The sequence below is a fragment of the Mycobacterium triplex genome, assembly GCF_000689255.1.
GTDB lineage: Bacteria > Actinomycetota > Actinomycetes > Mycobacteriales > Mycobacteriaceae > Mycobacterium > Mycobacterium triplex.
This window is the reverse complement of record NZ_HG964446.1, coordinates 3,789,659-3,847,329: the sequence shown is the minus strand read 5'-3', so window position 1 is coordinate 3,847,329 and position 57,671 is coordinate 3,789,659. Positions and strand designations below refer to the sequence as shown.

Annotated in this window: 55 protein-coding genes, 1 tRNA gene and 1 pseudogene (2 of these 57 running past the window's edge); 37 read left to right on the top strand and 20 right to left on the bottom strand. The window is 67.9% G+C overall.

The window, feature by feature from the left end:
• Positions 1–1,321: the 5' portion of an alpha-(1->6)-mannopyranosyltransferase A gene (locus BN973_RS17855; protein WP_036469825.1), read on the bottom strand. 215 nt of this gene lie to the left of the window's left edge; the window shows 1,321 of its 1,536 coding nt (coding positions 1–1,321); its start codon is at positions 1,319–1,321; its stop codon lies beyond the left edge, outside the window.
• A gap of 4 nt (positions 1,322–1,325) precedes the next feature.
• Positions 1,326–2,375 carry a bifunctional (2E,6E)-farnesyl/geranyl diphosphate synthase gene (gene idsA2, locus BN973_RS17850; protein ID WP_036469823.1) on the bottom strand — a complete coding sequence of 350 codons (1,050 nt, stop codon included), beginning with the start codon at positions 2,373–2,375 and terminating at the stop codon, positions 1,326–1,328.
• Positions 2,376–2,582: 207 nt separating this feature from the next.
• On the opposite strand from idsA2, the gene BN973_RS17845 reads away from it, so the two are divergent.
• Complete coding sequence (locus BN973_RS17845) at positions 2,583–3,479, top strand: mycobacterial-type methylenetetrahydrofolate reductase (protein WP_036469821.1); 897 nt, start codon at positions 2,583–2,585, stop codon at positions 3,477–3,479.
• Here the strand turns inward: BN973_RS17845 and lppM are convergent.
• Both lppM and BN973_RS17835 read right to left on the bottom strand, forming a co-directional pair.
• On the bottom strand, positions 3,476–4,126 hold the full coding sequence (gene lppM, locus BN973_RS17840; RefSeq protein WP_036469819.1) for a lipoprotein LppM: 651 nt from the start codon (positions 4,124–4,126) through the stop codon (positions 3,476–3,478). The two genes, BN973_RS17845 and lppM, sit on opposite strands and share 4 nt — an antisense overlap.
• Positions 4,127–4,213: 87 nt before the next feature.
• Positions 4,214–4,816, bottom strand: a complete 603-nt coding sequence (locus BN973_RS17835) for a GNAT family N-acetyltransferase (protein ID WP_036469818.1) — start codon at positions 4,814–4,816, stop codon at positions 4,214–4,216.
• A 338-nt stretch (positions 4,817–5,154) separates the two neighbouring features.
• Here BN973_RS17835 and BN973_RS17830 point away from each other — a divergent pair, with 338 nt between their 5' ends.
• The 20 genes from BN973_RS17830 (at position 5,155) to BN973_RS17735 (ending at position 27,314) form a co-directional block, all read left to right on the top strand.
• Complete coding sequence (locus BN973_RS17830) at positions 5,155–5,556, top strand: DUF3040 domain-containing protein (protein ID WP_036469816.1); 402 nt, start codon at positions 5,155–5,157, stop codon at positions 5,554–5,556.
• A 340-nt stretch (positions 5,557–5,896) separates the two neighbouring features.
• Entirely contained in the window at positions 5,897–6,328 is a 432-nt protein-coding gene (gene mraZ / locus BN973_RS17825) for a division/cell wall cluster transcriptional repressor MraZ (protein ID WP_036469814.1), read from the top strand.
• Positions 6,303–7,517, top strand: a complete 1,215-nt coding sequence (gene rsmH, locus BN973_RS17820) for a 16S rRNA (cytosine(1402)-N(4))-methyltransferase RsmH (protein WP_139830041.1) — start codon at positions 6,303–6,305, stop codon at positions 7,515–7,517. Before mraZ ends, rsmH begins: the two co-directional genes overlap by 26 nt.
• Positions 7,514–8,797, top strand: coding sequence for a cell division protein FtsL (ftsL, locus tag BN973_RS17815; RefSeq protein ID WP_036469810.1), 1,284 nt, complete (start codon positions 7,514–7,516; stop codon positions 8,795–8,797). Before rsmH ends, ftsL begins: the two co-directional genes overlap by 4 nt.
• Positions 8,794–10,803, top strand: coding sequence for a peptidoglycan D,D-transpeptidase FtsI family protein (locus tag BN973_RS17810; RefSeq protein WP_036469808.1), 2,010 nt, complete (start codon positions 8,794–8,796; stop codon positions 10,801–10,803). Before ftsL ends, BN973_RS17810 begins: the two co-directional genes overlap by 4 nt.
• A gap of 66 nt (positions 10,804–10,869) precedes the next feature.
• Positions 10,870–12,438, top strand: coding sequence for a UDP-N-acetylmuramoyl-L-alanyl-D-glutamate--2,6-diaminopimelate ligase (locus tag BN973_RS17805; RefSeq protein ID WP_084163442.1), 1,569 nt, complete (start codon positions 10,870–10,872; stop codon positions 12,436–12,438).
• Positions 12,435–13,961, top strand: coding sequence for a UDP-N-acetylmuramoyl-tripeptide--D-alanyl-D-alanine ligase (locus tag BN973_RS17800; protein WP_036469805.1), 1,527 nt, complete (start codon positions 12,435–12,437; stop codon positions 13,959–13,961). Before BN973_RS17805 ends, BN973_RS17800 begins: the two co-directional genes overlap by 4 nt.
• The gene (gene mraY, locus BN973_RS17795; RefSeq protein ID WP_036469802.1) at positions 13,958–15,037 is read left to right on the top strand and encodes a phospho-N-acetylmuramoyl-pentapeptide-transferase; all 1,080 of its coding nucleotides are present in this window, start codon (positions 13,958–13,960) and stop codon (positions 15,035–15,037) included. Before BN973_RS17800 ends, mraY begins: the two co-directional genes overlap by 4 nt.
• A 1-nt stretch (position 15,038) precedes the next feature.
• Positions 15,039–16,487 (top strand): UDP-N-acetylmuramoyl-L-alanine--D-glutamate ligase, encoded by a 1,449-nt coding sequence (gene murD / locus BN973_RS17790; protein ID WP_036469799.1) that lies wholly within the window; start codon positions 15,039–15,041, stop codon positions 16,485–16,487.
• Positions 16,488–16,493: 6 nt separating this feature from the next.
• Positions 16,494–18,176: a putative lipid II flippase FtsW gene (gene ftsW, locus BN973_RS17785; RefSeq protein WP_036469798.1), complete on the top strand. Its 1,683-nt coding sequence runs from the start codon at positions 16,494–16,496 to the stop codon at positions 18,174–18,176.
• A complete protein-coding gene (gene murG, locus BN973_RS17780) occupies positions 18,173–19,402 on the top strand; it encodes an undecaprenyldiphospho-muramoylpentapeptide beta-N-acetylglucosaminyltransferase (protein WP_036469795.1) in 1,230 nt (409 codons plus the stop codon). Before ftsW ends, murG begins: the two co-directional genes overlap by 4 nt.
• Complete coding sequence (gene murC / locus BN973_RS17775) at positions 19,399–20,868, top strand: UDP-N-acetylmuramate--L-alanine ligase (protein ID WP_036469793.1); 1,470 nt, start codon at positions 19,399–19,401, stop codon at positions 20,866–20,868. The genes murG and murC overlap by 4 nt, the downstream gene beginning before the upstream one ends.
• Positions 20,865–21,785, top strand: coding sequence for a cell division protein FtsQ (gene ftsQ, locus BN973_RS17770; RefSeq protein WP_036469790.1), 921 nt, complete (start codon positions 20,865–20,867; stop codon positions 21,783–21,785). The genes murC and ftsQ overlap by 4 nt, the downstream gene beginning before the upstream one ends.
• Positions 21,786–22,008: 223 nt before the next feature.
• Positions 22,009–23,163: a cell division protein FtsZ gene (gene ftsZ, locus BN973_RS17765; protein WP_025735406.1), complete on the top strand. Its 1,155-nt coding sequence runs from the start codon at positions 22,009–22,011 to the stop codon at positions 23,161–23,163.
• A 35-nt stretch (positions 23,164–23,198) separates the two neighbouring features.
• Positions 23,199–23,906 carry a peptidoglycan editing factor PgeF gene (pgeF, locus tag BN973_RS17760; protein ID WP_036469789.1) on the top strand — a complete coding sequence of 236 codons (708 nt, stop codon included), beginning with the start codon at positions 23,199–23,201 and terminating at the stop codon, positions 23,904–23,906.
• 5 nt (positions 23,907–23,911) lie between these two features.
• Complete coding sequence (locus BN973_RS17755; protein WP_036472629.1) at positions 23,912–24,700, top strand: YggS family pyridoxal phosphate-dependent enzyme; 789 nt, start codon at positions 23,912–23,914, stop codon at positions 24,698–24,700.
• 68 nt (positions 24,701–24,768) lie between these two features.
• Positions 24,769–25,410 carry a cell division protein SepF gene (locus BN973_RS17750; protein WP_036469786.1) on the top strand — a complete coding sequence of 214 codons (642 nt, stop codon included), beginning with the start codon at positions 24,769–24,771 and terminating at the stop codon, positions 25,408–25,410.
• Between the two features lie 156 nt (positions 25,411–25,566).
• Complete coding sequence (locus BN973_RS17745) at positions 25,567–25,857, top strand: YggT family protein (RefSeq protein ID WP_003878110.1); 291 nt, start codon at positions 25,567–25,569, stop codon at positions 25,855–25,857.
• 247 nt (positions 25,858–26,104) lie between these two features.
• Complete coding sequence (gene wag31, locus BN973_RS17740) at positions 26,105–26,908, top strand: DivIVA-like cell division protein Wag31 (RefSeq protein WP_036469785.1); 804 nt, start codon at positions 26,105–26,107, stop codon at positions 26,906–26,908.
• A 97-nt stretch (positions 26,909–27,005) separates the two neighbouring features.
• Positions 27,006–27,314 carry a membrane protein gene (locus BN973_RS17735; protein ID WP_036469782.1) on the top strand — a complete coding sequence of 103 codons (309 nt, stop codon included), beginning with the start codon at positions 27,006–27,008 and terminating at the stop codon, positions 27,312–27,314.
• A gap of 2 nt (positions 27,315–27,316) precedes the next feature.
• On the opposite strand, the pseudogene BN973_RS17730 reads toward BN973_RS17735, so the two are convergent.
• Positions 27,317–28,003: pseudogene (locus BN973_RS17730) on the bottom strand (phosphoribosyltransferase); the annotation flags it as partial.
• Positions 28,004–28,133: 130 nt separating this feature from the next.
• On the opposite strand from BN973_RS17730, the gene BN973_RS31105 reads away from it, so the two are divergent.
• The 5 genes from BN973_RS31105 (at position 28,134) to BN973_RS17715 (ending at position 31,455) form a co-directional block, all read left to right on the top strand.
• Complete coding sequence (locus BN973_RS31105) at positions 28,134–28,289, top strand: hypothetical protein (RefSeq protein WP_156959181.1); 156 nt, start codon at positions 28,134–28,136, stop codon at positions 28,287–28,289.
• 45 nt (positions 28,290–28,334) lie between these two features.
• Entirely contained in the window at positions 28,335–28,475 is a 141-nt protein-coding gene (locus BN973_RS31100; protein WP_156959180.1) for a hypothetical protein, read from the top strand.
• 436 nt (positions 28,476–28,911) lie between these two features.
• Positions 28,912–29,694 (top strand): DDE-type integrase/transposase/recombinase, encoded by a 783-nt coding sequence (locus tag BN973_RS17725; RefSeq protein WP_232232107.1) that lies wholly within the window; start codon positions 28,912–28,914, stop codon positions 29,692–29,694.
• Positions 29,695–29,873: 179 nt separating this feature from the next.
• Positions 29,874–30,980 (top strand): IS110 family RNA-guided transposase, encoded by a 1,107-nt coding sequence (locus BN973_RS17720; protein ID WP_036469779.1) that lies wholly within the window; start codon positions 29,874–29,876, stop codon positions 30,978–30,980.
• A complete protein-coding gene (locus tag BN973_RS17715; RefSeq protein ID WP_051641329.1) occupies positions 30,949–31,455 on the top strand; it encodes an integrase core domain-containing protein in 507 nt (168 codons plus the stop codon). Before BN973_RS17720 ends, BN973_RS17715 begins: the two co-directional genes overlap by 32 nt.
• Positions 31,456–31,519: 64 nt before the next feature.
• On the opposite strand, the gene BN973_RS17710 is transcribed toward BN973_RS17715, so the two are convergent.
• Positions 31,520–31,605, bottom strand: a tRNA-Leu gene (locus BN973_RS17710).
• A gap of 131 nt (positions 31,606–31,736) precedes the next feature.
• On the opposite strand from BN973_RS17710, the gene BN973_RS17705 reads away from it, so the two are divergent.
• The 3 genes from BN973_RS17705 to BN973_RS17695 are packed head-to-tail and all read left to right on the top strand — an operon-like array spanning position 31,737 to position 34,226.
• Positions 31,737–33,083 carry a M20/M25/M40 family metallo-hydrolase gene (locus BN973_RS17705; RefSeq protein WP_051641613.1) on the top strand — a complete coding sequence of 449 codons (1,347 nt, stop codon included), beginning with the start codon at positions 31,737–31,739 and terminating at the stop codon, positions 33,081–33,083.
• A gap of 27 nt (positions 33,084–33,110) precedes the next feature.
• On the top strand, positions 33,111–33,641 hold the full coding sequence (locus tag BN973_RS17700; RefSeq protein ID WP_036469773.1) for a YbhB/YbcL family Raf kinase inhibitor-like protein: 531 nt from the start codon (positions 33,111–33,113) through the stop codon (positions 33,639–33,641).
• Positions 33,642–34,226 (top strand): alpha/beta hydrolase, encoded by a 585-nt coding sequence (locus tag BN973_RS17695; RefSeq protein ID WP_036469771.1) that lies wholly within the window; start codon positions 33,642–33,644, stop codon positions 34,224–34,226. It abuts the gene before it with no gap.
• 127 nt (positions 34,227–34,353) lie between these two features.
• Here BN973_RS17695 and BN973_RS17690 read toward each other — a convergent pair whose 3' ends face one another.
• The 3 genes from BN973_RS17690 to BN973_RS17680 are packed head-to-tail and all read right to left on the bottom strand — an operon-like array spanning position 34,354 to position 36,748.
• Entirely contained in the window at positions 34,354–35,433 is a 1,080-nt protein-coding gene (locus tag BN973_RS17690; RefSeq protein ID WP_139830109.1) for a quinone-dependent dihydroorotate dehydrogenase, read from the bottom strand.
• 14 nt (positions 35,434–35,447) lie between these two features.
• Positions 35,448–35,702: a DUF5703 family protein gene (locus BN973_RS17685; RefSeq protein ID WP_036469768.1), complete on the bottom strand. Its 255-nt coding sequence runs from the start codon at positions 35,700–35,702 to the stop codon at positions 35,448–35,450.
• Complete coding sequence (locus BN973_RS17680) at positions 35,699–36,748, bottom strand: YncE family protein (RefSeq protein ID WP_036469767.1); 1,050 nt, start codon at positions 36,746–36,748, stop codon at positions 35,699–35,701. Before BN973_RS17680 ends, BN973_RS17685 begins: the two co-directional genes overlap by 4 nt.
• Before the next feature lie 110 nt (positions 36,749–36,858).
• Between BN973_RS17680 and BN973_RS17675 the strand changes: the two genes are divergently transcribed.
• From BN973_RS17675 to mshC, 7 genes are all read left to right on the top strand, one after another.
• A complete protein-coding gene (locus tag BN973_RS17675; protein ID WP_036469765.1) occupies positions 36,859–37,161 on the top strand; it encodes a hypothetical protein in 303 nt (100 codons plus the stop codon).
• Between the two features lie 61 nt (positions 37,162–37,222).
• Positions 37,223–38,053, top strand: coding sequence for an undecaprenyl-diphosphate phosphatase (locus BN973_RS17670; protein ID WP_036469762.1), 831 nt, complete (start codon positions 37,223–37,225; stop codon positions 38,051–38,053).
• Positions 38,050–38,784 carry a histidine phosphatase family protein gene (locus tag BN973_RS17665; RefSeq protein ID WP_036469759.1) on the top strand — a complete coding sequence of 245 codons (735 nt, stop codon included), beginning with the start codon at positions 38,050–38,052 and terminating at the stop codon, positions 38,782–38,784. Before BN973_RS17670 ends, BN973_RS17665 begins: the two co-directional genes overlap by 4 nt.
• Before the next feature lie 63 nt (positions 38,785–38,847).
• A complete protein-coding gene (locus BN973_RS17660) occupies positions 38,848–39,435 on the top strand; it encodes a DUF3090 domain-containing protein (protein WP_036469757.1) in 588 nt (195 codons plus the stop codon).
• Complete coding sequence (locus BN973_RS17655) at positions 39,419–40,234, top strand: SCO1664 family protein (RefSeq protein ID WP_036469756.1); 816 nt, start codon at positions 39,419–39,421, stop codon at positions 40,232–40,234. The genes BN973_RS17660 and BN973_RS17655 overlap by 17 nt, the downstream gene beginning before the upstream one ends.
• A 53-nt stretch (positions 40,235–40,287) precedes the next feature.
• The gene (locus BN973_RS17650; RefSeq protein ID WP_036469754.1) at positions 40,288–41,055 is read left to right on the top strand and encodes a 3'(2'),5'-bisphosphate nucleotidase CysQ; all 768 of its coding nucleotides are present in this window, start codon (positions 40,288–40,290) and stop codon (positions 41,053–41,055) included.
• Positions 41,056–41,136: 81 nt separating this feature from the next.
• Complete coding sequence (gene mshC, locus BN973_RS17645) at positions 41,137–42,384, top strand: cysteine--1-D-myo-inosityl 2-amino-2-deoxy-alpha-D-glucopyranoside ligase (RefSeq protein WP_036469752.1); 1,248 nt, start codon at positions 41,137–41,139, stop codon at positions 42,382–42,384.
• Positions 42,385–42,399: 15 nt separating this feature from the next.
• Here the strand turns inward: mshC and BN973_RS17640 are convergent, their stop codons facing one another.
• Together BN973_RS17640 and BN973_RS17635 are read right to left on the bottom strand one after the other, a co-directional pair.
• The gene (locus BN973_RS17640) at positions 42,400–43,833 is read right to left on the bottom strand and encodes an amino acid permease (RefSeq protein WP_036469749.1); all 1,434 of its coding nucleotides are present in this window, start codon (positions 43,831–43,833) and stop codon (positions 42,400–42,402) included.
• Between the two features lie 96 nt (positions 43,834–43,929).
• Entirely contained in the window at positions 43,930–44,817 is an 888-nt protein-coding gene (locus tag BN973_RS17635) for a PAC2 family protein (RefSeq protein WP_036469747.1), read from the bottom strand.
• Between the two features lie 301 nt (positions 44,818–45,118).
• Between BN973_RS17635 and metH the strand changes: the two genes are divergently transcribed.
• Positions 45,119–48,868, top strand: a complete 3,750-nt coding sequence (gene metH, locus BN973_RS17630) for a methionine synthase (protein WP_036469745.1) — start codon at positions 45,119–45,121, stop codon at positions 48,866–48,868.
• Positions 48,869–48,876: 8 nt separating this feature from the next.
• On the opposite strand, the gene BN973_RS17625 is transcribed toward metH, so the two are convergent.
• The 9 genes in view from BN973_RS17625 to BN973_RS17585 are tightly spaced (at most 30 nt apart) and all read right to left on the bottom strand, a layout consistent with a single transcriptional unit that may run on beyond the window.
• Complete coding sequence (locus BN973_RS17625) at positions 48,877–49,776, bottom strand: class I SAM-dependent methyltransferase (RefSeq protein WP_036469743.1); 900 nt, start codon at positions 49,774–49,776, stop codon at positions 48,877–48,879.
• Between the two features lie 30 nt (positions 49,777–49,806).
• Positions 49,807–50,577 (bottom strand): mannan-binding family protein, encoded by a 771-nt coding sequence (locus tag BN973_RS17620; protein WP_036469742.1) that lies wholly within the window; start codon positions 50,575–50,577, stop codon positions 49,807–49,809.
• Positions 50,574–51,278, bottom strand: a complete 705-nt coding sequence (locus BN973_RS17615; RefSeq protein WP_036469740.1) for a tetratricopeptide repeat protein — start codon at positions 51,276–51,278, stop codon at positions 50,574–50,576. Before BN973_RS17615 ends, BN973_RS17620 begins: the two co-directional genes overlap by 4 nt.
• Positions 51,279–51,304: 26 nt before the next feature.
• Positions 51,305–52,555, bottom strand: coding sequence for an MlaD family protein (locus BN973_RS17610; protein WP_036469738.1), 1,251 nt, complete (start codon positions 52,553–52,555; stop codon positions 51,305–51,307).
• Positions 52,552–53,733, bottom strand: a complete 1,182-nt coding sequence (locus BN973_RS17605; protein ID WP_036469736.1) for an MCE family protein — start codon at positions 53,731–53,733, stop codon at positions 52,552–52,554. Before BN973_RS17605 ends, BN973_RS17610 begins: the two co-directional genes overlap by 4 nt.
• Positions 53,730–54,848, bottom strand: a complete 1,119-nt coding sequence (locus BN973_RS17600) for an MCE family protein (protein ID WP_036469734.1) — start codon at positions 54,846–54,848, stop codon at positions 53,730–53,732. The genes BN973_RS17605 and BN973_RS17600 overlap by 4 nt, the downstream gene beginning before the upstream one ends.
• The gene (locus BN973_RS17595) at positions 54,848–55,894 is read right to left on the bottom strand and encodes an MlaD family protein (protein ID WP_036469732.1); all 1,047 of its coding nucleotides are present in this window, start codon (positions 55,892–55,894) and stop codon (positions 54,848–54,850) included. Before BN973_RS17595 ends, BN973_RS17600 begins: the two co-directional genes overlap by 1 nt.
• Positions 55,887–56,942 carry an MlaD family protein gene (locus tag BN973_RS17590; RefSeq protein WP_036469730.1) on the bottom strand — a complete coding sequence of 352 codons (1,056 nt, stop codon included), beginning with the start codon at positions 56,940–56,942 and terminating at the stop codon, positions 55,887–55,889. The genes BN973_RS17595 and BN973_RS17590 overlap by 8 nt, the downstream gene beginning before the upstream one ends.
• Positions 56,939–57,671, bottom strand: partial view of an MlaD family protein gene (locus tag BN973_RS17585; protein WP_036469729.1) — the end only. Its footprint extends 836 nt past the window's final position; 733 of the gene's 1,569 nt are visible here — the last part of the coding sequence; its start codon lies off the right edge, out of view; it ends in the stop codon at positions 56,939–56,941. Before BN973_RS17585 ends, BN973_RS17590 begins: the two co-directional genes overlap by 4 nt.

Here is a 57,671-nt window from a genome sequence, read left to right as displayed (position 1 = left end):
CCGCCAGCGGCCAGGAGTAGTACCAGGGCAGCGCGGCCGGCACGAACAGCACCACGATCAGCATCGACCACGCCATACCGGTCAGCGCGCCCCGGTCGTCGCGGCGGTACCGCCACCACAGCAGCGGCAGCGACACCGCGATGATCACGATGCCGATGTAGCGGGTGATCCGCAGCGTGGCATAGAAGTTGACCGGGACGAACCCGTTGACGAGAAAGTGGATCACGTTGGCCGCCGCGGTCGGTACGGTCAGCCAGTTGATGATCTTCACCGATCCGGCCAGCGCGGTGAGCCATCCCAGGCCGACGCCGGCGACCACGGACAAGATGCCGAACACCGCCACGAAGATCAGCAGGCCCATCGCGGTGGCCGCCGCGAACGCCCGCAACGGCCGATATCCGCGTTGATCGCGCAGATGCCGCATCCACACCCAGACCAGAAACGGCAACGACAGCGCGGCGGTCGCCTTGACCGCGACCGCGATCGTGACCAGGGTGATGCCCAGGGCGTGGCGGCGTGCGAAGGTCAGCGCGATGCCGGCGGTCATCAAACCCACCATCAGCATCTCGTTGTGCACACCGCCCATCAGGTGGATCAGCACCAGCGGGTTGAGCACACAGATCCACAACGCGGTCGCGCCGCTGGTTCCGATGTGGTGAGCGAGTCGGGGAGCGGCCCAGATCAATAGCGCCAGCCCCGGCAGCATGCACAAGCGCAGCAGCATGGTTCCAGCGATCACGTGATTGCCGACCACCACCGTGACGAGCTTGGCAATGAGGATGAACACCGGACCGTACGGCGCGGTGGTGATCGTCCAAATGGGGCTTACGTTGTCCAGCAACACATTCGGGTTCGCCACCGGGCCCACCGCGTACGGGTCGAAGCCGTCGCGAAGCAGCGCCCCCTGGGCCAGATAGGAATAGGTGTCGCGGCTGAAAACCGGCACCGAGAGCAGCAGCGGCGCCAACCAGAAGCCGGTGGTGGCGCGCATCATGAATTCGGTGGTCTCGCCGGCTATGACGCGGCGGCCCAGCGCCAGCCAGGCGATCAGCATCAGCGCCACGCCCGTCCACAACAGAATCGACGAGAGCACCAGCCCGTGGCCAAATCGCAGCCAGGACATGTGGATCGACTCCAGCACCGGGTCGTGTGGCTTGGTGCTTCCCGCCCCCAGGCCGCCGGCGGTGATCAGCACCGAACCCAAAAAGCCCAGCTTCGCGGGGCGGGCCTGCGGCGCGGCGGCAAACGCCTTCAGCTCCGAAAGTCGATCCGCGACAGGCTTTTTCGTGGGCGTTTCGCCGGTGTCGATCGGCATGGTCATCGACTCAGGCGGACCGGTCGGTGGCCAATCTGGCCAATTCGGACAGCCCGGCCTTGGCCGGGGTGCTGATGGGCGCGGCCGCGAGTGCGGCCAGCGCCCGTTCGGTCAAGGTGGCGATGCGCTGCTCGGCCGCGGCCAGGGCTCCCACCGACTCGATGACCTCGCGTAGCTCGGCCACTTGCGCGGCGGTCAACGGCGCTCCGATGGAGTCCCGTAAGAGTTTGGCCGCCAAGGGATTTGACTTGCCGGCTAATTCCAGTGCCTCGGCCAGCAGCACGGTGCGCTTGCCCGAGCGCAAATCGTCACCGGACGGCTTGCCCGTCACGGCGGGATCCCCGAACACGCCCAGCACGTCGTCCCGTAGTTGGAACGCCACCCCGAGGTCGGTCCCGAACTGGGCAAAGGCGGCCTGCACCTCCGGGCGGTCGACGGCCGCGGCCGCCCCGAGCTGCAGTGGCCGTGTCACCGTGTAGCAGGCGGTCTTGAACGTGTCGACGTTCATCGCCGACGCGATCGACTCGTCGGCGCCGGCCTCGGCGACGATGTCGAGGTATTGGCCGCCCAGCACCTCGGTGCGGATGTCGGCCCAGACGCGCCGGACTCGCCGCTGCGCATCCCGGGGCAGGTCCGCGCCGAACACGATGTCGTCGGCCCACGCCAGGGCCAGGTCGCCCAGCAGGATGGCCGCCGACATCCCGAACCGATCCGCGGGGCCGCGCCACTTCCGGTCGCGGTGCAGGGCGGCGAAACGGACGTGCACGGTCGGCTTGCCGCGGCGGGTGGAAGAGTCGTCGATGACGTCGTCATGCACCAGCGCGCAGGCTTGCAGCAGCTCGAGCGCGGAAAACAGCAGTAGCGCCTGCGCGTCGGGCTCGGCGTCGGCGACAGCGCGCCATCCCCAGTAGGCGAATGCGGGCCGCAGCCGTTTGCCGCCGGTGAGCACAAAGTCTTCGAGGGCCGAGATCAGCGTAGGGTAGTCGCCGCCGATGTACGCGGTCTCGCCGCGCCGCTCGTGCAGGTACCGGCGAAGCTGCTCGGCGATCGCGCCGGTCAACTCGACGGTTGCCGCTGCTGCTGGGGTTTTGAGGCTCAGCGCGGCGCCCCTTTCTGCTCTGGCATGCCTCGGTGTTCTCTGGGCCCGACCAGTGTATTCGCCGCGACCGCGGTGGCATCCCCGTGACCGCCCGTCCCCGCCAAGGCGGGCGGTAACCCCGCGCCCCTATGCTGGCGAGGTGCCATTCGTCCGAGGGAGAGGAACCGCGTGACTCTCAACACCGTCGCGCTCGAGCTGGTGCCGCCGAACGTGGACGGGGGCCGGGAGCGGGCGCTGGACGAGGCGCGCAAGGTTTTGCAGTTCTCCGCGGAGTCCGGCCTCGACGGTCGCATCCGTCACGTGATGATTCCCGGCATCATCGCCGAGGACGACGACCGTCCCGTCCCGATGAAGCCCAAATTCGACGTGCTGGACTTCTGGTCCGTCATAAAGCCCGAACTGCCGGGCATCGCCGGCTTGTGCACGCAGGTCACCGCGTTCTCCGACGAGCCGACGCTGCGGGGGCGGCTCACCGAGCTCACCGATGCCGGCATGGAGGGCGTCGTGTTCGTCGGCGTCCCGCGCACCATGAACGACGGCGAGGGCTCCGGCGTCGCGCCGACCGACGCCCTGTCGATCTATCGCGACCTGGTGGTCAACCGCGGCGTGATCCTGATTCCCACCCGCGAGGGGGAACACGGTCGTTTCAACTTCAAATGCGACCAGGGCGCCACCTACGGCATGACCCAGTTGCTGTACTCCGACGCGATCGTGGGCTTTTTGACCGACTTCGCCAAGACCACCGATCACCGGCCCGAGATCCTGCTGTCGTTCGGCTTCGTCCCCCAGATGGAGAACAAGACCGGCCTGATCAACTGGCTCATTCAGGACCCGGGCAACGCCGCGGTGGCCGCCGAGCAGGAATTCGTCAAGCAGCTCGCCGGGTGCGAACCGCCCCGGAAGCGCCAGCTGATGCTGGACATGTACAAGCGGGTGGTGGACGGCGTCGGCGGGCTGGGCTTCCCGCTGAGCATCCACCTGGAGGCGACCTACGGGCTGTCCGGCCCGGCGTTTGCGACCTTCGCCGAGATGATCGAGTACTGGTCGCCCGCCCAGCGCGTCTAGCCGGACGGCGGTTGATTGCCCGGCGTGGTGAACCGCTCCGAGCGGTCCCGGCTCATCCAGGCCAGTAGCGCGACCACGCCCGCCGCCGCGAACGACGCGATGCCCAGCCACACCCCCGCGCCGGTGAAGGAGCGGGTGTTGGGATCGGTGTAGCGCGCCTGGGCCGTCATCGTGCTCACCACACCCGGCTTGAGCTTCCACGACACCGCATCCGGATCGACCCGGTCACCGTTGGTCGACGTCACGACGCCGGGAAAGGCGACGGTCAGCTCGACGTCGGCGTCCGGATCGGTCAGCGACGTCAGATCCGCGCGGCCTTCCAGGATCACCACGTTGCCGTTGCGGCGTAGCGACACATTCACGCCGGCAGCGTCGGAGTTCATGTTGGCCAGCTGCGGCAGTTCGCCGAACGTCAAGTCCGAGAACACCGCCTGCGACCCGACGTAGCCGTCGCTGTCGTAGTTCGACACCGCCACCTTCTGGTTGAACGGCAAGTTGTTGGTGTCGAGCTGCGGGCCGGTGTCCTTGGGGGTCTTCGGCTTGGCCGCCGCGATGATCTCCCCGGACACCAGGTCGTCGGGCGAGACGGTCAGCGAGGCTCTGGCTCGCAGGCATCCGGTCGCCAGGGGCACCAGCAGCATCAGCATGGCGATGGCTAGCACGCGAGTGGTTGCTCGGGTTCGACGTGGGGGAGAGCTGGCGCGCACCAGGTCATCGTGCCAGATCTGGTGCTGCTAGAGCGGCAGCGGGCGACCCAGGATCGCGAACGCCCGTGGGTCACCGGCGAAGTGGTAGCGGCGGATGATGTCGTTGAAGCCCAGCCGCCGGTACAACCGCCAGGCGCGATTGGCCTCGCCGTTGGTTTCCGGCGTCGAGAGCATGACGTTGCGCTCGCAGCGCCCGGCGAGCAGCCGGCGGGCCAATGCCTCGCCGATGCCGCGGCCCTGGGCGCGCGGATGAATGTGCAGTTCGGTCAGCTCGAAATAGCTGTTCATCAGCCGCGCGATCTCCTGAGCCGGCAGGCCGCCGCGTTGCATCCCCAACACCACCTGTTGCTGCCACCACTGCCCGGGCGCCCCCGGGTAGCCGTAGGCCACCCCGAGCAACGGCGCGTCGCTCAGTTCCGACGCCGACGGCACCTCGCCGCCCTCGGCCACGTCCGTCTCGACCGCTGCGGCCGCCTGCCACCCACGGCGGCGGATGTGCTCGAGCCACATGGCGGCCCGCTGGTTCTCGGTACCCCGCGGGTACCGCATCGCGTCGATGTAGACCGCGAGGGCGTCACCGAGGCGGCGCTCCATATCTTTCGGCGGCAGATCGATGAGGAATATCGCCAACTCGCGGTGTCCTCCTCGTCACAGTGATCCGGCGTCGTGCGCTTGTCGGCATCGGCGGCGCAGCGGGCCCGGGCCCGTATCGCCATTATCGGGTCCGGGGCCGATCGGCTGACGGGCGGTGGTGGCAACCAGCCGACGACCGCGAGGGTTTCGGCAAGGGTGTTGTAACGCATCGCCGTTGCGGCCCGATGATCGTCGGGAAGCAACGGAGATAGAATCGCGGACGAACCAGTGGTACGGGTCAGATTGACCTCGTATCATTTGACTTAGTTGCCCATACAATGGGCATCCGCGTGCTATCGATAGTTACGTGTCAGACTGTCGGCAAGGAGGGACGAATGCCACTCTCCGATCATGAGCAGCGGATGCTCGATCAGATCGAGAGCGCTCTCTACGCCGAGGATCCCAAGTTCGCGTCGAGCGTACGTGGCGGGGGGTTCCGCGCACCCACCGCGCGGCGCCGTCTGCAGGGTGCGGCTCTCTTCGTTATCGGTCTGGCGATGCTGGTTTCCGGCGTGGCCTTCAAGGCCACGATGATTGGCAGCTTCCCGATTCTCAGCGTCGTTGGCTTCGTTGTGATGTTCGGTGGTGTGGTGTTCGCCATCACCGGTCCGCGGATGTCCGGGCGCTCCAACCAATCCGGGCCCGCGCAGGGTTCGCGGCAACGCCGCAACAAGGGGGGCGGGGGCTCCTTCACCAGCCGCATGGAAGATCGCTTCCGCCGCCGCTTCGACGAGTAATCAACCGCAAACCTTAAGGGGCAGCCGGACCGGCTGCCCCTTGTTTTTGTGTCCGGAGCCCGATTCGACTCCGAATCGATGCCAATCCGCGCCCCACTCCGCCCCACCGCGGCGCCCCACTTCGCCCCACCGGCCGACTTTGGGCCCTGAAATGCGGTTTCCCAACGGCGCGCCGAGGCTCCGAAACGACGGTCGGCGGCCGCGGGCCGGCGTGACGTGGCAAATGATCGGCGAAACACCCCGCCGACACCCCGTTTATGGGGCAAAGTGGGGGACTGTGGGGTATGGTGGCTGAAGTGTTCGGGCGCGGCGAGAGCCGGTCTCCGCAGGAGGTGAGCAGGTGTTTCTCGGCACCTACACGCCCAAACTCGACGACAAAGGGCGACTGACGTTGCCCGCCAAGTTCCGCGACGCGCTGGCAGGGGGGTTGATGGTCACCAAGAGCCAAGATCACAGCCTCGCCGTCTACCCGCGGGCGGAATTCGAGCAGCTCGCCCGCCGGGCCAGCAAGACGTCTCGAAGCAACCCGGAAGCCAGGGCGTTCCTGCGCAATCTGGCCGCCGGCACCGATGAGCAGCACCCCGATGCCCAGGGCCGCATCACCTTGTCGTCCGACCACCGCCGCTACGCGAACCTATCCAAGGAATGCGTGGTGATCGGTGCGGTCGACTACCTCGAGATCTGGGATGCCCAGGCCTGGCAGGACTACCAGCAAACGCACGAAGAGAACTTCTCCGCGGCCAGCGATGAAGCACTCGGCGACATCATCTGAGGCGCATGCCCGTGCATCGTGGCCTCTGCCCGAACCGACCCTGGCGTACTTCCCCAACGCCAGGTTCGTAGCGTCGGACAGGGACCTCGGTGCCTGGGCCCCAGCCTTGGCGGCCCGGCAGGGCCGGAGGAGTGCGCAGGCAGCTCGCCCGACCCCCGGAGGTGTTGCGGTGGCCGACAAGGACTTCGGGCACGTGCCCGTGCTGCTTGCGCGCAGCGTCGAACTGCTCACCCCGGCATTGACCCGTCAGCACGCCGACGGTTCCGGCGCGGTGCTCGTCGATGCCACTCTCGGTGCGGGCGGGCACGCCCAACGATTCCTGACCGAACTTCCGGGCCTGCGATTGATCGGGCTCGACCGCGATCCCAGCGCCCTGGACATCGCCGGCGATCGGCTGGCGCCCTTCGCCGACCGAATCACACTGGTGCACACGCGGTATGACGGCATCGACGCGGCCCTGGCCGAATGCGGTTATGCCGCACAGGAATCGATCGACGGGGTGCTGTTCGATCTGGGCGTGTCGTCCATGCAACTCGACCGGGCCGAGCGCGGATTTGCCTACGCCCAGGACGCGCCGCTGGACATGCGGATGGATCCGTCGTCCCCGCTGACCGCGGCCGACATCGTCAACACCTACGACGAGGCCGAACTGGCGGACATCCTGCACCGTTACGGCGAGGAGCGGTTCGCGCGCCGGATCGCCACGCACATCGTCCGCCGGCGCGCCCGCACCCCGTTGCGCTCGACCGCCGAGCTGGTTGAGCTTCTGTACCAGGCGATTCCGGCCGCGGCCCGGCGCACCGGCGGGCATCCGGCCAAGCGCACCTTCCAGGCGCTGCGGATCGCGGTCAACGACGAGCTGGACACGCTGCGCCGGGCCATCCCGGCCGCGTTGGATGCGCTCACCGTCGGCGGACGCATCGTGGTGATGGCCTACCAGTCGCTGGAAGACCGGATTGTCAAACGCGAGTTCGCCGACGCGGTCGCTTCGGGCACGCCGGTGGATCTCCCGTTCGAGCTGCCCGGCCGCGGCCCGCGATTCCGGTCGCTGACCCGCGGGGCCGAGCGCGCCGACGCCGACGAAATCGAACGTAACCCTCGTAGCACCGCCGTGCGACTACGGGCCTTGCAACGGCTGGACGTCGAGGGACAACCACACCCGCCGGTGACCGAGAAGGGCGACTCATGAAAGCGAAAGCCAAGCGCGAGGCGCCGAAACGCCGCACCGACCGGCGCGGTGGGCGTGACGTTGCTGCCCGCAAGGCCAGGCGCAACGCGGCGGACTCGACGACGCGGCGCACCCGGCCGGCGCGGGGTACGGCGACCGGTCGCGAGGCGCGCTCGTCCACATCCGGCCCGCAAACCAGCCCCAATGCGCGGCCCGTCGAGCGCAAAGCACGTCCCAAGAGCAGCGGCCAGGCCAAGGCCCGCGCCAAGGCGCGGAAAGCCAAAGCGCCCAAGGTTATTCGGCCTCGGCTTAGTGAGCGGATTGCTATCCGGCTGGCGTCGATCGACCTGCGTCCGCAGACGTTGCTGGCCAAGGTTCCGTTCGTCGTGCTGATCATCGGCGCGCTCGGTCTCGGCCTGGCGCTCACGCTGTGGCTGTCCACCGATTCCGCGGAGCGGTCCTACCAGTTGAGTCACGCGCGCGAGAAGACCCGGATGCTGCAGCAGCAGAAGGAGGCGCTGGAACGCGATGTGCGCGAGGCGGAGGCCGCGCCGGCGCTGGCCGAAGCGGCCCGCAAGCAGGGCATGATCCCGACCCGCGACACCGCTCACCTGGTCCAGGATCCGTCCGGTAGCTGGGTGGTGGTCGGCACGCCCAAGCCCGCAGACGGCGTTCCGCCGCCACCGCTGAACACCAAGCTGCCCGAGGAAGGCCCGCCGGCACCGCCGAAGCCGGCGGTGCTGCCGCCGGAAGTCCCGGTCCGCGTGCAACCGAATCCGGGTGCTGCCCTGGTGCCGGGCCGCGCCGGTGGACCCGAGGCGCTGCTGCGCGCTCCGGATGGCTCGACGACCGTGGGTGGTCAGCATCTGCCGCCGGCCGCGCCCGGCGCGCCGGGCAGCCCAGGTGGCCGGGTTGGCGGGCAATTCCCGGGTATGCTGCCGACGCCGGGGTTGCCGGCGCCAGGACTGCCGACCCAAGGACTTCCCACGCAAGTACTTCCGACGCAAGGACTTCCGGCACAGGCGCTGCCGGCCCAAGGGCTGCCGACGCCGGGTCTGCCGATGCCCGGGCTGCCCGCACCGGCGGGCGCGGCGGCCGCTCCGGTGCCCGCCGAAGTGCCGATTCCGGTTGGCGGACTGCCCCTTTCGGTGCCGGCGCCCGCGCCGTTGCCGGCGGAAGTGCCGGTCCCGGTACAACGGGTGCCGCAGGCCGCCGTCCCGGCGTTGCCCGGGCCGCAGGCCATTCCGAATCACGGCGCGCAGATCGCGCCGCCCGGTGCCTTACCAGGGCCCACCCGGTGAGTCGCGGCGAGGACGGCCGGACACGCCGGCCGCGACCGACGCGCGGTCCGCGTAAACCGCGGCAGGCCAAAGACGTTCGGCAACCTAACCGCACTCGGAAGCCGGAAGCAAAGGGATTCCGCAAGGCCAAGAAATCCGGCGAGGCCCCGCTCGGCCATTCGGCCAACGAACGGCGCACCCGCCACGTCGTCGACGCGGGCCTGCGCGGCGGGTCGTTCGTCGTGCGGCATCGCGTCGGCTACGTGGTCATCCTGGTGCTGATGCTGGTGGCCGGCGCGCAGCTGTTCGTCCTGCAGGTCACCAACGCGCCGAAGCTGCGCGCCCAGGCCGCCGGGCAGCTCAAGGTCACCGACGTCTCGAAAGCCATCCGCGGCAGCATCGTCGACCGCAACAACCAGCAGCTGGCCTTCACCATCGAATCGCGCGCCCTGACGTTTCAGCCCAAGCGGATCCGCCAGCAACTGGAAGACGCCAGGAAGAAGAACCCGTCCGCCCCCGATCCCCAACAGCGGCTGCGCGACATCGCCAAAGAGGTTGCGGCGCGGCTGGACAACAAGCCGGACTACGCGACCCTGCTGAAGAAGCTGCAATCGGGCGACAACTTCGTCTACCTGGCGCGTGCCGTCGACCCGGCCGTCGCCAGCGCCATCTCGGACAAGTACCCCGAGGTCGGGTCCGAGCGGCAGGACCTGCGCCAGTATCCGGGCGGATCGTTGGCGGCCAACGTCGTCGGCGGCATCGACTGGGACGGCCACGGCCTGCTCGGCCTCGAGGACAGCATGGACTCGGTGCTGTCGGGCACCGACGGCTCGATCACCTACGACCGCGGGTCCGACGGCGTGGTCATCCCCGGCAGTTACCGCAACCGGCACAAGGCGGTCAACGGTTCGACCGTCCAGCTCACCATCGACAACGACATCCAGTTCTACGTGCAGCAGCAGGTCCAGCAGGCCAAGAATCTGTCGGGGGCACACAATGTTTCGGCCGTCGTGCTGGACGCGAAGACCGGTGAAGTACTGGCCATGGCCAACGACAACACCTTCGACCCGTCCCAGGACATCGGTCGCCAGGGTGACCGGCAGCTGGGCAACCTGCCGGTGTCCTCGCCGTTCGAGCCCGGCTCGGTGAACAAGATCATCACCGCGTCGTCGGTCATCGAATACGGCCTGAGCAACCCCGACGAGGTGCTGCAGGTCCCGGGCTCCATCAACATGGGTGGCGTCAATGTGCACGACGCGTGGGACCACGGCGTGATGCCCTACACCACCACCGGCGTGTTCGGGAAATCCTCGAACGTCGGCACCCTGATGCTGGCGCAACGCGTTGGGCCGGAACGCTTCTACGACATGGTCCGCAAATTCGGGCTGGGACAGCGCACCAACGTCGGACTGCCCGGTGAGAGCGCCGGGCTGGTGCCACCGATCGACCAGTGGTCGGGCAGCACATTCTCCAACCTGCCTATCGGGCAAGGTCTTTCGATGACCTTGCTGCAGATGACGGACATGTACCAGACCATCGCCAACGACGGGGTGCGGATACCGCCGCGAATCATCAAGGCCACCATCGCCCCCGACGGCACCCGCACCGAAGAAGTGCGCCCGGAAGGTGTTCGGGTGGTCTCGGCGCAGACCGCGCAGACCGTGCGGGGCATGCTGCGCGCCGTCGTGCAACACGACCCGATGGGCTACCAGCAGGGCACCGGTCCCGCGGCCGCGGTGCCCGGCTACCAGATGGCCGGCAAGACCGGTACCGCTCAGCAGATCAACCCGGGCTGCGGCTGCTACTTCGACAACGTCTACTGGATCACGTTCGCCGGGATGGCCACCGTGGACAATCCGCGCTACGTGATCGGCATCATGATGGACAACCCGGAACGCAACGCCGACGGTACGCCCGGTCACTCGGCGGCCCCGCTGTTCCACAACATCGCGGGCTGGCTGATGCAGCGGGAGAACGTGCCGCTGTCGCCCGACCCCGGTCCGCCGCTGCTCCTGCAGGCCACGTAGCCGCTGCTGGCGTCGCCGTAACCCGCGGGCGTGGCCTCCCGCCGGGGCGCGTCTCGATAGGGTGTCATGGCTGATCATGACGATCACGCGGCGTCCCGGGAAGGTGTGACGACAGTGCAGAGGTCGGATGAGCTGCGCCCCAGCAAGGGCGCGGGCGTGCGACTGCCCGCACTGGCGGCTCAAGTGGACGCGGTGCCGGCCGGCGGCGGCGCCGTCCCGGACGTGTCGATCACCGGCGTGACGCTGCGGGCCCAGGACCTGGTGCCCGGTGACTTGTTCGCCGGGCTGCCCGGCTCGGCCACCCATGGTGCCCGCTATGCCGGCGACGCGATCGAACGCGGTGCCGTCGCGGTGCTCACTGACCCCGCCGGGCTCGCCGAGATGGGCGGTGCCCCCGCCGTGCCGACGCTGGTGCACCCGGCGCCGCGCAGCGTGCTCGGCGGGCTGGCGGCCACGGTCTACGGAAACCCGTCCGACCGGGTGACGGTGGTCGGCATCACCGGCACCTCCGGAAAGACCACCACGACCTATCTCGTCGAATCGGGATTGCGCGCCGGCGGTCACACCGCGGGGCTGATCGGCACCATCGGCATCCGCATCGACGGCGCAGACATCCCCAGCGCCCTGACCACACCCGAGGCCCCCGCGCTGCAGGCGATGCTGGCCGCGATGGCCGAGCGAGGGGTGGACACCGTCGTCATGGAGGTTTCCAGTCACGCGCTGACGTTGGGCCGCGTCGACGGAACCCGTTTCGCGGTAGCAGGATTCACCAACCTGTCCCGCGACCACCTCGACTTTCACCCCACCATGGCCGACTACTTCGAAGCCAAAGCGTTGCTGTTCGACCAGAATTCGCCGTTGCATGCCCGCAGAGCCGTGGTGTGCGTCGACGACGACGCCGGGCGCGCGATGGCGCAGCGGGCCACCGATGCGATCACGGTCAGCGCGACGGGCCAACCGGCGCACTGGCGCGCGACGGACGTGACGCCGTCGGGAGCCGGGCAGGAGTTCACCGTCGTGGACCCCGCCGGTGGCCGGCACCGGATCGGGATTCGGTTGACGGGCGCCTACAACATCGCGAATTGCCTTGTCGCACTGGCCATTCTCGACGCAGTCGGGGTTTCTCCGGAGCGGGCGGCCGACGGGCTGGGCAACACCCGCGTTCCCGGGCGACTGGAAGAGGTCGACCGCGGCCAGGATTTCCTCGCCCTCGTCGACTACGCGCACAAGCCGGGCGCCTTGCGCGCGGTGCTGACCACCCTGCGGCGGCCGGGTCGGCGGCTGGCGGTGGTGTTCGGCGCCGGTGGCGATCGCGACCCGGGCAAGCGGGGGCCAATGGGGGCTGTCGCCGCCGAGCTGGCCGACTTGGTCGTCGTCACCGACGACAACCCGCGCAGCGAGGATCCCGCGCTGATCCGCCGCGAGATACTGGACGGCGCAACAGGATTCGCTGCGGAGGTGGTCGAGATCGGCGACCGGCACGAGGCGATCAGGCACGCTGTCGGCTGGGCCGGGCCCGGCGATGTGGTGCTGATCGCCGGCAAAGGTCACGAAACCGGGCAGCGCGCCGGCGATGTGGTGCGCCCGTTCGACGACCGGGTGGAACTCGCACAGGCCTTGGAAGACCTCCGATGATCGAGATGACCGTCGCGCAGATCGCCGAGATCGTCGGCGGCACCCTGGCCGACGTCTCCGCGGAGCAGGCCGCCGAACTCCGCGTCACCGGGACCGTCGAATTCGACTCGCGCGCCGTCGGTCCCGGCGGGCTGTTCCTGGCGCTGCCCGGCGCGCGCTCGGACGGGCACGACCACGCGGCCTCGGCGGTGGCCGCCGGTGCGGTGGCGGTGCTGGCCGCCCGGCCGGTCGGGGTTCCCGCCATCGTCGTGGCCCCCGAACCGCGAGACAGCCGCGCCGGCGTGCTCGAACACGACCCCGACGGATCGGGTGCCGCGGTGCTGGGCGCGCTGGCCGAACTGGCCAAGGCGGTGGCCGAGGAGCTGGTCGCGGGCGGGCTGACCATCATCGGGATCACCGGCTCGTCGGGAAAGACGTCGACCAAAGACCTGGTGGCCGCGGTACTCGAGCCGCTGGGCGAAGTGGTGGCCCCGCCGGGATCGTTCAACAACGAGCTGGGTCATCCCTGGACGGTGCTGCGCGCTACGCGGCGCACCGACTATTTGGTTCTGGAGATGTCGGCGCGCCATCCCGGCAATATCGCCGAGCTGGCACGGATCGCCCCGCCGGCGATCGGGGTGGTGCTCAACGTGGGCACCGCGCACCTTGGCGAGTTCGGCTCGCGCGAGGCGATTGCGCGTACCAAATCCGAACTGCCACAAGCTGTTCCGCCGTCGGGCGTGGTCATCCTCAACGTCGACGACCCGTCGGTCGCGGCGATGGCGCATGTCTGCTCCGGTTGGGTGGTCCGGGTCAGCCGGGCCAGCCACACCGATTCGGGCCCCAGCGACGTCTGGGCCGAGGGCGTGTCGCTGGACGAATTGGCCAGGCCGCGCTTTACCCTGCACGCGATGGACGCGCGCGGCGCTGCCGAGGTCGAGGTGCAACTCGGCGTCTACGGCGAACACCAGGTCACCAATGCGCTGTGTGCCAGCGCGGTCGCCCTGCAGTGCGGCGCCGGCGTCGAGCAGATCGCCGCGTCGCTGGCCGCGGCCGGCCCGGTGTCGCGGCACCGGATGCAGGTGAGCAACCGGGCGGACGGGGTGACGGTCATCGACGACGCCTACAACGCCAACCCCGACTCGATGCGGGCCGGACTGCAGGCGCTGGCCTCGATCGCCCGGGGTGGCCAGACGGAGCGACGCAGCTGGGCCGTGCTGGGCGAGATGGCCGAGCTCGGCGAGGAGGCGATAAGCGAGCACGATGCCATCGGCCGGCTGGCGGTGCGCTTAGATGTGTCTCGACTTGTTGTCGTGGGAACGGGGAGGTCGGTAGCCGCGATGCACCACGCTGCGGTCATGGAGGGTTCGTGGGGAGCCTCTGGAGATCGAGGGGCCGTGCAGGTGGCCGACGGCGACGCCGCGCTCGAGTTATTGCGGGCCGAACTGCGACCCGGCGACGTCGTCCTGGTGAAGGCGTCCAACGCCGCCGGACTCGGCGCCCTGGCCGAAACACTGGCGGCAGAGGGCGGGGCCCGCCGGTGAGACAGATCCTGGTGGCCGTCGCGATCGCCCTGACCGTGTCGATTCTGCTGACGCCGGCGCTGATCCGGCTGTTCACCAAGCAGGGGTTCGGCCATCAGATCCGCGAGGACGGGCCGCCGAGTCACCACACCAAACGCGGTACGCCGTCGATGGGCGGCGTGGCGATCGTGGCGGGTATCTGGGCCGGCTACCTGGGCACCCACCTCGCCGGGCTGGCGTTCGACGGCGAGGGCGCCTCCGCGTCGGGTCTGCTGGTGCTGGGGCTGGCCACCGTGCTGGGTGGCGTCGGCTTCCTCGACGACCTGATCAAGATCCGCCGCTCGCGCAACCTGGGCTTGAACAAGACGGCCAAGACGGTCGGGCAGATCGTGGCCGCGGTGCTGTTCGGGGTGCTGGTCCTGCAGTTCCACAACGCCAACGGCTTGACGCCGGCCAGCGCGGATCTGTCCTACGTCCGTGAAATCGCCACCGTCACACTGGCTCCGGGCCTGTTCGTGCTGTTCTGTGTGCTCGTCGTCAGCGCCTGGTCCAACGCGGTCAACTTCACCGACGGCCTCGACGGGCTGGCCGCGGGCTGCATGGCGATGGTCACCGGTGCCTACGTGCTGATCACCTTCTGGCAGTACCGCAACGCCTGCGCCACCGCGCCGGGCCTGGGCTGCTACAACGTGCGCGACCCGCTCGACCTGGCCTTGGTGGCCGCCGCGACCGCGGGCGCCTGTATCGGCTTTCTGTGGTGGAATGCCGCGCCCGCCAAGATCTTCATGGGCGACACCGGTTCGCTGGCGCTGGGCGGGATCATCGCGGGCTTGTCCGTGGCCAGCCGCACCGAGCTGCTCGCGGTGGTGCTGGGTTCGCTGTTCGTCGCCGAAGTCGTCTCGGTGGTGCTGCAGATCCTGACCTTCCGCACCACCGGGCGCCGGGTGTTCCGGATGGCGCCCTTCCATCACCATTTCGAGCTGAGCGGCTGGGCCGAAACGACGGTGATCATCCGCTTCTGGCTGCTCACCGCGATCGCCTGCGGGCTGGGTGTGGCGCTGTTCTACGGTGAGTGGCTCGCCACGATCGGCGCATGACATGCCCGGGCTGCAACCCTTGGTGGCGGGTGCACCGGTCCTGATCGCCGGTGCCCGGGTGACCGGCCGGGCGATCCTGGGCGCGCTGACCCGGTTCGGCGCCGACGCCACCCTGTGCGACGACGATCCGGCCATGCTCGCCCCCCACGCCGAAAACGGTGTCCCCACAGTCGATCCCGCGACCGCCGTGCGGCAGATCGCAGATTATGCGCTGGTGGTCACCAGCCCCGGATTCCAGCCGTCGGCCCCGGTGTTGGCCGCCGCCGCTGCCGCGGGCGTACCGATCTGGGGCGACGTGGAACTGGCCTGGCGCCTCGACGCCGCGGGGTGCTACGGGACGCCGCGGCGCTGGCTGGTGGTGACCGGCACCAACGGCAAGACCACGACCACGTCGATGCTGCACGCCATGCTGATCGCCGGCGGGCGGCGCAGCCTGCTGTGCGGCAACATCGGCGACCCGGTGCTCGACATCCTGGACCAGCCGGCCGACCTGCTGGCCGTCGAACTGTCCAGTTTCCAACTGTTTTGGGCACCGTCGCTGCGGCCCGAGGCGGGCGTGGTGCTCAACATCGCCGAGGACCACCTCGATTGGCATGCGTCGATGGCCGACTACACCGCGGCCAAGGCCCGGGTGCTGGGCGGCCGGGTCGCGGTCGTCGGGCTGGACGACAGCCGCGCGGCCGCATTGCTGAGCGGCGCGGCGGCGCCGGTGCGGGTGGGTTTCCGGCTCGGCGAGCCGGCCGCGGGGGAGCTCGGTGTCCGCGACGGTCTGCTGGTCGATCGCGCGTTTGCCGACGATCTGGCGCTGCTGCCGGCCGCGTCGATCCCGGTGCCCGGCCCGGTCGGCGTGCTCGACACGCTGGCCGCGGCGGCGCTGGCCCGCAGCGTCGACGTGCCCGCCGCCGCGATCGCGGAGGCCATCTCGACGTTCCAGCTGGGCCGCCACCGCAGCGAGGTCGTCGCGGTGGCCGACGGCATTCGGTACGTCGACGATTCGAAGGCCACCAACCCGCACGCCGCCGAGGCCTCGATCATGGCCTACCCGCGGGTGGTATGGGTGGCCGGCGGTTTGCTCAAGGGCGCCTCGCTGGATGCGGAGGTCGCCAGAATCGCATCTCGGCTGGTCGGCGCCGTGCTCATCGGCCGAGACCGCCAAGAGGTTGCCGAGGCGTTATCGCGACACGCGCCCGATGTCCCCGTCGTCCAGGTTGTGACAGGCGAGGATGCTGGTATGCATGCGACTGCTGATACTGATGTGACGAAAGTTGACAGTGTGGGGGATAGTCTCGGCGCTCGCGTAATGACCGCTGCGGTGGCGGCGGCTCGTGATTTGGCAAAGGCGGGGGATACGGTGCTGCTGGCGCCGGCAGGCGCATCGTTTGACCAGTTCAGCAGCTACGCCGACCGTGGTGACGCATTCGCGGCCGCCGTACGCGCGGCGCTGCGGTAGGCGGGTGTGGGTAACGCGCTGACCCGGCGCCTACGCCGGGGGAAGAAGAAGATCGAGGCCCCGCCGGTCGAGGCGGCGGACGTCGTCGAAGACGAGGCGCCGACGGACGCGATGCAAACCGCGGACGCTCCCGAGGCGGACGAAACGCCAGAGGACAAGGCCCCGGCGGCGACAAAGGTCCCGGTCAAAGATCCGCAGCACCGTCCGGGCGCCCGCTTCGGCGCCTGGCTGGGCCGGCCCATGACCTCGTTTCACCTGATCGTCGCGATCGCCGGGTTGCTGACCACGCTGGGCCTGACCATGGTGCTCTCGGCGTCGGGCGTGCGTTCCTACGGCGACGACGGGTCGGCGTGGGTGATCTTCGGCAAGCAGGTGCTGTGGACGATCATCGGGGTCTTCGGCGCCTACGTCTCGATGCGGCTGCCGGTGCGGTTCATCCGCCGGGTGGCTTTCCCGGCCTACCTCGTCACCATCATCTTGCTGGTCCTGGTGCTGGTGCCGGGCATCGGAAACCTCGCCAATGGCTCGCGGAAGTGGTTCGTCGTCGCGGGCTTTTCGATGCAGCCCTCCGAGCTGGCCAAAATCGCGTTCGCCATCTGGGGTGCGCACCTGCTGGCGTCCCGGCGGATGGAGCGGGCCTCGCTGCGCGAGATGCTGATTCCGCTGGTGCCGGCGGCCGTCATCGCACTGGGACTGATCGTGGCCCAGCCCGACCTGGGGCAGACGGTGTCGATGGGCATCATCCTGCTGGCCCTGCTGTGGTACGCCGGGCTGCCGCTGCGTGTCTTCGGGACGTCGCTGGCGGCCGTCTTCCTGGCCGGCGCGGTGCTGGCCATGTCCGCCGGTTACCGGTCCGAGCGGGTGCGCTCGTGGATCAACCCCGAGAACGACCCGCAGGACACCGGTTATCAGGCCCGTCAGGCGAAGTTCGCGCTGGCCCACGGCGGCATCTTCGGCGACGGCCTCGGCCAGGGCACCGCCAAATGGAACTACCTGCCCAACGCCCACAACGACTTCATCTTCGCGATCATCGGTGAGGAGCTCGGCTTCATCGGGGCGTTCGGGCTGCTGGCGCTGTTCGGGTTGTTCGCCTACACCGGCATGCGGATCGCGCGCCGCTCGGCCGACCCGTTCCTGCGGCTGCTGACCGCGACCACCACGATGTGGATCATTGGGCAGGCGTTCATCAACATCGGCTACGTGATCGGCGTGCTGCCGGTCACCGGCCTGCAGCTGCCGTTGATATCTGCGGGTGGAACATCCACGGCCGCAACGCTTTTCATGATCGGAATCATGTGCAACGCGGCACGGCACGAGCCCGAGGCGGTGGCCGCGCTGCGCGCCGGGCGCGACGACAAGATGAACCGCCTGCTGCGGCTGCCGCTTCCCGAACCGTATTCGCCGACGCGGCTCGAGGCGTTTCGCGACCGGACGCGCTCGCAGCCGCGACCGCCGCGCCAACCCGCCCCCGGACGTGGCCGCAAGGCCCCGGCCCGGAAAGCCGAGCCGCCGGCCCGCAATGCCGCCCGCGAGCCCGAGCCGCCGCTGCGGCCGGTTTTCGGGCGGACAGCCGCCCGCGCGGAACCCCGGTCAAGGCATCATGGATCTGATCAGCGCTACCCCAGACAGGGAGCCGGTCAGCGTCGGACTCGGCGCGCTCGCGCATTGGAAGGTCAGCGTTACGGGTGAACCACACGGTCAAGCAGCCGGCCGGCGGGCAGGGGGTAGATCCCTCGCCCGCCGGTGCCGCATCATCGGTCCGGCCATCGGTCGAAGCCGCCCTGTCGGTCGTATTGGCCGGCGGCGGCACCGCCGGACATGTCGAGCCGGCGATGGCCGTCGCCGATGCGCTGAGCGCGCTGGATCCGCGGGTCCGGATCACCGCGCTGGGCACCGCGCGCGGACTCGAGACCCGGCTGGTGCCCGCGCGCGGCTACCACCTCGAGCTGATCACGCCGGTCCCGCTGCCGCGTAAACCCAGCGGTGACCTGGCCCGGCTGCCACCGCGGGTGTGGCGCGCCGTGCGCGAGACCCGTTCGGTGCTCGACCTCGTCGACGCCGACGTGGTGGTGGGTTTCGGCGGCTACGTGGCCCTGCCGGCCTACCTCGCGGCCCGCGGTTTTCCGAGGTTACGGCGCCGCATCCCGGTGGTGATTCACGAGGCCAACGCCCGCGCCGGGCTGGCCAACCGGGTCGGTGCCCGCACCGCGGACCGGGTGCTGTCCGCGGTGCCGGATTCCGGGCTGCGGCACGCCGAGGTGGTCGGGGTGCCGGTGCGGGCCGCCATCACCACGCTGGACCGCGCGGCGCTGCGAGCGCAGGCGCGCCGGCACTTCGGGTTCGCAGACGACGCGCGGGTGCTACTGGTGTTCGGCGGTTCGCAGGGAGCGGTCTCGCTGAACCGTGCGGTCGCCGCGGCGGCGGCCGACCTGGCCGCCGCGGGCGTGTCCGTCCTGCACGCGCACGGCCCGAAGAACACCCTCGAGCTGCGCGAACCGCAGCCGGGCGATCCGCCGTACCGGGCGGTGCCGTATCTGGACCGGATGGACCTGGCCTATGCGGCCGCCGACCTGGCCATCTGCCGCTCCGGGGCGATGACGGTCGCCGAGGTGTCGGCCGTCGGCCTGCCGGCCATCTACGTCCCGCTGCCGATCGGCAACGGCGAGCAGCGGCTCAACGCGCTGCCGGTGGTCAACGCCGGCGGCGGCATGGTTGTCCCCGACGCCGTCCTGACGCCGAACCTGGTGGCCCGGGAGGTGATCGGGCTGCTCACCGACCCGCCGCGGCTGGCGGCGATGACCGCCGCGGCCGCCCGGGTGGGGCATCGGGACGCCGCGCGCCAGGTCGCCGAGGCGGCCCTGGACGTCGCGCGCCAAGCACGTGATAGGGGGCCGGCAGCCGGGGGGCCGCGATGACCACCGACCAGTTGCCCCCCGACCTGCAAAGGGTGCACATGGTGGGCATCGGGGGAGCCGGCATGTCGGGCATCGCCCGCATCCTGCTGGACCGCGGCGGGCAGGTCTCCGGCTCCGACGCCAAGGAGTCGCGCGGTGTGCACGCGCTGCGGGCCCGGGGCGCTCAGATCCGCATCGGACACGACCCGTCATGGCTGGACCTGCTGCCCGGCGGCCCGACCGCGGTCATCACCACCCACGCCGCCATCCCGAAGACCAACCCCGAGCTCGTCGAGGCCCGCCGCCGCGGCATCCCGGTGGTGCTGCGGCCGACCGTGCTGGCCAAGCTGATGCACGGGCGCACCACGCTGATGGTCACCGGCACCCACGGCAAGACCACGACCACGTCGATGCTGGTCGTGGCCCTGCAGCAGTGCGGGCGCGACCCCTCGTTCGCGGTCGGCGGGGATCTCGGCGAGGCCGGCACCAACGCCCACCACGGCAGCGGCGACTGCTTCGTCGCCGAGGCCGACGAAAGCGACGGCTCGCTGCTCGAGTACACGCCCAACGTCGCGGTCGTCACCAACATCGAGACCGATCACCTGGACTTCTACGGCAGCGAAGACGCCTACGTCGCGGTCTTCGACTCGTTCGTGGAGCGGCTGGCCCCCGGCGGCGCGCTGGTGGTGTGCACCGACGACCCGGGAGCGGCCGCGCTGGCGCAGCGCAGCGCCGAACTGGGCATCCGGGTGCTGCGCTACGGATCCGGGACACCAGGGGCGTCGGAGCAGGAGTTGGCCGGCACGCTGCTGTCCTGGGAGCAGCAGGGCACCGGGGCCGTCGCGCACATCCGGTTGGGTGATCAACCCGTGCGGGCGATGCGGCTGTCGGTGCCCGGGCGGCACATGGCGCTCAACGCGCTCGGCGCGTTGCTGGCCGCGATCGAGGTCGGCGCACCGATCGACCAGGTGCTCGACGGGCTGGCCGGTTTCGAGGGCGTGCGACGCCGCTTCGAACTGGTCGGAACGGTGGGGTCGGTGCGGGTGTTCGACGACTACGCCCACCATCCGACCGAGATCAGCGCGACGCTGGCGGCGGTCCGCACCGTCGTCGAGCAGGGCGGCGAGGGCCGCTCGGTGGTGGTGTTCCAGCCCCATTTGTATTCGCGGACAAAGGCTTTCGCTGCCGAGTTCGGTCACGCGCTGGACGCCGCCGACGAGGTGTTCGTGCTCGACGTGTACGGCGCGCGCGAACAGCCGTTGGCCGGCGTCAGCGGGGCCACCGTCGCCGAGCATGTCAGCGTGCCGGCGCGCTACCTGGCCGATTTCTCCGCGGTCGCCGAGCAGGTCGCCGCGGCGGCCGGTCCCGGGGACGTCATCGTGACGATGGGCGCCGGCGACGTGACGCTGCTGGGGGCCGAGATCGTGGCCGCGCTGCGGGTGCGCGCCAACCGCAGCGCGCCCGGTGCGCCCGGGGTGTTGCGATGACCGAGCCCACCCCGCCCGTCGATGAGAGCGCGGTCACCGAGCCGATCCCCGTTGAAGAAGCTCGGCCCGAAACCGGTCAATCCACGGGCGAGCAAGCCGAATTCGAGGGACCCCGCCGCCGGGCCCGCCGCGAACGCGCCGAGCGCCGTGCCGCGCAGGAACGGGCGACCGCGATCGAGCAAGCGCGCCGCGAAGCCAAGCGCCGGGCCAGCGGACGCATCGTCAGCCAGCCCAAAAAACCCGCGCGCGGCGTCGTCCGGGGCCTGAAGATGTTGCTCGCGACCGTGATGTTGGTCATCGTCGGGGTCGGCCTGGCGCTGATTCTCTACTTCACGCCGGTGATGTCGGCGCGCGACATCGTCGTCACCGGCACCGGCGCGGTGTCCCGCGAAGAGGTGCTGGACGCCGCGCAGGTGCGGGTCGGCACACCGCTGCTGCAGATCAACACCAACCAGGTCGCCGACCGGGTGGCGGCGATCCGCCGGGTGGCCAGCGCCCGCGTGCAACGGCAATACCCGTCGGCGCTGCGGATCACGATCGTCGAGCGAGTTCCGGTGGTGGTGAAGGACTTTCCCGACGGGCCGCACCTGTTCGACCGCGACGGCGTCGACTTCGCGACCGGCCCGCCGCCACCGGCGCTGCCGTACATCGACGTCACCAATCCCGGGCCGAGCGACCCGACGACCAAGGCCGCGCTGCAGGTGCTGCTGGCGCTGCGTCCCGAGGTCGCCGACCAGGTGGGCCGGATCGCGGCGCCGTCGCTGGCCTCGATCACGCTGACCCTCGGCGACGGGCGGGTGGTGATCTGGGGCACGACCGACCGCACGGACGAGAAGGCCGAAAAGCTCGCCGCCCTGCTCACGCAGCCGGGCAAGACCTACGACGTGTCCAGCCCCGATTTGCCCACCGTCAAGTAGCGACCGGGCACTCCGGGCCCGCTCAGTGCCCAAAAATTGACGAAAATTTGCGCGCGGCACGTCGGCGCGCCTGCGGGGTTAGCGCGCGTCGTACCCATACCGTTCTGGTTGCGCGGAACTACTTGACATAACTCTAACTCTATGGTTGAGGTTGAGAGTTTGCCAGGGGAACCGCCACTGTACCGGTAAGAACCGAATCCCCACCAGGGAGGAAGACGAGATGATGACCCCCCCGCACAATTACCTGGCCGTCATCAAGGTTGTGGGTATCGGTGGCGGCGGCGTCAACGCCGTCAACCGGATGATCGAACAGGGCCTCAAGGGCGTCGAGTTCATCGCGATCAACACCGATGCGCAGGCGCTGTTGATGAGCGATGCCGACGTCAAGCTCGACGTGGGCCGCGATTCCACCCGCGGGTTGGGCGCCGGCGCCGATCCCGAGGTCGGGCGCAAGGCCGCCGAGGACGCCAAGGACGAGATCGAAGAGCTGCTGCGCGGTGCGGACATGGTGTTCGTCACGGCCGGTGAAGGCGGCGGAACCGGTACCGGCGGGGCGCCGGTCGTCGCCAGCATCGCGCGCAAGCTGGGCGCGTTGACCGTCGGCGTGGTCACCCGGCCGTTCTCTTTCGAGGGCAAACGCCGCAGCAATCAGGCCGAGAACGGCATCAACGCGCTGCGCGAGAGCTGCGACACCCTGATCGTGATTCCCAACGACCGACTGCTGCAGATGGGCGATGCCGCGGTGTCGCTGATGGACGCGTTCCGCAGCGCCGACGAGGTGCTGCTCAACGGTGTCCAGGGCATCACCGACCTGATCACCACGCCCGGTCTGATCAACGTGGACTTCGCCGACGTCAAGGGCATCATGTCCGGCGCCGGCACCGCCCTGATGGGCATCGGCTCGGCCCGCGGCGAGGGCCGCTCGCTCAAGGCCGCCGAGATCGCGATCAACTCGCCGCTGCTGGAAGCCTCGATGGAGGGCGCCCAGGGCGTGCTGATGTCGATCGCCGGCGGCAGCGACCTGGGCCTGTTCGAGATCAACGAGGCGGCGTCGCTGGTGCAGGACGCCGCCCACCAGGACGCCAACATCATCTTCGGCACCGTGATCGACGACTCGCTGGGCGACGAGGTGCGCGTCACGGTCATCGCGGCGGGCTTCGACGCGGCCGGGCCCGGACGCAAACCCGTGATCGGGGCCGACAAGGGGGAGAAGGCCGGCGGAGCGCACCGGATCGAGTCGGCCAAGGCGGGCAAGCTCACCTCGACGCTGTTCGAGCCGGTCGACGCCGTCAGCGTGCCGGTGCACACCAACGGCGCGACGCTGAGTATCGGTGGCGATGACGACGACGTCGATGTGCCGCCCTTCATGCGCCGCTGACGCTCGGGAAACGCGACGCTCCGGATACTGGTCATGTGAGCGTTCGCATCCGGCGAGTGACGACCACCCGAGCGGGCGGCGTCTCGAAGCCGCCCTTCGACACCTTCAACCTCGGCGACCATGTCGGTGACGACCCCGCAGCGGTGGCCGCCAACCGCGCCCGGCTGGCCCGCGCCATCGGCCTGGGCGCCGACCGGGTGGTGTGGATGAACCAGGTGCACGGTGATCGGGTCGCGGTCGTCGAGGAGCCACGAAAGACCGCCTTCGACGACACCGACGCGTTGGTGACGCGCACGCCCCGGCTGGCGTTGGCGGTGGTGACCGCCGACTGCGTGCCGGTATTGCTGGGCGACGCGCGCGCGGGGGTGGCCGCCGCGATCCACGCCGGGCGCGTCGGTGCGCAGCGGGGAGTGGTGGCGCGCACCCTCGAGGCGATGCTGCAGCTGGGCGCGACGCCCGACGACATCTCGGCGCTGCTGGGCCCCGCGGTCAGCGGGCGCAACTACGAAGTGCCCGCGGCGATGGCCGACGAGGTCGAGGCGGCCCTGCCGGGCAGCAGAGCCACCACCGCAAACGGAAAGCCGGCTCTGGATCTTCGAGCCGGAATCGCTTGTCAGCTAAAGGATTTGGGTGTCACATCGATCGACATCGATCCGCGCTGCACGGTCGCCGACGCCACTCTGTTCAGCCATCGCCGCGACGCGCCGACCGGCCGGCTGGCGTCGCTGGTCTGGATGGAGTGACCGCCATGGCGGTTGGAATGCCGGACGCGGGACCGAGTCAGGGCAACCGCGAAACCGAATTGACACATGCGTTGGCGGCAGTGCGTTCGCGACTAGCGACGGCCGCGCAAGCGGCGGGCCGCAATGTCAGCGAAATTGAACTTCTGCCAATTACCAAATTCTTTCCGGCAACCGATGTCGCGATTTTGTCTCGATTGGGTTGTCGATCGGTAGGTGAATCGCGGGACCAAGAAGCGGCGGCAAAGGTGGCGGAACTCACTCGTTTGACGAACGCTTTCGGGCGGCCGGATTCGCGAGAGTTGCAGTGGCACATGGTGGGACAGATTCAGCGCAAGAAGGCGCGTTCGCTGGCGCGCTGGGCGCACACCGCCCACTCGATCGACAGCCCGCAACTGGTAACGGCGCTGGAACGGGCGGTAACGGCGACCTTGGCCGACGGTGGACGCCGGCACCCGCTGCGCATCTACGTTCAGGTCAGTCTGGACGGCGACGTCGCACGTGGCGGCATCGACATCGCCGCCCCGGGGGCCCTGGACGAGGTGTGTGCGCAGGTCGAGGAGGCCCAAGGCCTGGAATTGGTCGGGCTCATGGGCATTCCGCCGCTGGACGCCGACCCCGAAGCGGCGTTCGAGCGGCTGCAATCCGTGCACCGCCGGGTGCTCGAAGCACACCCGAACGCGGTCGGGTTGTCCGCCGGCATGTCCAACGATTTCGAAATTGCCGTAAAACACGGTTCGACGTGTGTGCGTGTCGGTACCGCGCTATTGGGCCCGCGGCGGCTACCGTCACCGTGAGTAGTCACTGTAGTCACACCTTCATCACAGACAACAGAAATCCCATGGGCTAGAAGGGGTCATACGCAATGAGCACACTGCACAAGGTCAAGGCCTATTTCGGCATGGCCCCGATGGACGACTACGAGGACGAGTATTACGACGACCGCGCACCTTCCCGCGGTTTCCCTCGTGCTCGCTTCGACGACGGCTACGGCCGCGGCTATGACGGCCCCGACTACGACGACCCGCGTGGCGACGCGGGCGACTACGCTCCCCCCGGCTACCGCGGCGGTTACGCCGACGAGCCGCCGCCGTTCCGCGGCCGCGACTTCGACCGCCCCGAGATGGGCCGCCCGCGCCTGGGGTCGTGGCTGCGCAGCGGCTCGACCCGCGGTGCGCTGGCCATGGACCCGCGCCGGATGGCGATGATGTTCGAAGAGGGCCACCCGCTGTCGAAGATCACCACGCTGCGGCCCAAGGACTACAGCGAGGCCCGCACCATCGGTGAGCGGTTCCGCGACGGCACCCCGGTGATCATGGACCTGGTGTCGATGGACAACGCGGACGCCAAGCGGCTCGTCGACTTCGCGGCCGGGCTGGCGTTCGCCCTGCGTGGCTCGTTCGACAAGGTCGCGACCAAGGTGTTCCTGCTGTCGCCCGCCGACGTCGACGTCTCGCCGGAGGAGCGCCGCCGGATCGCCGAAACCGGCTTCTACGCCTACCAATAGCGACATCTGCCCCGCTAGAGCGCGGGGTCGGTGCCGGACACCCGCCCCGCCGATGCGGTGCATCTGAGATGTCCGCTCGGGGGGTGAGTCGGTACTCTTGCGATGTCCGCGCTATCGCGCGGCGGTTGACGTCTCATCGGTAAGGTCGGGCTCTCGTTGGTGCTGTTCTTTCAGATCCTTGGGTTTGCGCTGTTCATCTTTTGGCTGCTGCTGATCGCTCGGGTCGTCGTCGAGTTCATCCGCTCGTTCAGCCGTGACTGGCATCCCACCGGAATCACCGTGGTGGTCCTGGAGATCATCATGTCGATCACGGATCCGCCGGTGAAACTGCTGCGTCGGCTGATCCCGCAACTCACCATCGGTGCGGTCCGCTTCGACCTGTCCATCATGGTGCTGCTGTTGGTCGCGTTCATCGGCATGCAGCTCGCTTTCGGTGCCGCGGCGTGAGCCGCGATATGTTCCGGCGGCTCTAAGCGACGGTTTGGCCACGGATCGGCCTCGGTTTGATGCGCGCGATTTGCAAATTCTAAGGATTGAGATTTTATGGCTCTCAGCGTTTGAAATTGGTTCTTATTTATTGGGCAATCGGCGACCGCCGGGTCTGGTGTGACAGGATGGGCGGCAGTTGCACAACGGCTGCCACACCGTTCTACACTTTCGAGAACGTTTGACAGGAACTTGAGGGGACGAAACAATGCCGCTTACACCAGCCGACGTCCACAATGTGGCGTTCAGTAAGCCGCCTATTGGCAAGCGCGGTTACAACGAGGACGAGGTCGACGCGTTCCTCGACCTGGTGGAAAACGAGCTGACGCGACTCATCGAAGAGAACTCCGATCTGCGCCAGCGGGTCGAGGAGCTCGACCGTGAATTGGCCGCCGGTGGCGGTGCCGCTGCCGCCGCCCCCACTGCTGCCCCCGCCCCTGTCGCCCCTGTCTTCGAGCCCGAGCCCGAGCCGGAACCGGTGAAGGCGGCCGCCGCGCCGGCCGCGACGGGCACCAACGAGGAGCAGGCCCTCAAGGCCGCCCGGGTGCTGAGCCTGGCCCAGGACACCGCCGACCGGCTGACCAGCACCGCGCAGGCCGAGTCGGACAAGTTGCTGTCCGATGCTCGCGCCAACGCCGACCAGATCATGACCGAGGCCCGGCAGACCGCCGAAGCCACGGTCACCGAGGCCCGTCAGCGCGCCGACGCGATGCTGGCCGACGCGCAAACCCGCTCCGAGACGCAGTTGCGTCAGGCGCAGGAGAAGGCCGACGCCCTGCAGGCCGACGCCGAACGCAAGCACTCCGAGATCATGGGCACCATCAACCAGCAGCGCACCGTGCTGGAAGGCCGTCTCGAGCAGCTGCGCACCTTCGAACGCGAATACCGGACCCGCCTCAAGACCTACCTCGAGTCCCAGCTCGAGGAACTCGGCCAGCGCGGATCGGCGGCACCCGTCGACTCCAGTGCGGACGCCGGCGGGTTCGACCAATTCAATCGGGGTAGTAACTAGCCCGGTGTAGTGGCTGGACGCCCCGTTCGGCACACTAATGTGCACACTTATGTGCACACCGACCCGGCAGTTCCGCCCTTCCGCTGGAGGATGACCGATGCTGATCATTGCGCTGGTACTGGCCCTGATCGGGCTGGTGGCCCTGGTGTTCGCGGTCGTGACGAGCAACGAGCTGGTGGCCTGGGTGTGCATCGGCGCGAGCGTCCTGGGTGTCGTGCTGCTGATCGTCGACGCGCTGCGCGAGCGGCAGCGCCGCGACACCAGTGAGGAAGCCGACGCGGAGCAGCCGGCCGCCGATGAGGCGGTCGACTATCCGGAGGAAATACCGGACGAGAGCGTTGCCGAGCGGCCGACCGACGACGAGACGGTCGCGGCCGAAACCCGCGGCGAGGACTCGGCCAAGTAGGTTCAGCGCGTCGGCGTGTTCAGCAGTTGACGCACCTCGTCGTCGCCGACCTGGTGAAAGTCGCCGTAAACCTGTCCCACCGCTTCGAATCCCGGCGGCATCGTCGTGCACACGACGTCGTCGGCGACCTGTGCGAGTTCTTGGCAGACCGACTGCGGTCCGACCGGGACGGCCACGACGATCGACTGCGGTCCGGCTGCCCGGATCGCCCGGACGGCGGCCAGCATGCTCGCGCCGGTGGCGATGCCGTCGTCGACCAGGATCACGATCTTGCCCCCCGGGTCGGCGATCGGGCGACCACCCCGATATGCCTGCTCGCGTCGCGTCAGCTCGGCCGTCTCGCTGTCGATGACCTCGCGCACCTGCTCGTCGGTGATGTGCAGGCTGGACACCACGTTGTCGTTCATCACCACGCCGCCGCCGCTGGCCAGCGCGCCCATCGCGAGCTCCGACCAGCGCGGCACGCCGAGCTTGCGAACCAGGAACACATCCAGCGCGGCGTGCAGCGCCGAGGCGATCTCCCAGGCGACCGGAAGACCGCCGCGCGCCAGCCCGAGCACCAGTACGTTGTCCTTGCCGCGATAAGCCGTTAGCTGCTCGGCCAGCGCGCGACCGGCTTCGTGGCGGTCCACGAAGGTTCGTGAGGATCGTGCCGCCGTGCGGCGGAGGAAGCCGTTGCGTGGATTCATCGTTAGTGGCCTAGCTTACGCGCCCCGCTCACGTTGATCGAATAGCTTACGTATCAAAGGGATTGGTTAGCTACGCCAGGCGAACATGGCCCGCCGCCAATACATCGGTTGCGTCCCTACGAAATCGATGGTGTCCCGCTCCGAGTACATCGACGCGGACACGGCCCACCGGGACCACTGCCACGAGGCGGTGACTCGCTATCGCGCGACATCGGCTCGCGACGCTCGATGGATCGAGACGGTGACGGTGCTGGCCGGCCACGCCCGATTCGCCGATTCTCATTGACGGACAAGCGATTACCGTGACCGCATCCTCGATCGCGGTCCGCGCGTGCTGAGCCGCGCAGACGACGACGTCGCCGACTGCGCCGGCGAGATCCTCGTGCAACGCGGCATCGATATCGTCACGCAGCTCACCTACCCGCACCCGTCGATGCCCGACGGTTTCGACAGCCTGCTCGCGGCGCTTTAGTCGCCTGACATTTCCCAATTGTGTCCGAGGGGTGAGTTCGCGTCGTAGGTGACAGATGAGTCGCGTCATGGGTGACACCTGTGCCGATACCAGACGAGTCGCGTCATGACGGTGTCCAAAGCGGGTGTGGTCGTCCTTGAAGTCACCAGTGGTCGTGTGTCCGTGGCCGATAGCCGGGGAATCTGTAACCAATGACGCGACTCATCTGTCACCCATGACGCGACTCATCACAGCGTGTGCTCCTCGCGGGTTCTGCCGAACCCGCTCGTCAACACACTCCATCGGCTCGGGTGTGAATGCGAGCATTCACACCGCTCGCCTCAGTCGCGTGTCCGAGGGGGTGTCTGGGTTCACGACATCGTTGACAGATGAGTCGCGTCATCGTTGACAGTGATTGTTGACTCGATGAGTCGCGTCATCGTTGACGCTGTGGCGGGTGTCGAAATCCCGAGTAATCGTTCTTGCCGTTGTCTCTGAGCAACTGACTCCCAGCCAGGCCGCCGACCGATTCGGTGTCTCCCGGCAATGGGTGCATCAACTGTTGGCCCGCTACCGCGAAGGCGGGCTGGAAGCGGTCGATGCGCGGTCGCGACGGCCATCCAGCAACCCTCGCGCCGTGGACGACGAGGTGATCGCGGCGATCGTGCGGCTGCGCGAAGATCTCGTCAGCCATGGGCTAGATGCCGGACCGTTGACGTTGCAATGGCATCTTTCCCGCCAGGGCTTGCCGGTGCCATCGACCTCAACCATCCGTCGCATCTTGCACCACCACGGCCTGATCACCCCGCAGCCGCGCAAGCGCCCCAAGAGCTCTTATCACCGATTCCAAGCCGCCCAACCCAACCAATGCTGGCAATCCGACTTCACCCATTGGTGGCTAGCTGATGGCACCGAGGTGGAAATCCTCAACTGGCTCGACGACCACTCCCGCTACCTGCTGACCTGCACCGCCTACCGGCGCGTGGCCGGCCCCGACGTCGTGGCCAGCTTCACCGACACCGTCAACACCTACGGACTGCCCGCCGCCACCCTCACCGACAACGGCGCGGTCTACACCTCACGATTCACCCACGGCCACAACGAATTCGAGCTACTCCTCCAGGCCTTGGGCGTCACCCAGAAAAACGGTCATCCAGGCCATCCCCAAACCCAGGGCAAAGTCTGTGAAGACTTATCGCCGATGTTGCACCGGATCGGTCTGACCCCGGCCAAGGTATGACCATGGTGTCCTGCGTTCGATTTGTCGACCGATTCCGGTGCAACATCGCGGGTCGCACCGGCCAGACGGATCTGACCTGATAGGAGCTTGGACTAGAAGCCCCATCACAGACCTGTCGCTCCGCCCGACCGGTTCGCCCCACCCGTCAGTTCAGCCCTAACGGAGGAGCGAATTTCATCATGACAACAGAAGACGGCGATGTCATCGGCGGTGTCGACACCCACAAACACACCCACTACGCGGCGGTCATCGACACGCTCGGTCGGCTTCGTGGGCATCAACAGTTCCCCGCGACCGATCGCGGCTACGCGGCCTTACTGTCGTGGATGCGAGCCTTTGGGCCCCTGCGGGCGATCGGCGTGGAGAGCACCGGCTCGTTCGGAGCGACATTAACCCGGGCGCTGACCGCGGCCGGGGAACACGTCGTCGAAGTAAACCGGCCCAATCGTGTGGCGCGTCGCATGGACGGCAAATCTGATCGCCTCGATGCCGAAAACATTGCCCGCGCTGTCCTGGGCCGCACTTCGACCGCTATCCCGAAGGCCAAATCCGGGATGGTCGAAGTGATTCGCACCCTGCGTGTTACGCGAGCCAGCGCCGTCAAGGCCCGCACCCAGGCATTCAACAACCTCTTCGGCGTGATGATCGGAGCACCGTCACCGTTGCGTGACGACCTGGTCGATCTGACCAAACGCACCCTCGTCAACCGTTGCCTGCACCTTCGTCCCGAAACCGACGACCTCGCCACACTTGCCAGCGACCCCGATCGACTGCTGCTCGCTGGCGTGAAAATAGCGCTGCGGGATCTGGCCCGCCGCTGGAAAGTCCTCGATACCGAAATCAAGTCACTCAATCAGCAGATCGCTGCCATGGTCGGTCTGGCTGCACCCAAATTGGTCGAGCTCTTCGGGGTCGGTACCGAACTCGCGGGCCAATTCCTCGTCACGGCCGGCGACAACCCTGACCGCATCCGCAACGAAGCAGCCTTCGCCAAACTCTGCGGCGTGGCCCCGCAGCCCGCCAGCAGCGGTCGGACCACCGGGCGCCATCGCCTATCCCGCAGCGGCGACCGCCAAGCCAACAGCGCGCTCTATATCGTGACCATCGTGCGTATGCGCCACCACGAACCCACCCGCACCTACGTCGAACGACGCACTAACGAAGGCCTCAGCAAGCGCGAAATCATCCGCTGCCTCAAGCGCTACATCGCCCGGGAAATCTACGCGAACCTCCCACGCCCTGAACCCGAATCCCGTGCGGCCACAGCACAACCCGCCGCCGCTTGACAAACATAGGAGCATCGAACGCTTCCACCAAACCCTCAAACGCTGGCTGGGATCGCGCCCCCGCCCGGCCGCGCTGGCCGAGCTGCAAACCCTGCTCGATGACTTCCGCGGCCGCTACAACAACCACCGCCCCCACCGCGCGCTGCCCGCAGGCGCCACGCCCGCCCAGGCCTACACCGCCCTGCCCAAAGCCGCCCCGCCCGGCCAGCCCGCCGGCGAGCACTTCCGCATCCGCCACGACACCGTCGACCAATTCGGCAAACTCACCCTGCGCTACGCCAGCCGATTGCGCCACCTCGGCATCGGCCGCGCCCACGCCGGCACCAAAGTCCTCATCCTCGTCACCACCACCACCGTCACCGTCATAGCCCGACCCACACATCAGCTAATCGCCAGCCACACCATCAACACCGAGCGCAACTACTGGCCCAACACAAAACGGCCCCGACAAACCCAGGGACTGCGCAAACGATGACGCGACTCATCAGTCAACGATCACGCGACTCATGAGTAAACGATGACTCGACTCATCACAAATGTGTCCGAGGGGGGACTTGAACCCCCACGCCCATTAGTAGGGCACTAGCACCTCAAGCTAGCGCGTCTGCCATTCCGCCACTCGGACCAGACCAACGAGAGTTGGCAGCTAAGGCTAGCGGATCGGCCCGTGCGGACCCAAGTTAGCTCGCCGTCGGCGCGGCCCTCGGCGTCCGCTGCCCGAGCCGGGTAACCCGGGCAGTGGTAGGAAAGGTGGTTGTGACAGTTGAGACCGGCGCTCCCAACCATCCGAGTGACGATGTAGTCGAGGTTGTCAGCAGGCTGATCCGGTTCGATACCACCAACACCGGTGATCCCGAGACCACCCAGGGCGAGGCCGAATGCGCCAACTGGGTCGCCGAGCAGCTCGCCGCGGTCGGCTACCAGCCCGAATATCTCGAATCCGGCGGTGCTGGGCGGGCCAACGTGTTCGTCCGCCTCAAGGGCACCGACAGCGCACGCGGCGCACTGCTGATCCACGGGCACCTCGACGTCGTGCCGGCCGAACCCGCGGACTGGAGCGTGCACCCGTTCTCCGGCGCCGTCGAGGACGGCTACGTCTGGGGTCGCGGCGCGGTCGACATGAAAGACATGGTCGGCATGATGATCGTCGTCGCCCGCCAGTTGAAACAGGCGGGCATCGTGCCGCCACGCGATCTGGTGTTCGCGTTTGTGGCCGACGAGGAGCACGGCGGCAGGTACGGCTCACACTGGCTGGTCGACAACCGTCCGGACCTGTTCGAAGGCGTCACCGAGGCGATCGGCGAGGTGGGCGGGTTCTCGCTGACCGTGCCGCGTCGCGACGGCGGCGAACGCCGGCTGTATCTGATCGAGACGGCCGAGAAGGGCATGCAGTGGATGAAGCTGACCGCCCGGGGGCAGGCGGGGCACGGCTCGATGGCCAACGACCGCAACGCGGTCACGCTGCTCGCCGAGGCGGTCGCCCGGATCGGCCGGCACCAGTTTCCGCTGGTGCTGACCGACACCGTCGTCGAGTTCCTGGGCGCCATCAGCGACGAGACCGGCCTGACCTTCGACACCGACTCCGACGATCTGGAGGGCGTGATCGAAAAGCTCGGCCCGATGGCACGGATGCTGAAGGCGATCGTTCGGGACACCGCCAACCCGACCATGCTCAAGGCCGGGTACAAGGCCAACGTGATCCCCGGCAGCGCCGAGGCGGTGATCGACTGCCGCGTGCTGCCCGGCCGGCAAGCCGCGTTCGAGGCCGAGATCGACGAGTTGCTCGGCCCGGACGTCACCCGGGAGTGGATCAGGGACTTGCCGTCCTACGAGACCACCTTCGACGGCGACCTCGTCGACGCCATGAACGCCGCGGTGCTGGCGGTCGACCCCGACGGACGCACGGTGCCCTATATGCTCTCCGGTGGTAGCGATGCGAAAGCCTTCGCGCGCTTGGGAATTCGCTGCTTCGGCTTCGCGCCGCTGCGGCTGCCGCCGGAATTGGATTTCGCGTCGCTGTTCCACGGCGTCGATGAGCGGGTACCCGTCGATGCGCTGCGGTTCGGCACCGACGTGCTGGCCCACTTTTTGACCCATTGCTAGAAAACAACGCCAACGAGAGGATCACCCATGAGCAAGACGGTCGACCCGTACGACGCGCTGCCCAAGCTGCCGTCGTTCACCGTGACCTCGACCTCGATCACCGACGGTCAATCGCTGGCCAGGCCGCAGGTCAGCGGGATCATGGGCGCCGGGGGAGAAGACGTCAGCCCGCAGCTGAGCTGGTCGGGATTCCCCGCCGAGACGCGCAGCTTCGCGGTCACCGTCTATGACCCCGACGCCCCGACGCTGTCCGGCTTCTGGCACTGGGCCGTGGCCAACCTGCCCGCCGACGTCACCGAGCTGCCCGCGGACGCGGGCGACGGGCGCGAGCTGCCCGGCGGCGCACAGCAGCTGGTCAACGATGCCGGTATGCGGCGCTTCATCGGTGCCGCGCCGCCGCCCGGGCACGGCCCCCATCGCTACTACGTCGCGGTGCACGCCGTCGACGTCGACAAGCTCGACCTCAGCGAGGACGCCAGCCCGGCGTTCCTCGGCTTCAACCTGTTCCAGCACGCGATCGCGCGGGCCTACATTCACGGCACCTACGAACAGAAGTAGGTGAAACCTCGCGCGTGTGTGCTCGTCCTGCCGGGCGGGCGCGTGCGCAGCGACGAGGCGTCGCGGTGGTGGCAGGGCGCCAACGTCCGGATGATGTTGGTCGCCGCCGCCCTGCGCTACCGGCTGGGCCGCGGCGTCGAGGTGCGACGGGTCCAGTACCGGCTGCGCGGATGGAACAGTCCGCGTTACGACGCGGTCGCCGACGCCAACGCGGTGCTGGACGATGTCCGACGCCGGTTCGAGCCGAAAAACATTGTGGTGGTTGGGCATTCGATGGGTGGTCGCGTCGCGGCGCGGCTGGCCGCCGATGGCCAGATCGGCGCCGTGGTCGCACTCGCGCCGTACTGGCCCCGCGACGACGGTGATCTGATTCCGCTATCGACCCGGCTGCGGGTCGTGCACGGCACCGCCGACACCCGCACCGATCCCGAGGCCTCGCGCGTCCAGACGCTGCGAGCCCGAGAGCGCGGGCTGGACGCCCAGTGGGTGGGCATCGAGGGCGAGGGCCATGCCATGTTGCGGTGCGCCGGTGAATGGCACCGCCGCACCGCGGACTTCGTCGCCGAATATCTGGCCGATGCGTAACCAAACGCCCGTCGCAACGGCTGGGTCGAAAGCGCAAAGACGCTGCCACCCAACACCTTCCATCACCCGAGAAGCTGTCGTGCGACGGCGACGACGATGACGACGCCGACGCAGATGGCGGCGCGGCCTAGTCCGCCGGGCGCTCCCGGCCCGCCGCCGACCCGACCGCATCGCTCAGCGAGGCGAAGCCGCCGTCGTGTAGCCGCCGCGCGATGCCGTCGTGAATATGCTTGGGCCACAAGCCGCCTGAGTAAATGAAGCCGGTATAGCCCTGCAGCAGCGATGCCCCCGCGGTGATCCGCTCCCACGCGTCGTCGGCGGTCTCGATGCCCCCGACGCTGATCAGCACCAGCCGATCGCCGACCCGGCGATACAGCCGGCGCAGCACCTCGACGGCGCGGTGTGCCACCGGCGGCCCGGAGATGCCACCGGGTCCCAGCTCGTCGACCCCCGGTGTGCGCAGGCCGTCGCGCGACACCGTGGTGTTGGTCGCGACGATGCCGGCCAGCCCCAGCTCGACGGCCAGGTCCGCGATGTCGTCGACGTCGGAATCGGAGACGTCCGGCGCGATCTTGACCAGCACCGGCACCGACGTCTCGGCGAGCACCGCGGACAGGATGGGCCGCAGCGACTCGACCGCCTGCAGATCGCGCAGCCCCGGGGTGTTCGGCGAGCTGACATTGACCACCAGATACGACGCCAGCGGGCCGACCAGCCGGGCGCTGGCCCGGTAATCCTCGACGGCCTCGGCGGCCGGAGTGGCCTTCGTCTTGCCGATGTTCACCCCGATCGGCACGTCCGGCCGATGACGGGCCAGGCGGATCGCCAGCTCCCCGGCCCCGTGGTTGTTGAACCCCATCCGGTTCAGCAACGCCCGATCGTCGGGCAGCCGGAACAGGCGCGGAGCCGGGTTGCCGGGCTGCGGATGCGCGGTGACGGTCCCGACCTCGGCGTAGCCGAAACCCAGGGCGCCCCAGGTGCGCAGCCCCAGGCCGTCCTTGTCGAAGCCGGCGGCCAACCCCAGCGGCGCGGGGAAGCGCACCCCGAAGACCGTGCTGGCCAACACCGGATCGGTCGGGCCCAGCAGCCGGTGCAACAGCCGACGCGGCAGCCCGACCGCGGTCGCGGCGCGCAGAGCGGCGAAAACCAGGGTGTGAATGCGTTCGGGCGGGATCAGGAAGAACAGCCGGCGCAGCAGACCGTACACACCGCCGCCCGCCGTCACAGTTCCGGCTGATCGGGCCGTTGGTTGCTGAGTCGAGATTTCTTGCGGCGCAACAACACTCGTCTGCTGCCGTCGTTATACAGCCGCACTCGGGTCAGCTCCCAGCCGCGGTATTCGGCCTCGATGGACAGCCGGATGGAGGCGCTCAGCCGGGTCACGTCCGGCGGCAGGCGCAGCGGCACCCACTCGTAGTCGTCGGACATGTCCGAGACCCAGCCAGCCGGCAGCCGACTCCACCGCGGCGCCGTCAACGCGTTCCCGCCGCGCGCTCGATGACCTGGACCCCCGCGCCGGACCCCGATACCACGTACAAGGTGTCCGAAGCCTCGTCAAAGGCCAGCGAGTTGGGTTGCTGCACAGTTGGGTAACGCACCTTTTCGACGGGAATTCCGGTTGACAAATCGTAACCAATAACCATATTCGATGCGGTTTGAGACACCCAGGCCAAATCGCGCGAGCCGGCCAATCCGTACGGGGCCTGCCGCACCGGGTAGGCCTGCCGCAGGATCAGCGGGTCGACGCCGTACACCAGCAGTTCGTCGCCACGGGTGTCGGCCACCAGGACGCGGCCCACCGGGTCGGCGGCCATCGTGGTTGCGCCCGTGCCGGCCCGCAGCGACTGCGCGACACGGCCGTCCGCGCCGATCGTCGTCACCGAGGTCTGCCCGCGATCCAGGACCACGATCGTATTTCCTTGTGTGACAAGCCAATCAACCCGAGCAAAGATCTTCTTCCGGTTCTCGACGGCCGCGCCGCCGGACGCCAGGATGTACACCGCGCCGTCGGCGCTGCCCAGCACCAGCTTGCCGTCGGCCCGGCGCGCGATCGCGGTGTACTCCACGCCCGCTGCATCGGCGAGGTTCGCCTGCGTGGCGTGGCCGGCGGCCAGATCGAGGACGAAATAACCGCCGCGAGCGGCCAGGTAGGCCGTGCCGTGGCCGTCGCCGGTGATCGCGGTCGCCGGGCCGGGCAGTCCGATCACCCGCGGCGCGAGCTGCCCCGGACCGAACACCGCGACGCTGGCGGGCGCGCCCGAACCGGCGCCCGGGGCCAACACCGCCAGCTGGTGAGTGGCGTCGTCGAAGACCGTCGCTACCCCGACAGCGGCCAGCGGCCGCACCACACCGGCCGGATGCTGCGACGTCGGCGGCGACTGGGCCGGACGGGCCGCTTCGATGGTCGGCGGGGCGCTGTCGAGTGGATTCGATGAACAGCCAGCGACCAACAGCAGCAAAGTTATCAGGCCAACGAAACGTCGTTGAACTGCTAGTTGCTTAGCTTCGTGACGTGATAGCAAAAACCAACCTTGAATCGGCGGACATTAAATACAAATTCTAAGGAACGGTTCCGCATCCAATAGGGCCATGTCGCCCACATGTGGCCGTACTGGAGAGGTATGGTCGGATTATGACCGTCACCGCTGACCGGCATACCGCAGACAAAGAGTTTGCTGTCGAAGACATTTCGACAGGAATCTTTGCGAGCGGATATGGGCAAGTTGGTGATGGGCGCAGTTTTTCGTTTCACATCGAGCATCGCTCACTCGTCGTCGAAATTTACCGGCCGTGCCTCAACGGGCCCGTTCCGCAGGCCGAGGACGTGGTCGCGACGGCGGTGCGGGGTCTGGTCGACATCGATCTCACTGACGAGCGCAGTTTGACCGCCGCGGTGCGTGACGCGGTGGCCGCAGCGGTCCCCGTCCCTCGCTAGTCGCCTCCGTAAGCCACGACCTGCGTTCGGTACGGTCGTCGTCGTGACAGCGGTTGCGGCGATGTCGTGGTGGCAGGTCGTCGTGCTGTCGGTGGTGCAGGGGTTGACCGAGTTCCTGCCGGTCTCGTCGTCCGGGCACCTGGCGATCGTGTCGCGGGTCTTCTTCGCCGGTGACGCCGGCGCCTCGTTCACCGCGGTCAGCCAGCTGGGCACCGAGGCCGCCGTGCTGGTGTACTTCGCGCGCGACATCTGGCGCATCCTGACGGCCTGGTTCCGCGGCCTGGCCGCCGAGGCGCGCCGCGACCTCGACTACCGGATGGGCTGGTACGTCATCGTCGGCAGCATCCCGATCTGCGTGCTGGGGTTGTTGTTCAAAGACGAGATCCGTTCCGGCGTGCGCAATCTGTGGGTGGTCGCGACGGCGATGGTGGTGTTCTCGGCCGTCATCGCGCTGGCCGAACACCTGGGCCGCCAGACCCGTCACGTCGAGCAGCTGAACTGGCGCGATGCCGTGGCGGTCGGGTCGGCGCAGTGCCTGGCGCTGATTCCGGGCGTGTCCCGGTCCGGAGCCACGATCAGCGCCGGGCTGTTCCTGGGGCTCGACCGGGAACTGGCCGCCCGCTTCGGCTTCCTGCTCGCCATCCCCGCGGTGTTCGCGTCGGGGCTGTTCTCGCTGCCGGACGCCTTTCATCCGGTCACCTCGGGCATGAGTGCCACCGGCCCACAGCTGCTGGTGGCCACCCTCATCGCGTTCGTCATCGGACTCGGCGCAGTAGCCTGGTTCCTGCGCTTTTTGGTGCAACACAGCATGTACTGGTTCGTCGGCTACCGGGTGGTGGCCGGGGCCGTCGTGCTGATCCTGCTGACGAACGGAACGGTGGCCACGACGTGACTGTGATCCTGTTGCGCCACGGCCGCTCGACCTCGAACACGGCGGGTGTGTTGGCCGGCCGCTCCGAGGGCGTCGACCTCGACGACAAGGGCCGCGAGCAGGCCGCGGGACTGATCGACCGCATCGGCGACCTGCCGATCCGCGCCGTCATCACCTCGCCGCTGCTGCGCTGCCGGAACACGGTCACGCCGCTGGCCGAGGCGCTGTGCCTTCAGCCGCTCGTCGAAGACCGGCTGGCCGAGGTGGACTACGGCGAGTGGACCGGCCGCAAGATCGGCGAGCTGGGCAAGGAGCCGTTGTGGCGGGTCGTGCAGGCGCATCCCAGCGCGGCGGTGTTTCCCGGCGGTGAGGGGCTGGCGCAAGTGCAGGCGCGGGCGGTGGCCGCGGTGCGCGAACACGACCGGCGGCTGGCCGAGGAGCACGGCGGTGATGCACTGTGGGTGGCTTGCACGCACGGTGATGTCATCAAGTCGCTGATCGCCGACGCCTACGGCATGCATCTGGACGGCTTCCAGCGTGTCACCGCCGACCCGGCGTCGGTGAGCGTGATCCGCTACACCCCGCTGCGGCCGTTTGTGTTGCACGTCAACCACACCGGTGGACGGTTGGCCGCCGCGCTGCGGGCCGGGCCGCCGCCCGACGCCGAAAGCGACAAATCAGAAGAGCCGCAACAAGAACCGGCCGACGCAGAGCAGTCGAGCGACGCGGTCGTCGGGGGAACCACTGACTAACTCGGTTGCACCAACCGCATCGAATCGCCTTGCGACGGCAACAGCCGGTATTTTGGAGGTGCCATGGCTCGCGCAATCCATGTATTCCGCACACCCGACCGCTTCGTGGCCGGGACCGTCGGTCAGCCCGGAAATCGCACCTTCTACATCCAGGCGGTGGGCGATTCCCGGGTGGTGTCGGTGGTGCTGGAGAAGCAACAGGTCGCGGTGCTCGCCGAGCGCATCGGGGCGCTGCTGCTCGAGGTGAATCGCCGGTTCGGCACACCCGTCCCGCCGGAGCCGGCCGAGGTCGACGACCTCAACCCGCTCATCACGCCGGTCGACGCGGAGTTCCGGGTCGGAACCATGGGCCTGGGTTGGGACTCGGAAGCCCAAACCGTCGTGGTCGAACTGCTGGCCGTCACCGACGCCGAATTCGACGCCTCGGTGGTGCTCGACGACACCGACGAAGGCCCCGACGCGGTGCGCGTGTTCTTGACCCCGGAGTCCGCGCGGCAGTTCGCCACCCGGTCCAATCGCGTGATCTCGGCTGGACGTCCGCCCTGCCCCCTGTGCGACGAACCGCTGGACCCTGAGGGCCACATTTGCGCGCGCGCCAACGGTTACAAGCGCGGTGCGCTGCTCGGGTCTAACGATGAACCCGAGGAATGACGATCGCGAGGTCTTGCGGGACGGCGAACTGACGGTTCTCGGACGGATCCGCTCGGCCAGCAACGCCACCTTCCTGTGCGAGGCCACGCTCGGCGAGTCCAGCGTGCACTGCGTCTACAAGCCGATCTCCGGCGAACAGCCGCTGTGGGACTTCCCCGACGGGACCCTGGCCGGCCGCGAACGCGCCGCGTACCTGGTGTCGACGCAATTGGGCTGGAACCTGGTGCCCTACACCATCATTCGTCACGGACCGGCGGGCCCGGGCATGTTGCAGCTGTGGGTGAAGCAGCCCGGCGACGAGGTGGACAGCGATCCGCGGCCGGGACCGGACCTGGTGGACCTGTTTCCCGCCGGCCGGCAGCAGCCGGGTTACCTGCCGGTGCTGCGGGCCCAGGATTACCGCGGTGACGAGGTCGTGCTGATGCACGCCGACGACATTCGCTTGTGGCGGATGGCGGTGTTCGACGTGCTGGTCAACAACGCCGACCGCAAGGGCGGGCACGTGCTGCGCGACCTCGAGGGCCACGTCTACGGCGTCGATCATGGGGTGTGCCTGCACGTCGAGAACAAGCTGCGCACGGTGCTGTGGGGGTGGGCCGGCAAGCCGATCGACGATCAGACGTGCAAGGCCGTCGCCGGCCTGGCCGACGCGCTGGGCGACGAGTTGGGCGACGCGCTGGCCGAACTGATCACCCGCACCGAGATCGCGGCGCTGAGCATGCGGACGCACGCGCTGCTGGACAACCCGGTGATGCCCGTCCCCAATCGGCATCGGCCCATTCCCTGGCCCGCCTTTTAGGGCCCGGCAATGCCGTCGGCGATACTGAAGCGGTGAGCCCGGCTGCCGAGGAGATGACTGACGCCGAATTAGCCGCCGATCTCGCCGCCGACGCCGGCGAGCTGCTGCTCAAAGTGCGCGAGGAGGTCGGCTTCGGTCATCCCTGGATGCTCGGCGACGCGGGCGACAGCCTGGCCAACGAGCTGATCCTGCGACGGCTGCGGGCCGAGCGTCCCGACGATGCGGTGCTCAGCGAGGAAGCCTACGACGATCTGAAGCGGCTCCACCACGACCGAGTGTGGATCATCGACCCGGTGGACGGCACCCGCGAGTTCTCCACCCCGGGGCGCGACGACTGGGCCGTACACATCGCGCTGTGGCAGCGTCCCACCGACGGGCGACGCGAAATCACCGATGCGGCAGTCTCTTTGCCCGCGCGGGACAACATCGTGTATCGAAGTGACACCGTAAACGACAGCCGGGCGCGGGTCGGGATCCCGCACACGTTGCGCATCGCCGTCAGCGCCACCCGGCCGCCGGCCGTGCTGCACCGGATGCGGCAGTCGCTGGCGATCCAGCCGGTGGCGATCGGATCCGCGGGCGCCAAGGCGATGGCCATCATCGACGGCGACGTCGACGCCTACCTGCACGCCGGCGGCCAATGGGAATGGGATTCGGCGGCACCGGCCGGGGTGGTGATGGCCGCGGGCATGCACGCGTCGCGGCTGGACGGCTCGCCGATGCGCTACAACCAGGAGGACCCGTATCTGCCCGACTTCGTGATGTGTCGGGCGGAGGTGGCGCCGATCCTGCTCGGCGCCATCCGCGACGCGTGGCGCTGACCACCGGGCCTAGCCCGATTGCCCGCCTTCTCAGCCGCCCGCTGCGCGGGCCGCATCGTCGGCGGGCCTAAAGTCGACAGCATGCAGTCGTGGTCTCCCGCACAGGTTCCGGTGCTACCCGGACGCGGCCCCGAGCTACGGCTTTACGACACCTCCGACCGCCAGGTCCGCCCGGTGGCGGCCGGGTCCCCGCCTGGTTCAGCGGCCACCATGTACGTGTGCGGGATCACGCCGTATGACGCCACGCATTTGGGCCACGCGGCCACCTATCTCGCCTTCGACCTGGTCCACCGGCTGTGGCTGGATCTGGGGCACGACGTGCACTACGTGCAGAACGTCACCGACGTCGACGATCCGCTGTTCGAGCGGGCCGCGCGCGACGGCGTCGACTGGCGTGAGCTCGGCGATCGCGAGGTGGCGCTGTTCCGCGAGGACATGGCCGCGCTGCGGGTGCTGCCGCCGCGCGAGTACGTCGGGGCGACCGAAGCCATTCCCGAGGTCGTGGAACTCGTCGAGAAGATGCTGGCGTCCGGAGCGGCGTACGTGGTCGATGACGAACACCCCGACGTCTACTACCGCGCGGACGCCACGCCGCAGTTCGGCTACGAGTCGGGCTACGACCGCGAGACCATGCTGCGGCTGTTCGCCGAGCGCGGCGGCGACCCGGACCGCACCGGCAAGACCGACCAACTCGACGCGCTGCTGTGGCGTGCCGAGCGGCCCGGGGAGCCCAGCTGGGCTTCACCGTTCGGCGCGGGCCGGCCCGGCTGGCATGTCGAATGCGCGGCGATCGCGCTCAGCCGCATCGGCAGCGGGCTGGACATTCAGGGCGGGGGCCGCGACCTGGTATTCCCGCATCACGAGTTCACCGCCGCGCACGCCGAATGTGTAAGGGGTGAAAGGCGATTCGCCCGTCACTATGTGCACGCCGGAATGATCGGCTGGGACGGGCACAAGATGTCGAAGAGCCGCGGCAACCTGGTGCTGGTGTCGGCGCTGCGCGCGCAAGGTGTTGAGCCGGCGGCGATTCGGCTCGGTCTGCTGGCCGGGCACTACCGCGCGGACCGGTCGTGGAGCCAGCAACTGCTCGACGAGTCGGCCATCCGGCTGCAGCGCTGGCGCACCGCGACGACGCTGCCCGCAGGCCCGGATGCCACCGACGTCGTCGCCCGGGTGCGCAGGTATCTGGCCGACGACCTCGATACGCCCAAAGCAATCGCGGCACTTGATGGTTGGACCACCGACGCGCTTGAGTACGGCGGACACGACGAGGAGGCGCCGAAGTTGGTGGCCACCGCGGTCGATGCGCTGCTCGGGGTGGAACTGTAATCGCGGTTGACCCGGTCACCAATGCGTGGCGGTGGCCGCGACCCGCTTGCGAACCAAAAACCATCCCCCGATCAGCGCCGGGATGATCACGATCAACGCGGCGACGGTCGAGGTGCCCGCCGGTTCATCGAACGCCATCAGCACCACTATGCCGACCAGGAACACCAAGGTGAGGTAGCCGCTGTACGGGGTGAACGGCATCCGGAAGCCGGGGCGTTGCAGGGTGCCCGCTTGGGTTCGCTTGTAGAACCGGAGCTGACACAGCACGATCATGCCCCAGGACGCGATGATGCCCAGCGCCGCGTCGTGGAGCACGATCTCGAAGGCCTCGCCGGGATTGAAAGCGTTGAGCGCGATCCCGCCAAGGCAGATGACGGCGGTCATGGCGATACCCCCGTAGGGCACACCGCGTTTCGTCATTCGCATCGCGAATTTGGGGCCGCTGCCGCTCACCGCCAGTGAATGCATGACGCGGCCGGTCGAATAGAGTCCGGCGTTCAGGCTGGACAGCGCCGCGGTGAGGACCACGATGTTCATCAGGTCACCGGCTCCGTGGAAGCCGATCTTGGAGAAGAACGTGACGAACGGGCTCTCGCCGGCCTTGTAAGAGGTGTAGGGCAGCAGCAACGCCAGCAGCGCGACCGATCCGACATAGAACACCGCGACGCGCAGGATCACCGAATTGATCGCGCGCGGCATGATCTTTTCCGGCTCGGCGGTCTCGCCGGCGGCAATGCCCACCAATTCGACACCGGCGTAAGCGAATACCACTCCAGAGGCCGTCACCAGCAGGGGCACCACACCGGTCGGGAGCATCCCGCCATGGTCGGCCCAGATGCCGGGTCCGGTCTCATGTCCCTCGATGTGAAATCGCCCGGCCAGGAACACAATTCCCACGATCAAGAAGGCGACGAGTGCCACAACCTTGATCAGTGCCGCCCAGAACTCGAACTCGCCGAACCATTCGACGGAGATCAAGTTCATCGACAACACCACCACCAACGCGATCAGGGCGAGCACCCATTGCGGGACCGGCCCGAAGGCCGTCCAGTGATGCAGGTAGGTGGCGATCGCGGTGGTGTCGACGATCGACGTCATCGCCCAGTTCAGGAAGTACATCCAGCCGACGGCGTAGGCGGCCTTCTCGCCGAAGAACTCGCGTGCGTAGGACACGAACGAACCCGACGACGGACGGTGCAGCACCAGCTCGCCCAGCGCGCGCAGCATGAAGAACACGAAGATTCCGCAGAACGCGTACACCAGGAACAGCCCGGGACCGGCCTTGACGAGTCGGCCGCTGGCACCGAGGAATAGCCCGGTGCCGATCGCGCCGCCGATCGCGATCATCTGCAGCTGCCGGGGCTTGAGGCCCTTGTGATAGCCGGCTTCCTCGTTGAGAGGTGCCGACGGGTGTGGATCGGGCTGAGGCGTCTCGGGCAGCGCGGTCATGGGGGTCCAATCGTCGTCGTTCGCCCAATGTCTAGCGTGGTTTGCCAGCGATCTTTTCGTAGTCGGCACAGGAGGGCAACAGGAGAAGCCGCTCGATCACCGCCCGAATCCCGGACGGCGTCGGCGCAAGTAGCGCTCGAACTCGGCGGCCAGCGCATCGCCGTCGATCTTGCCCAGGGCTTCGTTCACGTCGACCTCCGCGTCGCCGCGTTCCTCCAGCGACTGCACGTAGTCGGCCAGGTCCTCGTCCTCGGCGGCCATCTCGGTGACCGCCAACTCCCACTCCTCGGCTTGAGCGGGCAAATCGGCCAGCGGAACCTCGATATCGAGCACGTCTTCGACGCGGCGCAGCAGCGCCACCGTCGCCTTCGGGTTCGGTGGGTGCGACACGTAGTGCGGCACCGCGGCCCAGAACGTCACCGCCGGGATCCCGGCCGCCACGCAGGCGTCCTGGAACACCCCGGCGATTCCGGTCGGCCCTTCGTAGCGGGTCTCCTGCAACCCGAACCGTTCCGCCGACTCGGGGGAGTAGGCCGCACCCGAGACCGGCACCGGCCGGGTGTGCGGGGTATCGGCCAGCAGCGCGCCCAGGATCACGACCGTGTCGACGTTGAGCTTGTCGGCGATGGCCACCAGCTCCGCACAAAACGTGCGCCAGCGCATGTTGGGCTCCACGCCGTGCATCAACACGATGTCGCGGTCGCTGCCGGGCGGCCGGCAGTGCGTGATCCGCATCGCCGGCCACACCAGTTCGCGGGTCACCCCGTCGACCTGCCGAATGACCGGGCGGTTCACCTGGTAGTCGTAATACGCTTCGTCGTCGATCTCCACGATCGGCTGGGCTTCCCAGATCGCGTCCAGATGCTCCAGCGCGTCGCTGGCCGCGTCACCGGCGTCATTCCAGCCCTCAAACGCCGCCACAACAATCGTGTTGTGGAGGTCTGGCAGCGCAGAAGCTTCCGGGCCACGATCCGGCGGAGTCACAGAATCAGCCTAAGGCCTGCGGCCCGCCGACCGCCCGCAGCCGCGCGGCGGGAGCACGACTGCCCAGCACACCAGGGCATTTGCATAGACCGACTATCCTTGTGAGGTGATTGCTGCGAGCGGCGACAACCGACGTCGAGACGAAATACGCTCGTCCGCAATCTGGTTAACCTTGGTAACTACCTGGGCGTCCAGCCGTTGGGGGACGACGTAGACTTTCCACCGTCGAGAGGCGTTGCAACGGTTCTCCGGTCTCTACCGGTTTCCGCCACGCTCGGCAGAGTCAAGGACGCCTTCCGTCATGGAAGGGACTTACGTGAGCGACTTCGAGCCGAATATCCGCCCCGACTGCACCGACGAACTGACGGCTGCTCTGCGCCAGCGGATCATGGTGATCGACGGCGCGATGGGCACGGCGATCCAGCGGGACCGGCCGGACGAGGCCGGCTATCGCGGTGATCGGTTCACCGAGTGGCCGACCGCCCTGCAGGGCAACAACGACCTGCTCACCCTGACGCAGCCGCAGATCATCGAGGGCATTCACCGCGAGTACCTCGAGGCGGGCGCCGACATCCTGGAGACCAACACGTTCAACGCGAACGCGATCTCGCTCTCCGACTACGACATGGCGGACCTGAGCTACGAGCTGAACTACGCCGGCGCCGCCCTGGCCCGCAAGGCCGCCGACGAGTACAGCACCGCGTCCAAGCCCCGCTACGTCGCCGGCGCGATCGGCCCGACGACGCGGACCGCGTCGATCTCGCCGGACGTCAACGACCCCGGGGCCCGCAACGTCTCCTACGACCAGCTGGTCGCTGCCTACCTCGAATCCGCCAACGGCCTTGTCGATGGCGGTGCCGACCTGCTCATCATCGAGACGATCTTCGACTCGCTGAACGCCAAGGCGGCGGTGTTCGCCGTCGAGACGCTGTTCGAGGACCGCGGACGCCGCTGGCCGGTGATAATCTCGGGCACCATCACCGACGCTTCCGGGCGGACATTGTCCGGCCAGGTCACCGAAGCATTCTGGAACTCGATCCGGCACGCGAAACCGCTCGCGGTGGGCCTGAACTGCGCCCTGGGTGCGCCGGAGATGAGGCCCTACATCGCCGAGGTGGCGCGGATCGCGGACACCTTCGTGTCCTGCTACCCGAATGCCGGCCTGCCCAACGCCTTTGGCGAATACGACGAGTCCCCGGAGGCTCAGGCCGGTTATATCGCCGACTTCGCCGAAGCCGGCCTGGTCAACCTGGTCGGTGGCTGCTGCGGAACCGCACCGCCGCACATCGCCGAGATCGCCAAGGTCGTCGAGGGCAAACCGCCGCGCGAGCTGCCGCAGATCGACGTCGCCACCCGCCTGTCGGGGCTGGAGCCGCTCAACATCACCGACGATTCCCTGTTCGTGAACATCGGGGAGCGCACCAACATCACCGGCTCCGCCCGGTTCCGCAACCTGATCAAGGCCGAGGACTACGACACCGCGCTGTCGGTCGCTCTGCAGCAGGTCGAGGTCGGCGCGCAGGTCATCGACATCAACATGGACGAGGGCATGATCGACGGCGTCGCCGCGATGGACCGGTTCACCAAGCTGATCGCGGCCGAGCCGGACATCAGCCGCGTCCCGGTGATGATCGACTCGTCCAAGTGGGACGTCATCGAGGCCGGCCTGAAGAACGTGCAAGGCAAGCCGATCGTCAACTCGATCTCGATGAAGGAGGGCGAGGAGAAGTTCATCCGCGAGGCCCGACTGTGCCGCAAGTACGGTGCGGCCGTTGTGGTGATGGCCTTCGACGAGCAGGGGCAGGCCGACAACCTGGAGCGCCGCAAGCAGATCTGCGGGCGCGCCTACCGGATCCTGACTGAAGAGGTGGGCTTCCCGGCCGAGGACATCATCTTCGACCCGAACTGCTTCGCGCTGGCCACCGGTATCGAAGAGCACGCGACCTACGGGATCGACTTCATCGAGGCCTGCGCCTGGATCAAAGAGAACCTGCCCGGGGTGCACATCTCCGGCGGTATCTCGAACGTGTCGTTCTCGTTCCGAGGCAACAACCCCGTCCGCGAGGCGATCCACTCGGTGTTCCTGTTCCACGCCATCAAGGCCGGCCTGGACATGGGCATCGTCAATGCCGGTGCGCTGGTGCCCTACGACTCGATCGACCCCGAGCTGCGGGACCGCATCGAGGACGTGGTGCTGAACCGTCGCCCGGATGCGGCCGAGCGGCTGCTGGAGATCGCCGAGCGGTTCAACAGCACGGAGAAAGCGGACGACCCGGCCGCGGCGGAGTGGCGCAGTCTGCCGGTGCGCGAGCGGATCACCCACGCTTTGGTCAAGGGGATCGACGCCCACGTCGACGCCGACACCGAGGAATTGCGGGCCGAGATCGCCGCCGCGGGCGGTCGCCCGATCGAGGTGATCGAGGGGCCGCTGATGGATGGCATGAACGTCGTCGGCGACCTGTTCGGCTCGGGCAAGATGTTCCTGCCGCAGGTGGTGAAGTCGGCCCGGGTGATGAAGAAGGCCGTCGCCTACCTGCTGCCGTTCATCGAGAAAGAGAAAGAGCAGAACGGCACTGCAGCGGCGAAGGACACCAACGGCACCATCGTGATGGCGACCGTCAAGGGCGACGTCCACGACATCGGCAAAAACATCGTCGGGGTTGTGTTGCAGTGCAACAACTTTGAAGTGATCGACCTCGGTGTGATGGTGCCCGCCGAGAAGATCCTGGCCGCGGCCGACGAATACGACGCCGACATCATCGGGTTGTCCGGCCTGATCACCCCGTCGCTGGACGAGATGGTCAACTTCGCCGCCGAGATGGAACGCAAGGGGCTGCAGATCCCGCTGCTGATCGGTGGCGCGACGACCTCGCGCGCTCACACCGCCGTGAAGGTGGCGCCGCGTCGTTCCGGTCCGGTGGTCTGGGTCAAGGACGCGTCCCGCTCGGTGCCGGTCGCTGCGGCGCTGCTCGACGACAAGCAGCGGCCCGCCCTGCTGGAGGCCACCGAGAAGGACTACGCGTCTCTTCGGGAACGGCACTCGCAGAAGAACGAGCGGCCGATGCTGACCCTGGAGAAAGCCCGCGCGAACCGGACGCCGATCGAGTGGGACGGCTACATACCGCCGGTGCCCGCGATAGGTGCGGGAGTACGGGATTTCCATGATTACGACCTCGCCGAGTTACGCGAGTACATCGACTGGCAGCCGTTCTTCAATGCGTGGGAGATGAAGGGCCGCTTTCCCGACATCCTCAACAACCCGGCCTCGGGCGAGGCCGCCCGCAAGCTCTACGACGACGCCCAGCAGATGCTCGACACCCTGATCAAGGAGAAATGGCTGACGGCCAACGGGGTGATCGGGTTCTTCCCGGCCAACGCCGTCGGAGACGACATCGAGGTCTACACCGACGACACCCGGACCGAGGTGCTGACCACGCTGCACAACCTGCGCCAGCAGGGCGAGCACCGCGACGGCATCCCGAACCGGAGCCTCGGCGACTACATCGCGCCCAAGGCCACCGGTCTGGCCGACTACGTCGGCGCCTTCGCCGTCACCGCGGGCCTGGGCAGCCAGGAGAAGATCGCGGAGTTCAAGGCGGCCCTCGACGACTACAGCGCGATCCTGCTGGAGTCGCTCGCCGACCGGCTGGCGGAGGCATTCGCCGAACGGATGCACCAACGGGTCCGCAAGGAATTCTGGGGATTCCAGCCCGACGAGCAGCTGGACAACGACGCACTCATCGATGAGAAGTACCGGGGCATCCGCCCGGCGCCCGGCTACCCGGCCTGCCCGGAGCACACCGAGAAGGTGACGCTGTTCAAGTTGATGGACGTCCACAAGCGCACCGGCATCGAGTTGACCGAGTCGATGGCGATGTGGCCCGGCGCCGCCGTCAGCGGATGGTATTTCTCGCACCCACAGTCGCAGTACTTCGTGGTCGGCCGGATGGCCCAGGACCAGGTCGCCGACTACGCAAAGCGTAAGGGCTGGACCCTGGCCGAGGCCGAGCGCTGGCTCGCCCCCAACCTCGGGTACAACCCGGAGGACTGAGCGCCGGGTCAGCCCAGCACTGCCGACAGGTAACCGGAGGATCCGCCGAACGAGGCCAGCTCATCCTGCGGGAGCTGAAAACCGTTGGCGGAGAAGGCCTGTTCGGTCGTGGTGATGTCGACTCGCCACCCGCGCTCGCTGAGGTACTCGCCGGCGACATTGCGATCACCGGTGTAGAACAACTCGGCCAGGTTGATCTTGGAGCCGATGCGCCGCGACCGCTCGGTGAGCTTGTCCGCCCAATCCGCGGGAATGTTGCGAAAGTCCATGTGCTCGCAGGCAATTCGGCTGCCCGGCGCCGAGAGTGCGGCGACGTTGTCGAACAAGCGGTCCTGCGCGTCCGGCGGCAGGTAGACGAGTAGGCCCTCGGCGCTCCACGCGGTCGGCTTCGCGGGATCGAGTCCGGCGCCGACGAGCGCGGCGGGCCAGTCCTCGCGCAGGTCGATCGCGACCGTGCGACGTTGCGCGGGCGGCTTGGCGCCCAGGTCGGCGAGCGTGCGGGTCTTGAATTCGATCACGCCCGGCTGGTCGATTTCGTAGACCACCGTGTCAACCGGCCACGGCAGCCGGTAGGCCCGGGTGTCCAGGCCGGACGCCAGAATCACGGCCTGTCGCACGCCCGCGTCGGTGGCTTGGGTGAAGAAGTCGTCGAAGAACCGGGTGCGCACGGTGATCTGCTCGAGCACGGCCTTGCGGTTCATCACGGGATCGTCGGTGTCACCCAGCTTTCCGTCGATCAGCTTGATGAAGGTATCGCTGCCCACCGCGCGCACCAGGGGCTCGGCCCACGGGTCGTTCAGCAACGCATTGGGCCCCTGCGAAGCCATCGCGCGCTGGGTCGCGACCGCCGTCGCGGTCGCGCCGACGCTGGACGCCAAGTCCCAGGTGTCATTCTCGGTGCGCGCCATGCCAGTTCCTTTCGCGTGCGGGGCCGCCGACTAGAGGCGCAGCACCGGGCCCAGCGCCGAGAGCGGGATGTGCGCCTGGACGGTGCCGCCGTCCATGTACCACTGCGGCAGGCCCGGTGAGAAGTTGATCGGCTCGTCGTGGCCGACGGGATAGTCGGGCATGTAGAGGATCAGTTCGTCGGGTGTGAGCGCCCACGCCTTGTACGCGCCGGAGTAGACCTTGTCGGGAGTCCAGCGGTCGACGACGAACGGGTAGGTGCCGGGGTCGTGCGGCGGCGGCGCCTGATTGAGCGCGGTCTCGATGAAGGGCTGGGCCAGCGGCGGGATGGCGGTCAGCGGATTCGACGTCGTCACATCCGACAGCTGCAGCCGCCTGCCGCCGGCCATGTCGAACGTGAAGGTGCGGTAGGCGTTGTTGGGTTTGGGCCCGTCGGCGTGGTAGTCCTCGTGGAACACCGCGCTGAGCAGGTTGCCGTGCCGGAAGACCTCGTAGTTCTCCTCGCCATAGCTGTCGGCGGCCATGTGCGCGTTGGCATTACGCCAGTTGTTGACCAGGGTGTGCAGGTAGTCGCGCACCACGCCGCCGGTGGTGGGGTTGTCGATCAGCTCGCCGGGCAACGCGACCTTGATGTCGCGCACGGCGTTGCGTTCCGAGGTCACCGTGGTGTGGCAGTACTGGCCGTCCCAGTCGCCGCCGAGCTCGCCGCAGAACGACGGGGCCGAGGCTCGCGCGACGGCAGCGCCGGGAATCGCCGTCGCGGCGGAGGCCAGTACGAGCGCCGTGAGGATTCTTCCGATCACAGCAGTTGCACCTTGCTGGCCCGCCATCGGCCGTCGACCATCTCCATCGTCATCTTGATCCTGCTGCGGTCGATGCGCGGATCCGGCGACTGCGAGTTGGCCACGGTCTGGTCGATAAAGACAAGCACCACAACCTTATTGGTGGACGCGGACTGGATCGCCGAGTCCACCACCACGCCGTGCGCGCTGGCCTTGTTGTCGATCAGCAGCTGGCGAAGCTGGACGCTGGATTGGGTGTACATGTCCTTGAACTCGCCGGTCGCGCCGTCGAGCACGGCCCGGAAGTTCTCGTCGACCTTGTTCGAGTCGATGCTCGTGAGCACCTGGGCGTAGGCGATCGCGGCTTGTTGGGCCTGCTTGCCCGCCTCGTTCACCTCATGCTGCTGCCACAGCTGCCAACCCAGGAAGCCGTTGACGGCCAGCGACGCGACGAGTAGCAGCGGCAGCGCGCTGCGCCGCAGGTAGCGTCCCCAGGGCCGACGGCGCAGCGGGGTCTTGTCGCCCTTGCCCGTCTTCGCGTTGCGCCCGAACGGAATTTCCTCGTCGCTGTCTTCGTCGGCGTCATCGGCCGCTTCGGTGTCCTCGAGGGTGTCCTCGACGTCGGCGTCGTCGGTTTCGACGTCGTCGGGCTCGGCTGCTGAGCTTGGCGCTTCGGGCATTTCGGCCTCGGCAACTTCCTCGGATGTGGCGGTCACAATCAACTCCTGTGTCAGAGTCTAGGTTGGTCTTAGTGGGGCGGGTCGATCGGCAGCGGGGGACCGCCGTACGGCGTGGGAATCGTGAAGCGCCCCTTCGGTGTTGGATCGGTTCTACGTCCCAGGTCCGCCCCGACTGGCGGACCGGCGGTGTCATCGCCGGCCGGGCGCGGTGCGTTCTTGGCCCCGCGGATCGACACGGCCGGGTCGGTGTCGCGGCAATAGGTGTACATGAACGGCTCGTAGTAGTCCGCGGCCGACGGCGGATGTGCGGGCGTCCCGTAATCGCACACGTAGCGGGGGTAGAGGTCGGCGATCGCCCAGACGCCATGGTCGTGAAACGCGCTCGACACCGCGTCCAGCACCGAGCCGCGGTAGTCGGGGAACAGCGCGTTGAGCGCCGGCACCCGCTGATAGAGCAACTGCGACATGGTGGCCATGCTGCCCAGCAACTGGACCATCGTCTCGGAATTGTCGGAGAACAGATTGTCGACCGCCGACAGCGTGCGCGGTGTCTGCGTGGTCAGCCTCCGGTAACCCGCCTGCATGCGGGCAACCCCGGTCAGCGTGCGGTTGAGTTCGGTTGCGGTGGCGGCCAAACCGGCGTTTTTATCACTGGCCAGGGTGAGCACCACCCGGCTGGTCTTGAGGATGCTGGTCGTCTGGGGCAGCACCGAATCGAGCGTCGACAGCAGGAACGTGCCGCCGTCCACGACCGCGGCCAGCTTCCCCGGGCCCTCCTTGCTCAGGCTCAATTCCTTCTTGATCAGCTCGACCTTGCGCGGGTCGACCTGTGCCAGCATCCCGTCGGCGTCGCCGAGCAATTTCGCCAAGCTGACCGGAACGCTGGTGTGCGCCAGGGTGATCAGGCTGCCGTCGTGCAGATACGGCCCGGCATCGGAATCGGCTTGGAAGTCGATGTACTGCTCACCGGCCGGTGAGAGTGCCGACACGTGCACGACGCTGTCGGCCGGGATGCGCACCTTCGACGTGATGCGGGCGATGGCGTTGACTCCGGTATCGGTGATCTGCAGCGACTCGACGCGGCCGATCCGTACACCGCGCAGCGCGACATCCTGATTGGGCAGCAAGCCACCGGATTCCGGCAACTGCACGGTGACCCGGTAGGACGACGCGAACGGTGTGACCCGCAATGCGCCGATGAGCAGGTAAGCGGTTCCGACCACCAGGGTCAGCACCAGCCCGGCCACCGACAGCCAGACCTGTCGGCGGTGCGCGGCCCGCACCACTTTGACCACGACGTTTGCGGCATCGGCGATCACGGCGGCGGGCCCGGGGCGATGTCGATCTGGCCGGGGATGTTCGGGTCGGGGATGACGGGAACCTGCGGCGAGTTCGGTCCCCGGCCGACCACCCGTTCTTGCAAACGCCACAGGGTGTACTTCAGCGTGCCGACGAGCAGGTTCATGTTGTAGTGATGCGGACCGTGCAGCCCGATGTCACCGGGGTATCCGATGTCGGGCAGCGACCCGAGGATCAGCTTGTCGACGCCCACATGCACCGAAATCGCGCTGCCCGCCGTCGATTTCACCAATGGGGGGATCAGCCGGTTCACCGCGTAGAAGCTGGTATCCGGGCTCACCGCGACGTCGTTGGCCGCCCCGGCGATCGTGTTGAGGTCGGCGATGATGCTGCGCCCGCTGGTGTCGGTTCCCCCGATCGACGGGAACCTGGCCAGCAACCGGGAGGTGTCGCCCACCTGCACGGCCAGGTTGGACAGCTGGGCGCTGTTGTCGGCCAGGGCCGCGGTGGCGGGCCGGGCCGCGGTCATCAAATCGGTGACGGTGGCGTTCTTGGCATCGAGTTGGTCTGCCAGACGCGACAATTGGGTCAACGCGTCCGAGATCTGGCCGGATCTGCCGTCGAGCGTTGCGACCAGCTGGTTGGACTTGCGGATCAGCTCACCGAACGCCTGGCCCTGATCACCCGTGGCCTTACCGAAACCGTTGATGATGTTGGTGAAGTTGCGCACCGCTCCGCCGTTGACCAGGATCGCCGCCGAGCTCAACACCGATTCGACGGTCGCTGCCGCGGCCGTCGAATCCAGGCCGATGGTGTCGCCGTCGTGCAGCATCGGATCGTCGGCCGGATCATTGGCGGGCGGCTTCAGCGCGACGAACACGTCGCCCAGCGGTGTGGCGGTACGCAATTCGGCGGTACTGCCCCGCGGCAGCAGCACGCCGTTTCTGATCCGCAGTGTGGTGACCGCGCTGTAGTTGTGTGCGACCATCGCTTCGACCTGCCCGACGTCGGCGCCGGCGAGCTTGACCTTGGCGTTCATCGGAAGGTTGAGCGCGTTGGAGAACACCGCGGTCAAGGTGTATCCGCCGGACCCCATTCCGGGCGCCGGAAGGGGAAGGCTGGCAAGACCATTCGTGCCGCATCCCGAGGTGATCAACACCGTGGCCGCGACGGCGAGGCAGCCCCGGATGGCGGTCATTTCTGGCCCATCGCGGCCATGCCGTCCAGCACATAGGTCAGCCCGAAATCCGGTCCGAAGTCCTGGATTGTTCCCGTGCTGCAGCCGAGTTGGCGAAGACCCATCAAATTGCAGATCTCTTTGGTGTATTGGCTGTCGAAGACCAATCGGTCGGTGAGGAACCGGGCGCGTACGGCGCCGTTCGCGCGGTCGATCATGTTGTAGGCGTTGTCGGCCAGCATCGGCGCCACGTCCAGGAGTTCGGTGAGGTCCCGCCGCTGGTCGGTCACCATCTTCAGCGTGGTGTTGCCGCTGCGCAGACTCTGCTTGATGGCGTCGCGGTTGGCGTCGAGCAGATCGCCGGCCCGTTCGATCAGTTGCTCGAATCTTCTTCCGGTACTGCCGCTCCCGATATCCTCGTCGGCCATGATCTGGCTGACTTGGTGGATGGTGGCGGCGAATTCGCGCAGCTTGCCGTCGTTGGCGGCCACCGCGTCGAACAGAGTGCTGATGTTCTTGACGATCGTGGTGATCTGCTCGCGGGTCGCCGCGCCGCCGTCGCTGGACAGGCGCAGCGCCTTCGCCAGCTCATCGAGCGACGATTTGATCTGGCCGCCGTTGCCTTGGACAACCTTGGTCCCGTTGTTGAGGACGTCGGCAACGGGCCCGCCGCCGTGGCCGTCTCCCTCCAGCGACTTGGTGACCTTGTCGAGAACGGTGAGTACACGGCTGAATTCGACCGGCGTCCGGGTTCGGGTCAAGCCGATGGTGTCGTGATTCTGCAACACCGGGCCGCCGCGGTACGGCGGGGTCAGCTCGATCTGCCGGTCGGTGAGGATCGAGGTGGACACCGTCACCGCTTGGGCGGTAGCGGGAACCTTGACGTGACGATCGACGGTGAACTCGACTTCGACGTAGGGCCCCTTGGCGGTGATCTTGGTGATCTTGCCCACCGGCATCCCCAGCACCGCCACCACGTTGCCCTCGTAAAGTCCTGAGGCGCTGTCGAATTGGGCCGTCACGGAGATCGTGTCCCGGTCCGAACCCAGGTACCACCAACCGACACCGCCCGCCGCGGCCAGCATCACCAGGGCGGCGATGATGGCCACCGCTCTGGACCGCAGCTTCGACGCCATCACTTGCAGTCCTTGAAGTACTGGATCATGCCGAACTGCTTGGCGCGGCCGCTGATTGCACACATCCACGAGTCGACGAGCGGGACGTTGCTGGCATTGAAATTCACCGCGTTGCCCTCGCCGGTCAGGTTGGCCGCCTCGCGGAAGAAGATCGGGCTGATCTGCAGCAGGTTGCTCAGCAGGTCGTCGTGCTGAGCCATCATCGCGGTGAAGTCCCGCATGTCGGCGATCAGCGAGTCCAGACCGGAGCGGTCGTTGACCAGGATCCGGCTCATAGCCTCCACCAGGCTGGTCAGCGATCGCATCATCGCGTGGAAAACGGCTCGCCGCGCGACGAATTGGCCCAGCAGGTCCTGCCCCTGGTTGATGAGGTTGCCGAGCCCGGCCTGCTGGCGCCGCACCGTGTTGGTCACCCGTTCGGTGTTGAGCAGCAGCTGGCCCAGTTGATCGCGGCGCACCGCGATGATCGACGACAGCGATCCGATGTTGCGCATCGCCTGCGGCACCACCGCGGGCAGGCCCTCGAGCTGCTTGCCCAGTACCGCAAGCGACTGTGCGAAGCGGTCCGAATCGACCTGCTCGAACGTCGTGGTGGCATCCTGCAACGCAGATTGCAGATCGTAGGGGACTTCGGTGTGCGCCAGATCGAACGTGTTGTGCGGCAGTGCCGCCGAGCCGTTGGGCTGCACCGAGAGATAACGCGAACCCAGGATGGTGGTGACCTTGATCGCGGCTCGCGAATCCTTACCCAGCACGATGTCGTCGCGAATCTTCAGGCCCGCCTCGACGTGATCGCCGTCGAGCTTCATGCTGGTAACTTCGCCGACCGGGATACCCGCGACGACGATCGGGTTGCCGGCCCGCAGCGAGGCCGCTTGCAGAAACTCCGCGGTGTAGTGCCGGTATCCGGTCCCGAGCGCGTGCACCGCCAGCATCGCCCCGATCAGCACCGCGACCACCACGACGGCGATAAACCCAAGCCACGTGGGGTTGTAGCTCTCCAGCGGGCGCTTCGTGAAGCGCTGCCATACCGACGAATCAGCCACCGGCGGTACTCCTGCACCTCGGGGTGTGCCACATCTTGTTGCCCGGGGTGGCGGCGGCAACGATGATCGGCACGACGTCATTGAGGCCGGGAAAGAATCCCATGAAGTTGACGTCGCACACGTAGGCGTTGCCGTAGGCGCCCTGGTTACCCACGCGGACAAGCCCTTTCAGAAGCAGCGGGATGTTGTCGCCGAAGAACGCCAGCTGCGGCTCGACGTCCATCAGGTGTCTGGCCACACCGGGTTTGCGGTCGATGAACTCGCGCAGCGCCGGGTACACGTCGTTGGCCGATGTCGACAGCCGGCCCATCACCCGGGACAGCTCACCCACCGAGGCCACCAGCTCCGGGCGCCGCCGGTCGAGCCGGTCGACCACGTCGCGCGTTTGGGTGATGACCCCGTCGAGGTTGTCGTTCTGCTGCGCGAGGTTGCCGACTACCTTGTTGAGGTTGGTGATCACGTCGCCGAGGGTCTGATCGCGGCCCGCGAATGTTTCGGCGAGCGTTGATGTTTGGCTGATCAGCGTGGTCAGCGACGCGGTGTCGCCCTGCAGCGACGCGATGATGCCCTTGGTGAGGTTGTCGGCATCCTGCGGGTTGAGCAGGCTGAACAACGGCTCGTAGCCGTTGAGCAGCGCGGTGACGTCAAAGGACGGTTCGGTGCGGGCCGGCGGCAGCACGCTACCCGGCGGGAGCAGGGCCTGATTGCCCTCCGGCCCCAACGACAGCCCGAGGTAGCGCTGTCCGACGATGTTTTGGTACGTCACGGACGCGACGGTGTTGCCGTACAGGTGTTGATCGGTTTGCACCACGAACGCGACTCGCGCGAGTTTTCCGTCGAGATCGATGCTTTCCACCCGGCCCACCCGTACCCCGGCCATCCGGACGTCGTCGCCTTCGCGCAGTCCGTAGACGTCGGTGAACAGCGCCGAATACTTGGCCGTGTCGCCGGCAACGTCGCGCCGCAGGCTCACGTACACCAGCCAGGTGAGCGTCAACGCGACGACCATGAACAGCGTGAGGCCGATCAGCGGTGCCCGGAATCTCATTGGGGCCCTCCAGATTTCAGCGATACCGTGGTGCCGCGCGCGACCGGTCCCAGCAGCAGCTCGGTGGCGGGCGTGGCGACCGCACCGGTGATCACGCTCAGCATGTTCCGCTCGTATTGACTGCCGACGGGGCCCACGTTGCCGCCGAAAGACGACTGGGGTATCCACGGGGCCTTCGGCGCCACCGGCGGGACCCACGGCCTGTTCGGCGAAGGAGTCGCCGGGGCTCCGGGGGAGGGGTTGTCGGGGTTGGCGCTGCCCGGTACCGGTGGCGACGGCGGAAGCCAGGAGGGCAGTGGGGGATTGGGATCGGACAGGTTGGGATTCGGGTTGATCAGCGGCGGTCCGACCGCGACCAGGTTTCCGTCCGGACCGATGACCGTGCCCGGCGGCGGCGCCAGATCCTTGGGCGGCTGATAGTTCTGCGGCAGCAGCACTTCCGGCAGGTCGGGGCGCACCGGAACCAGCGGCGCGGTAAAACAGCTGGGCCCCTTCAACTCTCCGTAATGCGGACAGTCCGCGCGGGTGTAGGTGGACGACGGGGTGAAGGTCAGCATCGCGCGCATGTTGCCGACGTCTCGCCCCGGCACCCAGACTTCCTCCATGAACCTGTTGGCCAGGTTGTCCAGTTTGGTGACCGCGGGCACGAAATTGTTCGACTTCATCGCCAGCACGCCCAGCACCGGCGTGAAATCGCTGGTGATGTGGATGAGCTGGTCGATGTGATGG

Excerpts from the sequence above, each read along its gene's own strand:
- lppM (WP_036469819.1), bottom strand. The coding sequence starts at position 4,126 with ATGCTGATGCTGCTGGTGCCCCTGGCGACCGGATGCCTGCGAGCCAGA.
- BN973_RS17830 (WP_036469816.1), top strand. The coding sequence starts at position 5,155 with ATGCCACTCTCCGATCATGAGCAGCGGATGCTCGATCAGATCGAGAGC.
- rsmH (WP_139830041.1), top strand. The coding sequence starts at position 6,303 with ATGAAGCACTCGGCGACATCATCTGAGGCGCATGCCCGTGCATCGTGG.
- ftsL (WP_036469810.1), top strand. The coding sequence starts at position 7,514 with ATGAAAGCGAAAGCCAAGCGCGAGGCGCCGAAACGCCGCACCGACCGG.
- BN973_RS17805 (WP_084163442.1), top strand. The coding sequence starts at position 10,870 with ATGGCTGATCATGACGATCACGCGGCGTCCCGGGAAGGTGTGACGACA.
- BN973_RS17800 (WP_036469805.1), top strand. The coding sequence starts at position 12,435 with ATGATCGAGATGACCGTCGCGCAGATCGCCGAGATCGTCGGCGGCACC.
- murD (WP_036469799.1), top strand. The coding sequence starts at position 15,039 with ATGCCCGGGCTGCAACCCTTGGTGGCGGGTGCACCGGTCCTGATCGCC.
- murC (WP_036469793.1), top strand. The coding sequence starts at position 19,399 with ATGACCACCGACCAGTTGCCCCCCGACCTGCAAAGGGTGCACATGGTG.
- ftsQ (WP_036469790.1), top strand. The coding sequence starts at position 20,865 with ATGACCGAGCCCACCCCGCCCGTCGATGAGAGCGCGGTCACCGAGCCG.
- ftsZ (WP_025735406.1), top strand. The coding sequence starts at position 22,009 with ATGACCCCCCCGCACAATTACCTGGCCGTCATCAAGGTTGTGGGTATC.
- BN973_RS17755 (WP_036472629.1), top strand. The coding sequence starts at position 23,912 with ATGGCGGTTGGAATGCCGGACGCGGGACCGAGTCAGGGCAACCGCGAA.
- BN973_RS17750 (WP_036469786.1), top strand. The coding sequence starts at position 24,769 with ATGAGCACACTGCACAAGGTCAAGGCCTATTTCGGCATGGCCCCGATG.
- wag31 (WP_036469785.1), top strand. The coding sequence starts at position 26,105 with ATGCCGCTTACACCAGCCGACGTCCACAATGTGGCGTTCAGTAAGCCG.
- BN973_RS17735 (WP_036469782.1), top strand. The coding sequence starts at position 27,006 with ATGCTGATCATTGCGCTGGTACTGGCCCTGATCGGGCTGGTGGCCCTG.
- BN973_RS17720 (WP_036469779.1), top strand. The coding sequence starts at position 29,874 with ATGACAACAGAAGACGGCGATGTCATCGGCGGTGTCGACACCCACAAA.
- BN973_RS17700 (WP_036469773.1), top strand. The coding sequence starts at position 33,111 with ATGAGCAAGACGGTCGACCCGTACGACGCGCTGCCCAAGCTGCCGTCG.
- BN973_RS17675 (WP_036469765.1), top strand. The coding sequence starts at position 36,859 with ATGACCGTCACCGCTGACCGGCATACCGCAGACAAAGAGTTTGCTGTC.
- BN973_RS17670 (WP_036469762.1), top strand. The coding sequence starts at position 37,223 with ATGTCGTGGTGGCAGGTCGTCGTGCTGTCGGTGGTGCAGGGGTTGACC.
- BN973_RS17660 (WP_036469757.1), top strand. The coding sequence starts at position 38,848 with ATGGCTCGCGCAATCCATGTATTCCGCACACCCGACCGCTTCGTGGCC.
- BN973_RS17655 (WP_036469756.1), top strand. The coding sequence starts at position 39,419 with ATGAACCCGAGGAATGACGATCGCGAGGTCTTGCGGGACGGCGAACTG.
- BN973_RS17650 (WP_036469754.1), top strand. The coding sequence starts at position 40,288 with ATGACTGACGCCGAATTAGCCGCCGATCTCGCCGCCGACGCCGGCGAG.
- mshC (WP_036469752.1), top strand. The coding sequence starts at position 41,137 with ATGCAGTCGTGGTCTCCCGCACAGGTTCCGGTGCTACCCGGACGCGGC.
- BN973_RS17640 (WP_036469749.1), bottom strand. The coding sequence starts at position 43,833 with ATGACCGCGCTGCCCGAGACGCCTCAGCCCGATCCACACCCGTCGGCA.
- metH (WP_036469745.1), top strand. The coding sequence starts at position 45,119 with ATGGAAGGGACTTACGTGAGCGACTTCGAGCCGAATATCCGCCCCGAC.
- BN973_RS17625 (WP_036469743.1), bottom strand. The coding sequence starts at position 49,776 with ATGGCGCGCACCGAGAATGACACCTGGGACTTGGCGTCCAGCGTCGGC.
- BN973_RS17605 (WP_036469736.1), bottom strand. The coding sequence starts at position 53,733 with ATGACCGCCATCCGGGGCTGCCTCGCCGTCGCGGCCACGGTGTTGATC.
- BN973_RS17600 (WP_036469734.1), bottom strand. The coding sequence starts at position 54,848 with ATGGCGTCGAAGCTGCGGTCCAGAGCGGTGGCCATCATCGCCGCCCTG.
- BN973_RS17590 (WP_036469730.1), bottom strand. The coding sequence starts at position 56,942 with ATGAGATTCCGGGCACCGCTGATCGGCCTCACGCTGTTCATGGTCGTC.